Source organism: Verminephrobacter aporrectodeae subsp. tuberculatae (assembly GCF_026127385.1).
GTDB lineage: Bacteria > Pseudomonadota > Gammaproteobacteria > Burkholderiales > Burkholderiaceae_C > Acidovorax > Acidovorax aporrectodeae.
Map to the genome: position 1 here is coordinate 455,071 of NZ_QZCX01000003.1, position 56,827 is coordinate 511,897.

50 protein-coding genes and 1 pseudogene (2 of these 51 running past the window's edge) are annotated in these 56,827 nt (G+C 66.2%); 21 read left to right on the top strand and 30 right to left on the bottom strand.

Annotated features, from left to right (window positions below; genetic code table 11):
• The 4 genes in view from D5041_RS17100 to D5041_RS17115 are tightly spaced (at most 54 nt apart) and all read right to left on the bottom strand, a layout consistent with a single transcriptional unit that may run on beyond the window.
• Positions 1-316, bottom strand: partial view of an FtsX-like permease family protein gene (locus D5041_RS17100; RefSeq protein ID WP_265285304.1) — the start only. 2,279 nt of this gene lie to the left of the window's left edge; the window shows 316 of its 2,595 coding nt (coding positions 1-316); its start codon is at positions 314-316; its stop codon lies beyond the left edge, outside the window.
• A gap of 54 nt (positions 317-370) precedes the next feature.
• Positions 371-1,021: an ABC transporter ATP-binding protein gene (locus tag D5041_RS17105; protein WP_265258772.1), complete on the bottom strand. Its 651-nt coding sequence runs from the start codon at positions 1,019-1,021 to the stop codon at positions 371-373.
• The gene (miaA, locus tag D5041_RS17110; RefSeq protein WP_265285305.1) at positions 1,018-2,004 is read right to left on the bottom strand and encodes a tRNA (adenosine(37)-N6)-dimethylallyltransferase MiaA; all 987 of its coding nucleotides are present in this window, start codon (positions 2,002-2,004) and stop codon (positions 1,018-1,020) included. The genes D5041_RS17105 and miaA overlap by 4 nt, the downstream gene beginning before the upstream one ends.
• Positions 1,991-3,238: a multidrug effflux MFS transporter gene (locus D5041_RS17115; protein ID WP_265285306.1), complete on the bottom strand. Its 1,248-nt coding sequence runs from the start codon at positions 3,236-3,238 to the stop codon at positions 1,991-1,993. The genes miaA and D5041_RS17115 overlap by 14 nt, the downstream gene beginning before the upstream one ends.
• Before the next feature lie 137 nt (positions 3,239-3,375).
• Here D5041_RS17115 and D5041_RS17120 point away from each other — a divergent pair, with 137 nt between their 5' ends.
• The 3 genes from D5041_RS17120 to D5041_RS17130 all read left to right on the top strand — a co-directional run bounded on the left by D5041_RS17120 (position 3,376) and on the right by D5041_RS17130 (position 8,928).
• Positions 3,376-4,701 (top strand): hemolysin family protein, encoded by a 1,326-nt coding sequence (locus D5041_RS17120; protein ID WP_265258775.1) that lies wholly within the window; start codon positions 3,376-3,378, stop codon positions 4,699-4,701.
• 25 nt (positions 4,702-4,726) lie between these two features.
• Positions 4,727-5,275 (top strand): shikimate kinase, encoded by a 549-nt coding sequence (locus D5041_RS17125; RefSeq protein ID WP_265285307.1) that lies wholly within the window; start codon positions 4,727-4,729, stop codon positions 5,273-5,275.
• Between the two features lie 701 nt (positions 5,276-5,976).
• Positions 5,977-8,928 carry an Ig-like domain-containing protein gene (locus D5041_RS17130; RefSeq protein ID WP_265285308.1) on the top strand — a complete coding sequence of 984 codons (2,952 nt, stop codon included), beginning with the start codon at positions 5,977-5,979 and terminating at the stop codon, positions 8,926-8,928.
• 17 nt (positions 8,929-8,945) lie between these two features.
• Here the strand turns inward: D5041_RS17130 and D5041_RS17135 are convergent, their stop codons facing one another.
• The 3 genes from D5041_RS17135 to D5041_RS17145 are packed head-to-tail and all read right to left on the bottom strand — an operon-like array spanning position 8,946 to position 12,927.
• Positions 8,946-9,701, bottom strand: coding sequence for a GntR family transcriptional regulator (locus D5041_RS17135; RefSeq protein ID WP_265285309.1), 756 nt, complete (start codon positions 9,699-9,701; stop codon positions 8,946-8,948).
• The gene (locus tag D5041_RS17140; RefSeq protein ID WP_265285310.1) at positions 9,698-11,452 is read right to left on the bottom strand and encodes a glycerol-3-phosphate dehydrogenase/oxidase; all 1,755 of its coding nucleotides are present in this window, start codon (positions 11,450-11,452) and stop codon (positions 9,698-9,700) included. Before D5041_RS17140 ends, D5041_RS17135 begins: the two co-directional genes overlap by 4 nt.
• Positions 11,449-12,927, bottom strand: a complete 1,479-nt coding sequence (locus D5041_RS17145; RefSeq protein ID WP_265285311.1) for an FGGY family carbohydrate kinase — start codon at positions 12,925-12,927, stop codon at positions 11,449-11,451. Before D5041_RS17145 ends, D5041_RS17140 begins: the two co-directional genes overlap by 4 nt.
• Positions 12,928-13,095: 168 nt before the next feature.
• Between D5041_RS17145 and D5041_RS17150 the strand changes: the two genes are divergently transcribed.
• The 5 genes from D5041_RS17150 to D5041_RS17170 all read left to right on the top strand — a co-directional run bounded on the left by D5041_RS17150 (position 13,096) and on the right by D5041_RS17170 (position 18,556).
• On the top strand, positions 13,096-14,130 hold the full coding sequence (locus D5041_RS17150; RefSeq protein WP_265285312.1) for a substrate-binding domain-containing protein: 1,035 nt from the start codon (positions 13,096-13,098) through the stop codon (positions 14,128-14,130).
• On the top strand, positions 14,127-15,659 hold the full coding sequence (locus D5041_RS17155; protein ID WP_265285313.1) for a sugar ABC transporter ATP-binding protein: 1,533 nt from the start codon (positions 14,127-14,129) through the stop codon (positions 15,657-15,659). Before D5041_RS17150 ends, D5041_RS17155 begins: the two co-directional genes overlap by 4 nt.
• Before the next feature lie 101 nt (positions 15,660-15,760).
• Positions 15,761-16,708, top strand: a complete 948-nt coding sequence (locus tag D5041_RS17160) for an ABC transporter permease (RefSeq protein WP_265285751.1) — start codon at positions 15,761-15,763, stop codon at positions 16,706-16,708.
• Entirely contained in the window at positions 16,705-17,700 is a 996-nt protein-coding gene (locus D5041_RS17165; RefSeq protein ID WP_265285314.1) for an aldo/keto reductase, read from the top strand. Before D5041_RS17160 ends, D5041_RS17165 begins: the two co-directional genes overlap by 4 nt.
• A 10-nt stretch (positions 17,701-17,710) precedes the next feature.
• The gene (locus tag D5041_RS17170) at positions 17,711-18,556 is read left to right on the top strand and encodes a class I fructose-bisphosphate aldolase (RefSeq protein ID WP_265285315.1); all 846 of its coding nucleotides are present in this window, start codon (positions 17,711-17,713) and stop codon (positions 18,554-18,556) included.
• An 8-nt stretch (positions 18,557-18,564) separates the two neighbouring features.
• Here the strand turns inward: D5041_RS17170 and D5041_RS17175 are convergent, their stop codons facing one another.
• The 10 genes from D5041_RS17175 to D5041_RS17220 form a co-directional block, all read right to left on the bottom strand.
• Positions 18,565-19,467: a DMT family transporter gene (locus tag D5041_RS17175; RefSeq protein WP_265285316.1), complete on the bottom strand. Its 903-nt coding sequence runs from the start codon at positions 19,465-19,467 to the stop codon at positions 18,565-18,567.
• Entirely contained in the window at positions 19,464-19,610 is a 147-nt protein-coding gene (locus tag D5041_RS17180) for a type II toxin-antitoxin system RelE/ParE family toxin (RefSeq protein ID WP_265258785.1), read from the bottom strand. The genes D5041_RS17175 and D5041_RS17180 overlap by 4 nt, the downstream gene beginning before the upstream one ends.
• Positions 19,588-20,052 carry an antitoxin PaaA2 family protein gene (locus tag D5041_RS17185; protein ID WP_265258786.1) on the bottom strand — a complete coding sequence of 155 codons (465 nt, stop codon included), beginning with the start codon at positions 20,050-20,052 and terminating at the stop codon, positions 19,588-19,590. Before D5041_RS17185 ends, D5041_RS17180 begins: the two co-directional genes overlap by 23 nt.
• Positions 20,053-20,138: 86 nt before the next feature.
• Positions 20,139-20,654, bottom strand: a complete 516-nt coding sequence (locus D5041_RS17190; RefSeq protein ID WP_010104844.1) for a tetratricopeptide repeat protein — start codon at positions 20,652-20,654, stop codon at positions 20,139-20,141.
• A 16-nt stretch (positions 20,655-20,670) separates the two neighbouring features.
• On the bottom strand, positions 20,671-21,105 hold the full coding sequence (locus D5041_RS17195; RefSeq protein WP_265285317.1) for a type II toxin-antitoxin system VapC family toxin: 435 nt from the start codon (positions 21,103-21,105) through the stop codon (positions 20,671-20,673).
• On the bottom strand, positions 21,102-21,308 hold the full coding sequence (locus tag D5041_RS17200; protein WP_010104848.1) for a type II toxin-antitoxin system VapB family antitoxin: 207 nt from the start codon (positions 21,306-21,308) through the stop codon (positions 21,102-21,104). The genes D5041_RS17195 and D5041_RS17200 overlap by 4 nt, the downstream gene beginning before the upstream one ends.
• Before the next feature lie 135 nt (positions 21,309-21,443).
• Positions 21,444-21,815 carry a hypothetical protein gene (locus tag D5041_RS17205; protein ID WP_265258788.1) on the bottom strand — a complete coding sequence of 124 codons (372 nt, stop codon included), beginning with the start codon at positions 21,813-21,815 and terminating at the stop codon, positions 21,444-21,446.
• A 154-nt stretch (positions 21,816-21,969) separates the two neighbouring features.
• Positions 21,970-22,317: a nucleotidyltransferase domain-containing protein gene (locus tag D5041_RS17210; protein ID WP_265285318.1), complete on the bottom strand. Its 348-nt coding sequence runs from the start codon at positions 22,315-22,317 to the stop codon at positions 21,970-21,972.
• A 107-nt stretch (positions 22,318-22,424) separates the two neighbouring features.
• The gene (uvrC, locus tag D5041_RS17215; RefSeq protein ID WP_265285319.1) at positions 22,425-24,386 is read right to left on the bottom strand and encodes an excinuclease ABC subunit UvrC; all 1,962 of its coding nucleotides are present in this window, start codon (positions 24,384-24,386) and stop codon (positions 22,425-22,427) included.
• Between the two features lie 52 nt (positions 24,387-24,438).
• The gene (locus D5041_RS17220) at positions 24,439-25,428 is read right to left on the bottom strand and encodes a Bug family tripartite tricarboxylate transporter substrate binding protein (protein WP_265258791.1); all 990 of its coding nucleotides are present in this window, start codon (positions 25,426-25,428) and stop codon (positions 24,439-24,441) included.
• A 145-nt stretch (positions 25,429-25,573) separates the two neighbouring features.
• On the opposite strand from D5041_RS17220, the gene earP reads away from it, so the two are divergent.
• Entirely contained in the window at positions 25,574-26,710 is a 1,137-nt protein-coding gene (earP, locus tag D5041_RS17225) for an elongation factor P maturation arginine rhamnosyltransferase EarP (protein ID WP_265285320.1), read from the top strand.
• 137 nt (positions 26,711-26,847) lie between these two features.
• Positions 26,848-27,402, top strand: coding sequence for an elongation factor P (gene efp, locus D5041_RS17230; RefSeq protein WP_010104866.1), 555 nt, complete (start codon positions 26,848-26,850; stop codon positions 27,400-27,402).
• Positions 27,403-27,436: 34 nt separating this feature from the next.
• On the opposite strand, the gene D5041_RS17235 is transcribed toward efp, so the two are convergent.
• On the bottom strand, positions 27,437-27,844 hold the full coding sequence (locus tag D5041_RS17235) for a GlcG/HbpS family heme-binding protein (protein WP_265285321.1): 408 nt from the start codon (positions 27,842-27,844) through the stop codon (positions 27,437-27,439).
• Positions 27,845-28,057: 213 nt separating this feature from the next.
• Between D5041_RS17235 and D5041_RS17240 the strand changes: the two genes are divergently transcribed.
• Positions 28,058-28,756, top strand: coding sequence for a Bax inhibitor-1/YccA family protein (locus D5041_RS17240; protein ID WP_010104868.1), 699 nt, complete (start codon positions 28,058-28,060; stop codon positions 28,754-28,756).
• A gap of 87 nt (positions 28,757-28,843) precedes the next feature.
• Entirely contained in the window at positions 28,844-29,194 is a 351-nt protein-coding gene (locus D5041_RS17245; RefSeq protein ID WP_265285322.1) for a hypothetical protein, read from the top strand.
• 21 nt (positions 29,195-29,215) lie between these two features.
• Here the strand turns inward: D5041_RS17245 and D5041_RS17250 are convergent, their stop codons facing one another.
• The 11 genes and pseudogenes from D5041_RS17250 to D5041_RS17300 form a co-directional block, all read right to left on the bottom strand.
• Complete coding sequence (locus D5041_RS17250; RefSeq protein ID WP_265285323.1) at positions 29,216-30,322, bottom strand: Gfo/Idh/MocA family protein; 1,107 nt, start codon at positions 30,320-30,322, stop codon at positions 29,216-29,218.
• Complete coding sequence (locus D5041_RS17255; protein ID WP_265285324.1) at positions 30,319-31,098, bottom strand: ThuA domain-containing protein; 780 nt, start codon at positions 31,096-31,098, stop codon at positions 30,319-30,321. The genes D5041_RS17250 and D5041_RS17255 overlap by 4 nt, the downstream gene beginning before the upstream one ends.
• Positions 31,099-31,127: 29 nt before the next feature.
• On the bottom strand, positions 31,128-31,955 hold the full coding sequence (locus tag D5041_RS17260; RefSeq protein WP_265259414.1) for a carbohydrate ABC transporter permease: 828 nt from the start codon (positions 31,953-31,955) through the stop codon (positions 31,128-31,130).
• Positions 31,948-32,829, bottom strand: coding sequence for a carbohydrate ABC transporter permease (locus tag D5041_RS17265; protein WP_265280869.1), 882 nt, complete (start codon positions 32,827-32,829; stop codon positions 31,948-31,950). Before D5041_RS17265 ends, D5041_RS17260 begins: the two co-directional genes overlap by 8 nt.
• Positions 32,830-32,912: 83 nt before the next feature.
• Positions 32,913-34,157 (bottom strand): sugar ABC transporter substrate-binding protein, encoded by a 1,245-nt coding sequence (locus tag D5041_RS17270; protein WP_265285325.1) that lies wholly within the window; start codon positions 34,155-34,157, stop codon positions 32,913-32,915.
• A 13-nt stretch (positions 34,158-34,170) separates the two neighbouring features.
• Positions 34,171-35,976, bottom strand: a complete 1,806-nt coding sequence (locus D5041_RS17275; RefSeq protein ID WP_010104880.1) for a glycoside hydrolase family 15 protein — start codon at positions 35,974-35,976, stop codon at positions 34,171-34,173.
• A gap of 258 nt (positions 35,977-36,234) precedes the next feature.
• On the bottom strand, positions 36,235-37,479 hold the full coding sequence (locus D5041_RS17280) for a sugar ABC transporter substrate-binding protein (protein WP_265285326.1): 1,245 nt from the start codon (positions 37,477-37,479) through the stop codon (positions 36,235-36,237).
• A gap of 94 nt (positions 37,480-37,573) precedes the next feature.
• Complete coding sequence (locus D5041_RS17285) at positions 37,574-40,417, bottom strand: hypothetical protein (protein ID WP_265285327.1); 2,844 nt, start codon at positions 40,415-40,417, stop codon at positions 37,574-37,576.
• 146 nt (positions 40,418-40,563) lie between these two features.
• The gene (locus D5041_RS17290) at positions 40,564-41,286 is read right to left on the bottom strand and encodes an SDR family oxidoreductase (protein WP_265258800.1); all 723 of its coding nucleotides are present in this window, start codon (positions 41,284-41,286) and stop codon (positions 40,564-40,566) included.
• 53 nt (positions 41,287-41,339) lie between these two features.
• Positions 41,340-41,438 (bottom strand): annotated as a pseudogene (locus tag D5041_RS17295) (citryl-CoA lyase); the annotation flags it as partial.
• A gap of 12 nt (positions 41,439-41,450) precedes the next feature.
• Positions 41,451-42,986 carry a class I adenylate-forming enzyme family protein gene (locus D5041_RS17300; protein ID WP_265285328.1) on the bottom strand — a complete coding sequence of 512 codons (1,536 nt, stop codon included), beginning with the start codon at positions 42,984-42,986 and terminating at the stop codon, positions 41,451-41,453.
• Positions 42,987-43,664: 678 nt separating this feature from the next.
• Here D5041_RS17300 and D5041_RS17305 point away from each other — a divergent pair.
• From D5041_RS17305 to D5041_RS17325, 5 genes are all read left to right on the top strand, one after another.
• The gene (locus tag D5041_RS17305; RefSeq protein WP_265285329.1) at positions 43,665-45,248 is read left to right on the top strand and encodes an MFS transporter; all 1,584 of its coding nucleotides are present in this window, start codon (positions 43,665-43,667) and stop codon (positions 45,246-45,248) included.
• A 137-nt stretch (positions 45,249-45,385) separates the two neighbouring features.
• Entirely contained in the window at positions 45,386-46,498 is a 1,113-nt protein-coding gene (hemE, locus tag D5041_RS17310) for a uroporphyrinogen decarboxylase (protein ID WP_010105609.1), read from the top strand.
• Positions 46,499-46,826: 328 nt separating this feature from the next.
• Complete coding sequence (gene priA / locus D5041_RS17315; RefSeq protein WP_265285330.1) at positions 46,827-48,950, top strand: replication restart helicase PriA; 2,124 nt, start codon at positions 46,827-46,829, stop codon at positions 48,948-48,950.
• Between the two features lie 91 nt (positions 48,951-49,041).
• Entirely contained in the window at positions 49,042-51,105 is a 2,064-nt protein-coding gene (locus D5041_RS17320; protein WP_265285331.1) for an ATP-dependent helicase, read from the top strand.
• Positions 51,106-51,623: 518 nt separating this feature from the next.
• Entirely contained in the window at positions 51,624-52,250 is a 627-nt protein-coding gene (locus D5041_RS17325; RefSeq protein WP_265280877.1) for a DUF4124 domain-containing protein, read from the top strand.
• A gap of 6 nt (positions 52,251-52,256) precedes the next feature.
• On the opposite strand, the gene D5041_RS17330 is transcribed toward D5041_RS17325, so the two are convergent.
• On the bottom strand, positions 52,257-53,183 hold the full coding sequence (locus tag D5041_RS17330) for an NAD-dependent epimerase/dehydratase family protein (RefSeq protein ID WP_265285332.1): 927 nt from the start codon (positions 53,181-53,183) through the stop codon (positions 52,257-52,259).
• Between the two features lie 51 nt (positions 53,184-53,234).
• Between D5041_RS17330 and D5041_RS17335 the strand changes: the two genes are divergently transcribed.
• From D5041_RS17335 to D5041_RS17350, 4 genes are all read left to right on the top strand, one after another.
• Positions 53,235-54,299: a CDP-6-deoxy-delta-3,4-glucoseen reductase gene (locus tag D5041_RS17335; protein WP_265258807.1), complete on the top strand. Its 1,065-nt coding sequence runs from the start codon at positions 53,235-53,237 to the stop codon at positions 54,297-54,299.
• A gap of 100 nt (positions 54,300-54,399) precedes the next feature.
• Positions 54,400-55,335 carry a tripartite tricarboxylate transporter substrate binding protein gene (locus D5041_RS17340; protein ID WP_265285752.1) on the top strand — a complete coding sequence of 312 codons (936 nt, stop codon included), beginning with the start codon at positions 54,400-54,402 and terminating at the stop codon, positions 55,333-55,335.
• A gap of 99 nt (positions 55,336-55,434) precedes the next feature.
• Positions 55,435-55,716: a hypothetical protein gene (locus D5041_RS17345; RefSeq protein ID WP_265285333.1), complete on the top strand. Its 282-nt coding sequence runs from the start codon at positions 55,435-55,437 to the stop codon at positions 55,714-55,716.
• Between the two features lie 74 nt (positions 55,717-55,790).
• A protein-coding gene (locus D5041_RS17350; protein ID WP_265285334.1) for an MFS transporter crosses the window boundary here: on the top strand, positions 55,791-56,827 show its 5' portion. Its footprint extends 67 nt past the window's final position; 1,037 of the gene's 1,104 nt are visible here — the first part of the coding sequence; it begins with the start codon at positions 55,791-55,793; its stop codon lies beyond the right edge, outside the window.

Consider the following 56,827-nt stretch of genomic DNA (forward strand, 5'->3'; position numbering starts at 1 on the left):
CGCTGCGGTCCTTCTGCGCCATCGCCGAGAGTTCCAGCACCGGGCTCGCGCGCGCCACCTGCGGGTCGCCGAGCAGGCGCTCGTAGAGCGCCTCGGGCAGGCTGCCCTGCATGGCGCGCAGTTCCAGATCGGGCTCGCCATGGACCGCGCGCAGCGCCTGCGCGAACTCGTCGAGCGCCGAGGCGTTGATCAAATGCACCGCAAACGCCAGCGCCACCCCGAGCATCACCGCCGCCATGGCCGCGGCGCTGCGCCAGGGGTGGTGGCGCAGGTCCTGCCAGGAGAAGGTGCCAAGCAACGCAAGCATGGCGCGCATTGTGACCGCTTGGGGTGCGCGGCACGGTTGATGCAGATCAAGCCCGCGCCTGCGCTAGCCGACGATGCCCTCGGCGCTCAGCCGCAGCACCCGGTCTGCCCGGGCCGCTGCGGCGTCCGAATGCGTGGCCAGCACCAGCGCTGCGCCGTGCGCGCGCGTCTGCGCGTGCAGCAGGTCGAGCACGCGGCCCGCAGTGGCCGGGTCCAGGTTGCCGGTGGGCTCGTCGGCCAGCAGCAGCGCCGGGCGGTGCACCAGGGCGCGAGCAATGGCCACGCGCTGCAATTGCCCGCCGCTGAGCTGCTGCGGCAGCCGGGCCCCCAGGTCTTGCAGGCCAACCGCCGCGAGCATGTGCTGCACGCGCTGCGCGTCGTTGCGGCCGAGCAGCATCAGCGGCAGCGCCACGTTCTGCGCCACGTCCAGGTGCGGCAGCACGTGGAAGGCCTGGAACACGAAGCCCACCTGCGCACGGCGCCACAGGGCGCGCTGCCTGTCGTCGAGCAGGCCCAGGTCGGTACTGCCGTGCGTGATGCGGCCCGCGTCCCAATGGTCGAGCCCCGCCAGGCAGTTGAGCAGCGTGGACTTGCCGACACCCGAATCCCCCATGATGGCGACGAACTCGCCCGGCGCGACCGTAAAGCACAGCCCGGAAAACACCGGCGCTGCACCGTAGCGCTTGCCGAGCTGGTCCACGTGCAGCTGCGTCATGCCGCGCGCTGCTCCAGGCGCTGCAACACGGCCTGCACCAGCTGCGCCACGGCCTGCGGATGGTCGCAGGCGAGCGCGTGGCGCTGCGGCATGCTGCGCAGCCAAGTGATCTGGCGCTTGGCCAGTTGGCGCGTGGCGGCAACGCCGCGCGCGCGCAGACGCTCCAGGTTCAAAGGCGCACCGGGCGCGGCAGCCTGAAGGTCGAGCTCGTCCCACACTTGGCGGTAGCCCACGCAGCGCATGCTCGGCAGGTCGGCGTGCAAGTCGCCGCGCGCGCGCAGGCTTCGCACCTCATCGACGAAGCCTGCGGCGAGCATGGCGTCAAAGCGCTGCGCGATGCGCGCGTGCAGCCAGGCGCGGTCCTGCGGCTCCAGCGAGAAGAGCGCGCAGGCGCGAAGCCCAGCGCAGGCGCCTTGCGCATGAAAATCCGACAACGGCCGGCCCGACAGCTGCCACACCTCCAGCGCCCGCTGGATGCGCTGGCTGTCGCCGGGGGCCAGGCGGGCGGCGGTGACCGGGTCCGCGCGCGCCAGCTCGGCGTGCAGCGCGGGCCAGCCCTGCGCGTCGGCCCGGGCCTGCAACTGCGCGCGCAGCTGCGCGTCGGCTGGGGGCATGGGGGCCAAGCCGTCGAACAGGGCCCTGAAGTACAGCATGCTGCCGCCCACCAGCAGCGCCAGCGCGCCGCGCGCCCGGATCTGCGCCATGAGCCGCGTGGCGTCCTGCACGAACCCGGCCGCGCTATACGCCTGCAACGGGTCGCGGACGTCGATCAGATGGTGCGGCACGGCGGCGCGCTCCTGCTGCGTGGGCTTGGCGCTGCCGATGTCCATCCCGCGATAGACCAGCGCCGAATCCACGCTGATGACCTCCACCGGCATGCGCCTGCCGAGCACCGCGGCCAGCGCCAACGCGCCCGCAGTCTTTCCCGAGGCCGTGGGGCCTGCCAGGGCGATCGCGGGCGGCCAGGCCTCAGGCGGGCGCACGCGCGGGGTCTCCGAAGCGTTGCACCAGCGTCCACGAGACCAGCGCCAGCACCAGCGACCAAAAGCCGATGCCGTTGACCAACGGCCAGACCGTGCCGTCCAGGCGCCTGCCGAGCCAGCCGCCGATGGCAAACGCCGCGAGCATCATGAGGCAGCCATTGAGCGCCGAGGCAACGCCCGCGGCCCGGGGGAACGGTCCCAGGGCGCCGCTTTGCCCGCAGGGCTGATGGATTCCATGGCCGAGCATGAACAGGTAGTACGGCAGCACCAGGACCCAGGGCCGCTGCCAGCCCAGCCAGGCGAACAGCAGCAGCAACGCGCCGCCGCCCAGGCTCAGGCCGCCGGCGATCGCCACCGTGCGCAGCAGCCCGTGGCGCACGAGCAGCCGACGGCACAGGAAGGTGCCGCCAAAATACGCCACGCCGGCCGACGCCATGACCCAGCCGTACTGCGTGCGCGTGAGGCCGAGCACGTCGATGTAGACGAACGACGAGGCCGCAAGAAAAGTGAACAGGCCGCCGTAGGTGGCCATGGTGAGCAGCGAGAAGGCCCAGAAGGTCGGGCTGCGCAACACCTGCAACCAAGTGCCGAGCAGCGTTGCCGGCCGCAGCGCCTGCGGATTGCGCTGCGCCAGGGTTTCCGGCAGGTGCAGCACCACGAGTGCCAGCGTGAGCGCGGCGTAGACGGTGAGCGCGAGCAGCGCCGCACGCCAACCCAGCCAGGCGCTCAGCAACCCGCCCAGGGGCGCGCAGGCGCAGGCCACGATACCCAGCCCGGTGAACGCACGCGACATGGCGCGCGCGCCCTCCAGCGGGTCGTACAGGTCGCGCACGATGGCACGCGCGCACACCACGACCGCCCCCATGGCGGCGCCCTGCGCGCTGCGCCACAGGATCAGCAGGTCCATGGCCGGGGCGAACGCGCTGCCCAGCGAGGCCAGCGTGTAGGCGCCCAGGCCGACGAGCAGGATGGGGCGGCGGCCAAACCGGTCGGACAGCGGCCCCCAGAACATCTGCGAACAACCAAACGCCAGCAGCAGGGCGCTGAGCGTGAGCTGCGCATCCGCCATGGACGCGCCCAGGCTGCGCGTGAGCGCGGGCAGCGCCGGCAGGTACAGATCGGTCGTCACCGGCTGCAAGCTCAGCAGCAAGGCCAGCACCAAAATGGCCAGGCCAGGGCGAACGGGGACGGGGACGGCGGCGGCGAACGCCACACTGGCGCAGGGGGCAGGCATATCCGCACGAGCGTAGCAGAAGGGTCACACGCGGCACCCGAACCGGGGGCGCGCAAGGCACGGGAAACAGGGCAGCACGCCCCGGTTTCTTACAATGCCGGCTTCGCAACACCCAGGGGCGTGCCAGGCCCCCTCGTATGGAAATAGCATTACTGTTCGCGCTCATCCTGCTCAACGGCCTGTTTGCCATGTCCGAGATCGCTCTGCTCACGGCACGCAAGACCCGGCTGCAAAAGCTCGTCGATGAGGGCAACAACAGCGCCACCGCTGCCGTGCAACTCGGCGCCGACCCGACCCGCTTCCTGTCCACCATCCAGATCGGCCTGACATCGATCGGCGTGCTCAACGGCATCGTCGGTGAATCCGCCCTGGCCGAGCCACTGGCCGCGTGGCTGCACACGCAGGGCCTGCCCCCGCCCTACGGCGCCTACCTCGCGACCGCCCTGGTGGTGCTGCTGATCACCTATTTCTCCATCGTCATCGGCGAACTGGTTCCCAAGCGCATCGGCCAGTCGCACCCTGAGAGGCTGGCGCGCCTGGTCGCGCGCCCGATCAACTTTCTGGCGCTCGCGACGAAGCCCTTCGTGCTGCTGCTGTCCGCGTCCACGCGCGCGCTGCTGCGCCTGATGGGCGTGCCGGAGATCAACGGCAGCCCGGTCACCGAAGAGGAGATCCACGCCATGCTCGTCGAAGGCCGGACGGCGGGCGTGATCGAATCGCACGAGCACACCATGGTGCGCAACGTGTTTCGGCTCGACGACCGCCAGATCGGCTCGCTGATGGTGCCGCGCGGCGACGTGGTGTGCCTCGACGGCGACGCGCCGTTCGAGGAAAACCTGCGGCGCATCGAAGAATCCGACCACGCCCGCTTTCCGGTGGTGCGCGGCAGCATGGACGAGATCCTGGGCGTGATCAACGCGCGCCAGTGGCTCGCGCGCACGCTCCGCGAACCGGCGCACGGGCTCGCCGACCAAGCGCTGCAAACCGCGCTGTACGTGCCCGAGACCATCACCGGCATGGAGCTGCTGGACAACTTCCGCCTGTCGGACGTGCACATGGCCTTCGTCATCGACGAATACGGCGAGGTGCAGGGAATCGTCACGCTGCAAGACCTGATCGAGGCCATTACCGGCGAGTTCCAGCCGCGCGACCCCGAGACCTCGTGGGCGCTGCAACGCGAAGACGGCAGCTGGCTGCTCGACGGCCACATCCCCGTTCCCGAACTCAAGGACCGGCTGAACCTCGAAGCCGTCCCCGAAGAGGAGCGCGGCCGCTACCACACGCTCAGCGGAATGATCATGCTGCTCACCGGCCGCCTGCCCAAGGTGACCGACACCGTGCAGTGGGAGGACTGGAGGCTCGAAGTGGTCGACATGGACGGCAAGACCATCGACAAGATCCTCGCCACCCGCCTGCCCGCCAAGGAAAATCCCGAGCCCGGGGACGGCATTGCCGTTGCCTAGCTGAAAGCAGGAAGGCGGGACGTTCATGCAGATTCGCTGTGCACTGGTCGGCATGCCCGGCTCGGGCAAATCCACCCTCGGCCGGCAGCTCGCGCAGCACAGCGGGGTGCCATTCATCGACCTGGACCAGCGGCTGGAGCAGACCCTGGGTTGCAGCATCCGCAGCTACTTTGAAGTGGCGGGCGAGGCCTGCTTTCGGGACCTGGAAGCGCAGGCGCTGGCCGAAGTGGCGCAGCAGCCCGGCGGCATGCTGCTGTCCACCGGCGGCGGCGCCGTGCTGCGCGCCGACAACCGGGACCTGCTGCGCCGCTTTGGCAGCGTGTTCTACCTGCACGCCCTGCCCGAGGAGATCTGCCGGCGCGTCCAGCATGACCGCACGCGCCCCCTGCTCCAGGGCGGCAACCCGCTGAAGCGGCTGCGCGCGCTCTACGCCCAGCGCGACAGCCTGTACCGCGAAACCGCCCGGCACGTGATCGAGACCGGGCGCAGCTCCGTGCGCACGCTCGTCGGCATGGCCGCGCTGCAACTGGAGCAGGACTTGGCGGCGGACGCGGCGCAGCGGGCGGTGGAATAAAACAACAGGTCCATCGCAGGTTGCGGCGCCTGAATGGCCTGGGCAGCGCCGACAGCGTGGCGCAGGCCGTGGGCGCCGAGCGCCTTACCACGGAAGCCAGGCGCGCGCAGTGTAAGACAACGAAAGAGTAATCGTATACCCGGTATGATGCCCAGCCATGTCCAGCCAACCTTCCCTTGCTTGCGTGGCGCCCGGCAAAGGCGTTCGCGGGGGTTCGGTACTGTCTGACATAGACACATATACATATCACCGAGCCGAGCCGAGCCGAGCCGAGCCGAGCCGAGCCGAGCCGAGCCGAGCCGAGCCGAGCCGAGCCGAGTATAGAGAGGGAAGGGCCAGCCCTCCGGCTTCGCCCTCCAAAGACCGCTGGCCAAATCACACGGCTGGTTGTCGGATTCGCCGCCCCCACGGACGCCCGCACGGCGGCGTCGGGCAGGGACCCCGGGCGTGGCCTGCCGTCTGCTGCCACAGGCGGCGGGCATGCCAAGTCACCCCGTCATGTGATGAAACCCCCACGCCCGAGCGGCATGGGGGAGTTCCAACGCATTCAAACCCCTGTCCACGACTTCTCCCGGGCTGCATTGCCTCGGGAATTACGCACCGCCCCTGCCAAGGCATCTCCGTGACGTGGCCCTGTGCCCGCACGGGATGCACCGCAGGTCCGGATCAACCCTCTGTCCATCCATTCCACCGCAAACACCATGGCCACCACCCCCGACCCCAACGCCCTCACCACCATCGCCAGCGTCGAATGCTCTGACCTCATCCTTTCCGCTAACGAGACCTGCACCTACACCATCGTCTTCACCAGAGCGGTGAAACCGGCAACCTTCACCCTTGCGGACCTGAAGATTGTCAAACCCGACACGTATGAGGTGATAACCAACAAGGGCGAGTTGTCGAACCTGCGCACCACGGACAACAACATCACTTGGAAGTTCGACCTGAAGGCCCCGGATTCCGGCGACTCGACTGGCAACCTTATCGTTCTGCATGCCGAAGACGTGGAGGATGTGAATGGCAACCGGTGCGCAGGAGTAGGCGTACAAGGCGTAGACGTGCTGAGCCGCGTGTACTCAGACGGGGTACAGGCATTCCGCGCACACACCTACACCATCGACACCACAAAGCCCACCGCCACCGTCACGTTCAACAAAAGCGCCTTCACGGTCGGTGAAACCGCCACCGTGACCTTTGCCTTTAGCGAGGATGTGGGCACCAGCTTCGGCAGCGACGATGTCGAGGTGGACAACGGTACGCTGGGCGAGCTGACCCGCGTCGCAAACACCAATAGATGGACCGCCAGCTTCACGCCCTCAGTCAACGTGGAGGACGCGAGCAATACCATCCGCGTGAACCTCACGGGCGTGACCGACCTTGCGGGCAACGCCGGAACGGGAAAGGCGGCGAGCACGATCGACACCACGAAGCCCAGCGCCACCGTCACGCTCGACAAGAGCATCTTCAAGGTCGGCGAAACCGCCACCGTGACCTTTGCCTTCAGCGAGGACGTGGGCACCAGCTTCAGCAGCGCCGACGTCGTGGCGGAAAACGGTACGCTGGGCGAGCTGACCCGCACCGCAGGCACGAACAGCTGGACCGCCACCTTCACGCCCACGAACGGTCTGCAAAAGACTACCAACAACAGCATCCGCGTGAACCTCACGGGCGTGACCGACATCGTGGGCAACGCCGGCACGGGACAGGCGGTGAGTACGGGCTACACGATCGACACCCTGCGACCCACCGCCACCATCACGCTCGACAAAAGCGCCCTCAAGGTCGGCGAAACCGCCACCGTGACCTTCGCCTTTAGCGAGGATGTGGGCACCAGCTTCGATGCCCACGATATTGTCGGGATGGACAACGTCCGTGGGCTGGACAATCTGACCCGCGTCGAAAGCACCAACAACTGGACCGCCCGCATTACGCCCACGGAGGACGTGGAGGCCGCGCTCAATACCATCCGTGTAAACCTCGCGGGCGTGACCGACACCACGGGCAACGCCGGAGAGGGCCAGGCGGCGAGTACGAACTACACGATCAGCACCCGGCCGCCCAGCGCCGGCGTCACGATCAACAGGAGCCTTCTCAGGGTCGGCGAAACCGCCACCGTGTCCTTCTCCTTCAACAAGGACGTGGGCGCCAGCTTCGGCCTCGACGACGTCGAGGTGGACAACGGCACGCTGAGCGAGCTGACCCGCGCTTCAACCACCAATAACTGGACCGCCAACTTCACGCCCACGGCCAACGTGGAGGCCGCGAGCAATACCGTCCGCTTGAAACTCACGGGCGTGACCGACACCGCGGGCAACGTCGGAGTGGGACAGGTGGTGAGTACGAACTACGCGATCGACACCCGACCGCCCGGCGCCACCATCACACTCGACAAGAGCAGCCTCCGGGTCGGCGAAACCGCCACCGTGACCTTTGCCTTCAGCGAGGACGTGGGCACCAGCTTCAGCAGCGACGACGTCGAGGTGGACAACGGCACGCTGGGCGCGCTGACCCGCACCGCAAGCACGAACAGCTGGACCGCCCCCTTCACGCCCACGGCCGACGTGGAGGACGCGAGCAATACCATCCGCGTGAAACTCACGGGCGTGACCGACACCGCGGGCAACGCCGGAGTGGGACAGGCGGCGAGCACCAACTACGTGGTGGACACCCGGGCCCCGGTATTCGCCAGCGCCACGGTGAACGGCGCCCAGCTGGTGCTCAGCTACACCGAGGGCCTGAGCCTGGACGCAGGCCACGTCGCGGCGAACGGGGCCTTTGCGGTGCTCGTGAACAACACCGCGAATGCCGTTACCCGGGTCAGCGTCGAGCCCCAAGCCAAGACCGTCACGCTCACGCTGAGCACCGCGGTCACCCCTGGCCAATCGGTGACCGTCGCCTACCAGGACCCCACGGCCGGTGACGACGGCAACGCCATACAGGACGCCGCAGGCAACGACGCAGCCAGCTTGGCTGCCACGCAGGTGCGCAACGACACGTCCGCACCCACACCACGCCGCCCTGCCCTGCCGGAGACGCCAAATGCACCGAATGCGGACAGCGACGGTGTGCCCGACGCCCAGGAAAATCAGGCCGTCGGCCCCAAGGGCTCCATCACCGGCGACGGCAACGGAGACGGCATCCAGGACAGCACGCAGGCCACCGTCGCATCCTTCAGCGCCAAGACAGCCAACAGCTTCGACACCTCGGTGACCCTGGTGGCAGACAGCCGGGACGGCAAGGTCCCCTTGGACAGCCACACCCGCATCACCGGCCTGGAGCAAGAGGACGCTCCCGCCCTGACGCCCCGGGCGCTGGAGACGCCGATCGCGCTGACGAGTTTCAAGGCCGCGCTGGAGACTGCGGGCAGCAGCGAGACCTTCAGCCTGTACGTGGACCCGAAGATCGGCGTCAACGGCTACTGGCTGCAAGACAGCAGCGGCACCTGGGTGAACCTGGCCAGCAGCCCTTACGGCGGCAAGATGGTGAACGAAGGCGGGCGGCTGCGGCTGGATTTTCAGATCAAGGACGGCGGGCCGTTCGACGCCGACGGCCAAACCGACGGCGTCATCACCGCGCCCGGCGCCGCAGCGAAGATGCCGCTGTCCATCGTGGGGCTGGCGCCCGACGTGGCGCACGACGGGTTCTGGTTCTGATTGCGCGAGCCCGGCGCTCAGGCCGTCGTCTGCACGTGCAGGCGACTCGACTGGCAGCGGTGCAGCGCGCGGTAGTGCTCCAGCGCACGGCCGTTGGCGCCGTAGGCGATGGACTCGATGCGCAATAACGGCTCCTGCGCGGGGAGATCCAGCAAGGCGCTGCTCCGGGAATCCGGCAGCACCGCGTCAATCCAGCGCTCGGCGCGCACGATGCGCAGGCCGTATTGGCGGCGCAGCACGTCGTACAGGGAGCGGTTCTCCAGCCGCATGCGGTGCAGTCCCGGGGCCAGGTCGGCCGGCACCGCCGTCTCGACGAGCAGCTGCAACGCGTCATCCACGCTGCGCAGCCGCTTGAGCGCGACGACCTGCTCCCCCTCCCGCAACCCGAGCGCACGGCTCTCGTCCCCGTTCGGTGCGCGCAATTCCTGAAGCAGGACCTGCGTGCGCACCGTGCGGCCCTTGCGCTGCATCTCGTCGGAGAAGCCGAGCACGGTGGAGACGAAGTCCTCGTCGCGCTCGCGCGCGGAGACGAACGCGCCCTGGCCCCGGATCTTGTAGATCAGACCGTTGCGCACCAGGTCGGCCAGCGCCTCCCGGACCACGATGCGCGAGATGCCGAACTGCGCGCCGAATTCGGCCTCGGTGGGCAGCTTGTTGCCCACCGCCAGTTCGCCTTGCAGGATCCGCGCGCGCAGCGCATCGCGCAGCTGGGTCCACAGGGGCGCCCCCGCGTTGCGGTCCAGGACGGGAGAGGGATTCGTCGGGTGGTTCACGGCGCAGCGGGGTCCATGGTCGGTTCGGCGGGCAATGATGCATCGAAATCGGGCACGGCGGCGAGCCGCGCGTGGTGCCGCTCGCGCAAGATCGCGGCGCAGGCCTGGAGTTCCTCGCGGCGGCGCGCGCTGTCCCAGTGCAGCGCAGCGCCAGCAACGTCGGCCAACTCGGCGAGCAGCGGGTCGCTGAGCTGCCCCCGGATGGCCAGCAGCGTCCGGCGGATCACCAGGTCGGACAGGCGCGCGACGCCGGTATGCACGCAGAGGTAGCGGATTTCGGCCACCGAGTAAGCCGGGGCATGGCGCAGCGGCGCGTCGCCTGCGTGGGCGAAATGCTCTGCGAGCGCCAGCGCCTGCGATCCATAGCGGCAGACCAGGTCGCCAACGCGGCGCGGGTTCAGGCCGCTGCGCTCCCCGACGTGCGCGAGAAAGCGCTCCATCGCTTGCACGCCGGCTGGCCACGCCGCTGCGCCGCCGATGGGCAGCTGCGCGGTCGATTGCACGCGCGATCGGCCCAGCTGTCGCAGCACTTCGTCGCTTGCCTGCTCGGCGAGCGATCGGAAGCTTGTCCATTTGCCGCCCACGAGGGACACCAGCGGGACCGCGCGCGCTGCGTTCGGTGGATCGACGGCGACGGCGTGCTCGCGCGGGATCTGCCCCGGGCGCTCGACCTGCGAGCGGGCCAGCGGGCGCACGCCGACAAAGGTGTAGACCACGTCGTCGCGGCCGAAGCGCAGGCGCGGGAACAGTTCGCGCAGCACGCCGAGCAGGTAGTCGATCTCGTGCGGCGCGGTCGCGACCTGGTCCGGGTCATCGACCGGGATGTCGGTGGAGCCGAGCAGCACGCGGCCAAGGAAGGGATAGACGATGCACACGCGCCCGTCCGACGCCTCGAAGTAGGTCATGCGGCCATCGAGCGCGTCGTGCAGCGCGGGGTGATCCAGGACGAGGTGCGAGCCCTTGGTCCCCATGACGCGCGAACCCGCCCCCGCGAGCGCCTGGGCCGCGTGGTCGAGCCAGGCACCGCTGGCGTTGACCAGCACGTCGGCCGTGACCTGCACCTGCTCGCCGCTGATCTCGTCGCGCAGCGTCACCGCCTTGCCGTCGCAGCGCGTGAGCTGGCAGTAGTTCGCCGCCACCGAGCGCGGCTGGTCGCGGCAGGCGTCGGCCATCAGCTCAAGGATGAGCCATTCCGGATGGCTGATCCAGGCGTCGAAATAGGTGGCGATCCAGCGCACCGAGGGGCGAAAGAGCCCTGCGTCGGCCGGCGGCACCCGGGAGATCCGGTGCCCGGGCAGCACGCACTGCCGGCGCCCGAGCAGCTCGTACAGGCGCAGGCCGAGCGCGACGACGAACAGCCCGCGCGCGCCCGGCGACGCGCTGCGCCCCGCGAAACGCAGGGCACTGCCGAGCAGCCCGCCAAAGCGGCTCGACAGCGGCACCATGGTCCTGAGCGGGCGCACGAGATGCGGGGCGTTGCGCAGCAGCCGGTTGCGCTCGCGCGTGGCCTCGGCGACGAGCGAGAACGCCCCGCTCTCCAGGTAGCGCAGGCCGCCGTGGATCATGCGCGAAGGGGCACTGCTCGCGCCGGCGGCAAAGTCCCCCTTGTCCACGACCAGGCAGTCCACCCCTTGCAGCGACAGGTCGCGGAATACACCGACGCCATTGATTCCCGCGCCCACGATGACGACCGAGAAATGCCGCCCGGCCAGCGCCGGCGTGCGCACGAAAGTTTGCTGGGGGTCGTTCATTGCCCCGGCTCCGCAATGTGCGCGCACACGGGCGGCATGCTTTCGACGAGCTTCAGAAAGCCGCCGTAGTAGTCCGCGCAGGCATCGGCATCCTGCGCGTCGTGCGCGACGCGCTCGAAGGATGGCGCGGGCATGCTCGCGCCCTGCGACATGGCCGCGTACAGCGCGGCGCCGCGCGCGCCGGTCTCGTCGTCGCCGCAGCGCGCAACGGGATGCCCCAGAAAGGATGCGATCAGCCGCACCAGGCGCACGTCGCGCGCGCCGCCGCCCAGCGCGGCCACGCGGGTGCGCACGCCGAGCCCGCATGACGCGAGGCGACCGAGGTGCCGCGCGTGCAGCGCGGCCACCGCATCGACCACGGCGCGGGCCATGTGCGCGCGGCCGTGCTGCGGCCGGAGCCCGATGAAACCGGCCGCCACGCCTTCCGGCACGCTGCCTCCGTTGATGAAGGGCAGGAAGCGCAGCCCCTGCGCGCCCAGGGGCACGGACAGCGCGCAGTCGAGCAGCTGCGCCGCACCGTGCAGGCCCAGCGTGCGCGCCAGCCACGCGACGTTGGCCATGGAGGACGGGCTGTTCTCCAGGTACAGGCGCTGGCCCGCCACGCCGAAGTTCACGATGGCTCCGACCGCGGGCTTGGGCTCGCGCACGCTGTCGATCACCGCGTTCACGCACCAGGTGCCGAGCACGGCGACCGCCTGGCCGCGTTGCGGCGCGCCGACCGCCATGAGCGACGCGAGCAGGTCGATCGCGCTGGCCGCCACCGGCAGCCCGGCCGGCAGCCCGCAGGAGCCGGCGCGCTCCGGCAGCAGCGTCCCGATCACCGCGCCGCCAGGCACGATGGGAGCGAGCGTTCCGGCCAGCTCGGACAGACCTGCCGCGTCGAAGGCCCGCATCGAGCACGCCCCGGTGTCGAGCGCGAGCAGGCCGGCGGTGCCCACGTCGCTGGCATCCGTGCTGGGCTCGCCCGTGAGCAGCAGGCCGAGATAGTCCTTCGCGAACAGCAGGCGGTGGACCGCGCCGCGCCGCATGGCACCCGTGGCGAGCAGTTCCGCGGCGATCAGCGTGGGTTGCCCCGACCACGGTCGGCAGCCGACTTCCTCGAACAGCTGCGCGCCCAGTTGCTGCGCCAGCGCACGTGCCCGCGCGCTGGCGCGCTGGTCGATCGACGCGACGGCACGCGCGCGCAGCAGCCGGTGGCGCGCGTCGAGTGCGTAGAGGCCGGCGCCATGGCCGGTGCAGCTGAGCGCGCGCACGGCGGCCACGCGCGGGCCCAGCTGCGACGCGACGCTGCGCAGCGCTTGCATCAACGCCCCCTCGATCGCCTCGGCGCCCAGCTCGCAACCGCCTCCGGGCAGGTGGATGAAGGGCAGCGCAGCGCCCGATGCCGCGAGCGACCAGCCGCTTTCGCCGTCAAAGGCGACGGCCTTCAGGCCGGTGGATCCCATGTCGATCCCGATGTAGATGTCTGGATTCATTGTTATTACATCTTGACTGAAAATTTTTGTGCTTTCCGTGGTGTTTACCCTGAATTGTTGGGTTGAATTTTGCAATACAGTGATTTTTATGTCATGACAACTAGGGCACAAAGCGCTCGTCACGGCATGCGTTCAAGCGGTATCCACAACAGGGAAAAGGAGCAATCCATGCGGCGAAATTTCTTGAAAACCGTGGCCTTGGCCAGCACCGGCCTGGCCGCAACCCCTGCGGCGTTCGCGCAGACCGCTGCGGCGGCCGGCCTGCGCGGGAATGCGAGCGACGTCTACGTGATGAACGTCATGGTCTCGGGGGTCGAATACTGGTTCCCGGTCTACGAAATGATGAAGCAGCTGGGCCGCACGCTCGGCGTGAAAACGCGCTACACGGGAACGCCCGAGTACGACGTGAACAAGCAGCTCGCATCGTTCGAGCAGGAGTTGGCGCGCAAGCCGACCGGCATCCTGTTGCACCCGATGAACCCCGATCCGTTCATCGAGCCCATCAACCGGGCTGCCGCGATGGGCATCCCCGTGGTCACCTTCGCGGCCGATTCGCCGAACTCCAAGCGGGTCTCGTTCGTCACGTCCGACAACGAGCGCGAGGGCTCGCAGGCGGCGGACGCCATCGCCGCGTCGCTGAACGCAAGGGGCGAGTACGGCGTGCTCGAAAACCCGGGGCAGGACAACCACGACCGCCGCATCGCCGCGTTCATCAACCGGATGAAAGCCAAACACCCGGGAATGAAGCTCGTGGGCCGTGCCGCGAGCAACCAGGACCCGAACAAGGCCTACCAGGCGACGCTGAGCATGGCGCAGGCGAACCCGGACCTGGGCGCGCTGTTCATGCCCGAGGCGAATTCGGCCCTTGGTGCCGCGCAGGCCAAGGTCGAGACGAAAAAGAACATCAAAGTGATGTGCTGCGACGTGAACGCCAAGATCCTCGACATGATCAAGTCCGGCGAGGTCTTCGGCTCGATCAATCCGAACCAGGGCGTGCAGGGATACATGGGAATGCTGATGCTGTTCCTGGCGAAGAACGCCCAGCTCATCGACCCGATGAACGACGCCAAGCGCAACGGGGCCAACCCGATGGCGGTCCCCTTCCTGGACAACGGCCTGTCCGTCGTGAGCAAGGCGAATGCGGACGACTTCTACTGGGACAAGTACCTCACGCGCCGCGGCACCAAGGGAATCAACGAATGACGTGCGCCGCGCCGCTGCTCGCGTTGCGGGGCATCACGAAGCACTTCGGCGCAGCGCTGGCGCTGGCCGAAGTGCACTTCTCGCTGCACCCGGGGGAGATTCATGCGCTGTGCGGCGAGAACGGCGCGGGCAAGTCGACGCTGATGAAGATCATCGACGGCATCTACCAGCCGGACGCGGGCGACATCGTCCTGCACGGCCAGAAGGTGGTGATCGACGGACCCGCGCACGCGATGCGGCTGGGCATCGGCCTGGTGCACCAGGAGATCGCGCTGTGCGGCGACGCGACGGTCGCCGAGAACATCCTCATGTCGCAGGTCAGCGCCGGCCGGTGCACCTGGATGAACTACACCGAGCTCAACGCGCGGGCCGCGGCGATCCTGAAACGGCTGGGGCAGGACATCGACCCGCAGCGCCGCGTGGAGGCGCTGAGTCTGTCGCAGCAGCAACTGGTCGAGATCGCCAAGGCGCTGTCGCTCGACTGCAAGGTGCTGATCCTCGACGAGCCGACCGCAGCGCTCACTGCGGTCGAGTCGGTTGCGCTCTTGCGCGTGCTGCACGACCTGAAGGCGCAGGGCATCGGCATCATCTACATCAGCCATCGCATGGCCGAGATCTTCGAGCACGGCGATCGCATCACCGTGCTGCGCGACGGCCGCAGCGTGTTTTGCGGCGTGCTCGCGGAGACCAGCCCCGACGCGCTGGTGCGCTGCATGGTGGGGCGCGACCTGGGCCACTACTACCCACCCAAGCGGGAGCAGAGCGCGGGCGACGCCGCCCTGTCCGAATGCCTGCTGGAGGTCCAGGACATCGCCGACGGCGAGCGCGTGCACGGCGTCTCGTTCACGCTGCGTCGTGGCGAGATCCTCGGCATCGCCGGGCTGATGGGCGCAGGCCGCAGCGAGCTCGCCGAGTCCGTCTGCGGACTGCGCCGCACACGGCGCGGCGTGGTGCGACTGCAAGGCAAGCCGCTCGCGATCAGCCAGTACGCCGACGCCTTGCGCCACGGCATCGCCTACCTGTGCGAGGACCGCAAGGCCGCCGGGGTCTTCCTCGGAATGTCCGTCGCGCAGAACATCTGCGCGATGGCGCTGCGGCGCGTCAGCTCGCGCTGGGGCCTGGTGCAGGGCGCCGCAGAACGGCTCTTGGCCACGGAGTTCGGCGCGCGGCTCAGGATCAGGTCCGATGGCGTGGCTGCCAAAGTCGCCAACCTGTCCGGCGGCAACCAGCAGAAAGTGGCCATCGCCAAACTGCTGGTCACGAAGCCGTCCGTGCTGCTGATGGACGAGCCGACCCGCGGCGTGGACGTGGGCGCAAAGTCCGAAATCCACCACATCCTGCGCGGCCTCGCGGACCAGGGGGTCGGCGTCATCGTGATCTCTTCGGAGCTGCCCGAGGTCATCGGGCTATGCGACCGCGCGCTGGTGATCCACGAGGGCCGGGTGGCGGGCGAGCTGGCCGCCAACGAAATGACCGAGGAACGCCTGCTGCGGCTGGCCTCGGGCTTGAGCGCACAGGAGGATGCATGACGTTCCACGCCAAATTCGCGCGCATGGCCACGGCCGGTGTGCCGGCGGCCGGTGCGGTCGCAGCGGCGAAACCTGTGCACGGCGCCGGCCGGACGAGCCTGATGGCGCGGCTGGCGAGCATGCGCGAGACGGGGCTGCTGCTGATCATTGCGGCGCTGTGCGTCGCCATGGGCTTCGCGTCGCCGTACTTCCTGACCTGGGACAACGTGCGTGCGATGCTCTTGTCCTTCTCGATCGAGGGCATCGTCGTCGTCGGCATGACGGTCCTGCTTATCGTGGGCGGAATCGACCTGTCGGTGGGCTCGGTGGTGTGCTTCGCGATGGTGGTCACCGGCAAGCTGTTCCTGATGGGCCTGGATCCATGGACAGCCGGTCTCGTGGCGATTGCCGCGAGCGCGCTCGTCGGCGCCCTGATCGGCGGCTGCGTGACGCGCATCGGGCTGAATCACTTCATCGCCTCGCTCGCCTTCATGGTCATCGTGCGCGGCCTGTGCCTGGCGCTCACGCAGGGAACGCCGCAGTCGCTGTTCGCGCTGCCGGCCGAGTTCAAATTCATCGGACAGGGCGCGGTCGCGGGCGTTCCCGCCGTGATCCTGATCTTCGTGGCGATCGTCACCGTGAGCGATTTCGCGCTGCGCCGCGCCAGCCTGCTGCGCAAGGTTTTCTACACCGGCAGCAACGAGAAGGCGGCGCTGTACTCCGGTATTCGGACGGCGCACGTCAAGTTCTGGGTCACGGTGCTGTGCTCGGCGCTCGCCGGCGTCGCGGGCGTGGTCTACACGGCGCGCTTTGGCGCTGCGACGCCGACCTTCGGCATGGGCATGGAGCTCAACGTCATCGCGGCCGCGGTGATCGGCGGCGCCAGCCTCAGGGGCGGCTCCGGAACGGTGCTCGGCGCCGTGCTCGGCCTGGCCCTGCTGTCCGTGGTGACCAGCTCGCTGATCTTGCTCGACGTCTCGCCGTACTGGCAGGACGTGATCAAGGGGCTGATCCTGCTGGTGGCCGTCACCATCGATCATTTGTTGAACACCAGAAAGGGCGCCCGATGAAAACGATCCAACTCGGACACTCCGGCCTGACATGCCAGGCCATCGGCCTGGGCACATGGGCCATGGGCGGATGGATGTGGGGCGGCAGCGACGACGCCGCCGCCATCGACGCGATCTGCGCCTCGCTCGACGCCGGCATCCGCCTGATCGACACCGCGCCCGCTTACGGCCTGGGCCACGCCGAGCGCCTGCTCGGCAAGGCGCTCAAGGGGCGCCGCCACCAGGCCATCGTTGCCACCAAGTGCGGCCTGGTGTGGCACACGCGGGAGGGCACGCATTTCTTTGATGAAGCGGGCGTTCCGGTTTACCGGCACCTGGCGCGCGCATCGATCTTCCACGAGGTCGAGCAAAGCCTCATGCGCCTGCAAACGGACTACATCGACCTCTACATCACGCACTGGCAAGACGCGACCACGCCCGTGACCGAAACCATGGGCGCGCTGCTCGACCTCAGGGCGCAGGGAAAGATCCGCGCCATCGGCGTGAGCAACGTGAGCCCCGAGACGCTGCGGGAATACCTGGAGTGTGGCCCGGTCGATGCGATCCAGGAGCGCTACAGCCTGATCGACCGCGAGATCGAATCGACGCTGTTGCCGATCTGCACCGAGCACGAGATCGCCGTGCTCGGCTATTCGTCGCTGGCGATGGGGCTGCTGGCCGGGCCGATGGACCCGGCACGCCAATTCACCGGAGACGACCAGCGCGCCGGCAACCCCCGTTTTTCAGCAGGAAACCGGGCCAAGCTTGGGGCCTTCTTCCAGGAGATCGAGCCGCTGCGCGAGCGGCTGGGCTGCACGTTCGCGCAGCTGATGATCGCCTGGACCGTGGCGCACGGCGCGGTCTCGGTCGCACTGTGCGGCGCGCGCACGCCGCAGCAGGCGCTGCAGAACGCCGGCGCGGCCACGGTCGCGCTGACCGACGCAGACCAGGCGCTGGTAGATGGCGCTGCGCAACGGCACCTCGGCCCGTTGTTCGCCCCGTGCAGCCTCTGAGGAGCACCCCATGGAAAAAAAAGAAGCCCGCTTGAACCGCCTGCTGAACGCGGGGCGCTGCCTGGACATCGCGCTCGACCACGGCGTCTGCAACGAACCCGACTTCCTCGCCGGGCTGCAAGACATGCCCGCGGTGATGGACCAGCTCGTGGCCGCCGGCCCCGACGCCGTCCAGCTCAACTACGGCCAAGCGGACCTGCTGCAGCGGCGCAGCGGACGCGACAAACCGGCGCTGGTGCTGCGCCTGGACATGGGCAACCCGTACAACGCCACGCGCCACCGGGTGATGTGGGCGGTGCTGCAGAACCAGGACGACCCGGTGCTGCCGGCCGTGCAGATGGACGCCGCCTGCGCCGTGCTCAACCTGTTCATGCTGCCCGACGAACCCGACCTGCTGCGCCAGTGCGTGCTCAACATCGCGCGCGTGCGCGCCGACTGCGAACGCTACGGCATGCCGCTGATGATCGAACCGCTGGTGATGTCACCGCACACCGCGCGCGGCGGCTACATGGTCGATGGCGACGCCGGGAAGATCGTCACACTGGTGCGCCTGGCGCGCGAGATGGGGGCCGACGTCGTGAAGGCGGACCCGACCGCAGACCCCGCCGAGTTCCACCGTGTGGTGCAAGCGGCCCGCTGCCCGGTATTGGTCCGCGGCGGCGGCAAGGAGGACCTGCAGCAGGTGCTTGCGCGCTCGCGCGAACTGCTCGACCAGGGCGCCGCAGGCATGGTCTACGGACGCAACGTCTACCAGCACCGCAACCCCAAAGGCGTGGTGCGCGCGCTGATGGCCATGGTCCACGAAAACGCCAGCGCCGAACGCGCCTGGCAGCTCTACGGGGCGGACGCCAGCTGAGCACCGCGCTACTTTTCCTGGTGTCCCACCGTCACCGCTCCAACGATCAGAACCATGCCGAGCAACATGAGGGGCGTTGGAACTTCACCGAGCCAGAAGTAAGCGCCAACGACACCGAAGACAGGTACGAGCGTGAGCCAGAGTCCGGCGGCACTGGGGCTCAAGTGCTTGAGGCCAATCAGATAAAGCCAGAATGCCAGAGCGTACTGAACAACCCCGGATGAGGCCGCATAAATCAAGACGCCTGGACTGATATTCAAAATATTTTCGGAAATAGTACCGAAAAACCTTGCCACCGAATAAATAATCAGGGCGCATAGCAGACCAACCACCTGCTGCCCGCTTGCCAATACTGCCGCAGGAAATTTTTCGGCCAGCTTGGATGAAAAAACGACATAGCTGGCCGCGAACGCAGTGGAAAGAACGATGAGCATGTCCCCTGCCAAGCTCTTGTCTGCTTCCGTCAATGCAGAATCATAGGAGACAAACATCAGGCCCACGACTGCAATCAATATGCACAACGACAACTTGCTGGTGGGTTTGTTTCTGAATATCAGCCAAGCCAGGAAAACAATGAATATTGGTTCCGTGGAACTGATGATGGAAGCACTGCCTGCCGACGTAAGGCTCAGCCCCCATAAGCCGATGCTGTATGTCAGTCCAGGTTCAAGCACCCCTGTCAAAGATGCCTTGCCAAGCGCAGGGGACAGGTGAGTCCATGGTCTGTGCGGGATGGACAAAATGAGCAGTGCCAGCACACTGGCAATCAATTGAATGACCAGCAAGGCAGGTGGTGAGAAATGGCCAAGCAGATCTCTGCTCATGACCGTTGCCCCGCCCCAGCAGGCCGCAGATCCAATCATTGACAACGTCGCGAGGATGGTCGCGTGTCTGTCGGAAGATGCGCTCATGCTGTTCCCTTGTCGGCCTTGGCCTCGATCTTGCTTTTCAGCTTCTGGGCAGCGTCGGGGTTGTCGTCCGCGATGTAAGCCACGATCTCCAGCAAATCGGCGCTGGCCTGCGGACGCCACTCAAGACGCGGCCTTGCTTGCATGCTGCTTGCGTTTCGAGTCGATCAGGGCTTGCACCTCGTCCATGACATGGCGGTGCGGTATGTTGGGCCGTGGATCGGCCAGTGATTCGGCAACCTTCTCGCGCACCCAATCGGTGTGCGCCTTGGCCTCGAAGGCGCTGCGCATCCGTTCGGAGGCATCGGGCCTCACGCGGCTTGTCTTGAGCGCCTGCGGATCGAAGTCGGCGGCGTTGACGTTGTATCGGGAAATCCCAAGCCCCTTGAGGTAGGAGACCAGGGTTTCAAACTTGCGGAACGTCCGCACGGCCCCCCGCCTGGCGGCGAGTGCGCGCTCGGTCGTGCCGTACTTGACGACGACGCCCCAGCCGCTGCCGTGGCCGATGACATCGGCGCCTCGCACGGCTCCAGCCTCCACGAGATGGGTAAGGGTCGTATGGTCGATGGTGTCGGTTGTGATTGCCATGACTGCACGTTTTGTAGAAGAAATAATGACTGACATCTTATCCGGTTACTTATAAGTCGGCATCGCGCCACGCTTGATGCCGATCCTCACACCGAACGGGCTTCTCCATGCCCGCGCCTGATTTTTCGGCTTTCGCGTTCAAAAAACCAGCGGTAAGGATCGAGACTGTGTCCTTGAACATGCCTGGCAATAACCTGCAACAGGCAGGCGACGGATTTCTGCGGCCTGCCGCCATCAAAATCCAGTATCGCTGACATGACCAAGAAAAGCGGCTCCCCAGGGAACAAACTCAGCGCCTCCCGCACCGCTGCGCGCGCGAGGGCATTTTTACCGACGTTCCTGTATGAAGAAGCCAGACAAAAATATACGCCGACCCTCATGGGGTCCGGCAAATCGCCCTGGAGAGCCGATTGGTACAGCGGGATTGCTTCGGCTTCGTTCCCGGATCGATCAAAAGCAAAGCCGGCCTCTGCGCGCAACACGGGATCATGCGCGGCACTGGCCGCGAGCAACTTTCTGAACATCCCGATGGCCACCCGGTGTTTGCCGGCAAGCGAATTTTTCACCGCCGTTTTGATATCCCCATACATGGTGTTCATCATTGCCTCGCGTCCGTTGTCACATGGGCTGCTTGTGTTCCACACGAAACGATGGGGAGCGCACGCCGCCGCGCTCATGCAGCGGCGTCGGATGGCCTGCGCCAAAGCGCTCAGCCAATGCGGCAAGGCGCTTGTCCAGCGTCCATAACCGGGCGCCGGGCGTGATCAGGGTGGACGCCAGCAGCGACAGGTCCACCAAACCGCAGCCCAGGCCGTACAGCCGCTCGCGCCCGATGAAGTCCATGAGTTCGCTCCAGTCCGCCTGACGGCAGGGCTGCAACAGGCCCATGCTGCGGAGCGTCTGCATGCGCGGCGCCGGGGGGGTGCCGCAGGCGATTTCGACGATGACCATCGGGTGGATCAGCGCAAGGTCCTGCTCGATCAGGTCAACCAGCGTGTCGCGGCCATTGCGGAAATGGTCTATCCACACGGATGTATCGACCAGCACCGTCATGGCACGACGGGCTCTTCCCGGCGACGCGGTACGTCCGGCATCCCGGGCATCGTGCCGCCCAGGGCGGCAAGGCGCTTCGCGGCTTGCACCCGGACAAAGGTCCTGATGGCTTCCCTGAAAATGTCCGACTTGTCCATCCCGGGGTCGGCCATTTCCAGGGCTTGTTCGTACAGGGCATCGTCGATGGTGACCGTGGTGCGCATGGGGAGTCCTTTGCATGGAAAACGATGTCATCGTGCATCAAAAAAAGCATCAGCACAAACGGGCCGAAGAATCCGCCTTGGGGCGTGCAGCGCCGGCTCGTCGGCGAAGCGCCGCAGCCACCCGGGCATAACCGATCAACAGGGCTTGTCCCGCGCCCGGTCGATGCGTTCCTGCACCGACCGCATGACTTCTTCGTGCGTGTATGACTTGGCGTTGGGGTCGTCGGCTTTCCGAAGCGCCTTCTCCGCCGCGCGGGTTATCCGCTCGTATTCCTGCGGCCACAGCGCTTGCTCCATGCCCAGCGACGCTTGACCCAACAAATGCAGCAGACCGAACAGGCGCATGTCCTTGCTCGCGACGATGTATTCCCGAATCCGCTCCTGAATGGCCTCGCTGGCCCGATGCGCCTCTGCTGAGGCCGTGCCCTCGTAGTCGGCCGGGAATTCCGTTTCCTCGGCGATACGTGCCCAGGCGCTGGCCAGCGCCTCGATGCCGGACATGCTCATTTGCGCCGCTCCTGCGCTCTGGCGCAAGGCATCCGACAGTGCGCGGACACTTCCTGGCCAGTCGGCCCGGTGTCGAACATGGCGTAGTACGCCCGGTTGGATGCGCCGTCGGCGTCTCCCGTATCGAGCAGCACCTTCGCCGACGCTCCTGCGTTCACAGCCTGACGCCCTCCCTGGCGATGTTGTGCAGCAGTGCTGGATTGGAGTAGTTCTCCGGGTGTTCCCATTCATCCAGCCACACCGGCAGAGGCGCGATGTTGATACCCGTCTCCAGCAGCACGTCGAAAGCCACGTCGGCCATTGCCAGCGTGGTCGGCAGAACCCTTTGATGTTCGCCTTTCAGGAGCACGGCCACATCGGCGTCGCTGTCGGGGCGATGCGTCCCCCGTGCCCGACTGCCATAAACGATTGCGCCCGCCATGTCGTAGCGGGCAGCGATCAGAGCAAGAAAGCGCCGGACGGCCTTCTCGGTGTCGTGGTCAATGCGTTCGCTCTGCCTCATGCGTTGCTCCTTCGCGAAAAACTCGGTGAGATGGTAGGCAATCAGGAATAGCGCTTCAAGAAATATTTTCGAACATTGCAGTGCCCTGATTTGGACCGACCCCGCAGCTACCTCAGCGCACGGTAAATCTCTTGCGCCAGATCGGGCGAAATGCCGTCCACCGTGGCCAGGTCCTCCACGCTGGCCGCGGCAACCCCGCGCACCCCGCCAAAGCGTTGCAGTAGCCGGGCGCGTTTTCTGGGGCCGACGCCGGGGATTTCCTCGAGTTGGCCGCCGCCCACGCGCAGCTTGGCGCGCGCGGCGCGCATTCCGGTGATGGCAAAGCGGTGCGCTTCGTCGCGGATCTGGGCCACCAGCATCAGCGCGGCCGAATCCCTGCCCAGGTAGGCCTTTTCGCGCCCGTCGGCAAACACCAGCTCTTCCAGACCCACCTTGCGGCCCTCGCCCTTTTCCACGCCGACGATGCGCGCCAGGTCGAGCCCCAGGGCCGTGAATACTTCGCGCGCCACGCCCACCTGGCCCTTGCCGCCGTCGATCAGCACCAGGTCCGGCAGCTGCGCCACGCCCTTGGGGTGGGCTGCGAAGTCGATGCCGCCGGCCTCGCGCGCGGCCTCGACCAGCTTGCCGTAGCGGCGCGTGAGCACCTGGCGCATAGCGGCGTAGTCGTCGCCGCCGGTGATGCCCTCGATCTTGTAGCGGCGGTACTCGCTGCCCTGCATCTTGTGCTGGTGGAATACCACGCACGAGGCCTGGGTGGCTTCGCCCGCCGTGTGCGAGATGTCGAAGCATTCGATGCGCAGCCGATCCAGGTCTTCGGACGGCAGGTCCAGCGCCTGGGCCAGCGCGCGCGTGCGCGCCTGCTGCGAGCCTTCTTCGGCCAGCAGGCGGGCCAGTTGCAGGTCGGCGTTCTTTTGCGCCATGTCGAGCCAGGCGCGGCGCTGTTCGCGCGGCTGGTGCACGGCGCCCACGCGCACGCCGGATTGCGCGGACAGCGCGTCCAGCAACGCCCGGTCCACCGCCTCGCTGCTCACCAGCACGGGGGGCACGGGAACGCCGATGTAGTGCTGGGCGATGAAGGCTTCGAGCACCAGCGTCTCCACGGGGCGGGGGGGCGGGGCGTCTTCGGCGCGCTCGCTTTCTTTCTCGAACACGGCTGCGTCTTCCACGTGCACGGGAAAGTACGGGCGGTCGCCCAGATGCCGACCGCCGCGCACCATGGCCAGGTTCACGCAGGCGCGGCCGCCCTGCACGCGCACGGCGAGGATGTCCACGTCCCGGTCGTTGGCGCTCTCGATGGACTGCTGGTGCAGCACGCGCGCGAGCGCCTGGATCTGGTTGCGCAGTTCGGCCGCCTGCTCGAACTCCAGCCGGTCGGAATGCGCCATCATGCGCGCCTCCAGGTCTTGCAGCAGTTCCTGCGTCTCGCCGCGCAGCAGCGCCTCGGCGTGGTGCACGTCCACGGCGTAGGCCTCGGGCGATATCAGGTCCACGCAGGGCGCCGTGCAGCGCTTGATCTGGTAGAGCAGGCAGGGCCGCGTGCGGTTGGCGAATACCGTGTCTTCGCAGGTGCGCAGCCGAAAGACCTTTTGCAGCAGATCGATGCTGTCCTTGACCGCCCAGGGGCTCGGGTACGGGCCGAAGTAGCGGTGCCTCTTGTCCACCGCGCCGCGGTAATAGGCCATGCGGGGGAAGCGCTGCTCCGGCGCCGCGTCGCGCGCGGGGGGGGGACCGGGCCGGCCGCTGATCTTGAGGTAGGGGTAGCTTTTGTCGTCCTTGAAAAGGATGTTGAACTTGGGGTTCAGCGTCTTGATGAGGTTGTTTTCGAGCAGCAGCGCCTCGGCCTCGGAGCGCACCACCGTGGTTTCCATGCGCGCGATCCTGCCGACCATGTGGCCGATGCGCGTGCCGTCATGGCTCCTGCTGAAGTAGCTCGCCACGCGGCGCCGCAGGTGCCGTGCCTTGCCCACGTACAGCAACGCGCCCTGGGCGTCGAAATAGCGGTAGACGCCGGGCAGCGCAGGCAGCGCGGCGACCTGCGCGAGCAGTTCTTCGGAATGCACAGCAGACATGGCGCGTATTGTGGCCGCGCCCGGGGCGCCCGGGGCCCCCGCGGGGCTGCGCTTATTCCACCTTGAGATGCAAGGCTTTGACGATTGGCGCCCAGTTCGCCAGGTCGGCCCGGACCTTGTCTCCGAGCTGCTGCGGATTCTGGTAGTCGGCCGTGATGCCCTGCTCCTGCGCCTTCTGCCTGAAGGCCGGGCTCTGCACCACGGTGCGGATGTCGGCGGTGAGCCGGTCGATCACGGGCCGGGGGACGGCGGCGGGTGCGAACACGGCAAACCACGAGGACGCGTTGACCTGGGGGTAGCCGACTTCAGCGGTGGTCGGCACGTCGGGCAGGCTGGGCAGGCGCTCCTTGCCGGTCACGGCCAGCACGCGCAGTTTGCCGCTGGCGACGTGCGGCAGGAACGACGGCGCGGTGCCAAAGGTCAGGTCCACTTGGCCGCCGAGCAGGTCTTGCAGCGCGGGCCCGGTGCCCTTGCTGTAGGGCACGTGGGTCATCTTGATCCCGGCCTGCTGCTCGAGCATGCCGCCCGTCACGTGCTGCAGCGATCCCGCGCCCGACGACGCGTAGTTGAGCCGGCCGGGGTTGGCCTTGGCGTAGGCGATCAGTTCGGCCAGCGTCTGCATTGGCAGGTCGCTGCGCAGCACGATGATTTGCGGCGTGGAGATCACGTTGGCCACGGGCTGGAAGTCCGCATGCTCCCACTGCTTTTGCTTGGTGATGTGCGGCGAAATCACATGAAAGCCCGAATACTGCATGAGCAAGGTGTAGCCGTCGGCCTTGGCGCTCTTGACGGCCGACGCCGCAATGCTGCCACTGCCCCCGCCCCGGTTGTCCACCACCACCGACTGGCCCAGCACGGGCGCCAGCGCCTGGGCCAGCATGCGGGCCGAGAAGTCGGTGGTGCCGGAGGCGGCGGTGGGCACCACCAGGGTCACGGTTCTGCCGGGATACGCGCTCTGCGCGCCGGCGCTGCTGCACAGCGCGGCAGCCAGCGCGGCCGTGGCCAGCAGGCGGGTGGATCGTTTGCGGGTTGTTTTCTGCATATGCGGGAGGTCTTTGGCGCACCGTTTCCGGAGCATTTCTGGCCCCCCGGGGGATGGCATGGGCGTGGCCAGCGGCGACGGCATGATAGCGCAGCGTTTTTCAGTCGCTTTGGGGTCCCCCGCGCAGGGTACGATCGGCGCCCCCATGACCCCATCCTCCCCCCCGCTGCAAGCCCTGCAATGGGACCTGTTTTGCCGCGTGATCGACAACTTTGGCGACGTCGGCGTGTGCTGGCGCCTGGCGGCGCAGCTTGCGGGGCGCGGCCAGCGGGTGCGCCTGTGGGTCGACGACGCCTCGGCCTTGCAGTGGATGGCGCCCGCAGGCTGCCCGGGGGTGGAACTGCGCGCCTGGGGTGCGCCCGCGCCGGCGCCCCACGAGCGCGCGCCGGACGTGCTGCTGGAGGCGTTCGGCTGCGAGATGGATCCCGGCTTGCTGGCATCGAGCGTGCACCGATCCGGCGCCACGGGCCGAAAACCCGTCTGGATCAACCTGGAACATCTGTCGGCAGAGCCGCATGCGGAGCGCAACCACCGGCTGCCCTCGCCGATCATGTCGGGCCCCGCCGCGGGCTGGACGCGCTGGTTCTTCTACCCCGGATTCACGCCGGCCACCGGGGGTCTGCTGCGTGAGTCGGATCTGCTGGCCCGGCGCAGCGCGTTTGACCGCATGGGGTGGCGCAAGGCCCTTGCCGCGTCCCATCCGCAGGGTGGATCAGGCGAGGGATGCCGCTGGATGTCGCTGTTTTGCTACGAGCCCCCGGCGCTGGCCGAACTGCTTGCGCAAAGCCAGAGCCAGAGCCGGCGCACGCGCCTGCTGGTTACCCCGGGGCGTGCGGCGTTGGCGGTGCAGGCGGCGCTGGCCCCGCGCGCCGTGGAGCGCGCGCATCCACAGCACGGGCAGCTTGCCATGACCTGCCTGCAAGCCTGCCCCCAGCCGGCGTTCGACGAATTGCTGTGGGCCTGCGATTTCAACGCCGTGCGCGGCGAGGACTCGCTGGTGCGGGCGCTGTGGGCCGGGCAGGCCCTGGTCTGGCAGCCCTACCCGCAGGACGACGGGGCCCACCATGCGAAGCTGTGGGCGTTTCTGGACTGGTTGCAGGCGCCGCCTGCGCTGCGGCAATTCCATGCGCGCTGGAGTGGGCTGGACAACGCGCCGCTGCGCTGGCCCGGCGACGACACCCTGGCCGAATGGAGCGCCTGCGTCCAGGCCGCGCGCGCGCGGTTGTTGGCGCAGGACGATCTCGCCACCCAACTTTTGGGTTTCGTTCTGGAAAAACGCTAAGATCCAGGGCTTTGCGCAAAGCAGGCGCGCGACCTGCGTCCTGACAGCTGCGCGCATTCCCGCCGCGGAACATGCGTCGGCACGGCGCGCCGCCGCCGGCCAACGCATCGAGCGGCCCCAACCCCAAGCAACCTGCTATGAAAATCGCTCAAGAAATCCGCGCCGGCAACGTCGTCATGCACGGCAAGGATCCCATGGTCGTCCTGAAGACCGAATACGCCCGCGGCGGCCGCGGCGCAGCCACCGTGCGCATGAAGCTCAAGAGCCTGATCGCCAACTTTGGCACCGAGGTCGTGTTCAAGGCCGACGACAAGATCGACAACGTGATCCTGGACAAGAAAGAGTGCACCTACTCGTACTTTGCCGACCCCATGTACGTCTGCATGGACACGGACTACAACCAGTACGAAGTCGAAGCCGAAAACATGGGCGACGCGCTGAACTATCTGGAAGACGGCATGTCGCTGGAAGTGGTGTTCTACGACGGCAAGGCGATCTCGGTCGAACTGCCCACCGGCGTCGAGCGCGAAATCACCTGGACCGAGCCCGCCGTCAAGGGCGATACCTCCGGCAAGGTGCTCAAGCCCGCGAAGCTCGCCACCGGCTTTGAAGTGGCCGTCCCCCTGTTCGTGGCCCAGGGCGACAGGATCGAAATCGACACCCGCACCGGTGAATACCGCAAGCGCGTCTGATTGAAACGCCCCGCAGGCTTGGCCACCAGGCCGGTCAAAGGCCCAGCGCCGCAATGCCGGCACGCGCGATCTGTGCGTCCTCGGTGGATTTCACACCGCTCACGCCCACGGCTCCCAGGCATTCGCCGTTGCGCATGATCGGCACGCCGCCTTCGAGCAGGCCGTCGATGGTCGGCACGCTCAGGAAGGATGCGCGGCCGCCATTGATGACCTCCTCGTACAGCTTGCTCTCGCGGCGGCCCAGGGCGGCCGTGCGGGCCTTGGAAGGGGCGATGTGCGAGGACACTGCAACGGCGCCGTCCAGACGCTGCAACCACAGCAGGTGCCCTCCGTCGTCGACGATGGCAATCGTCACGGCCCAGCCCTGGCTGAGCGCTTCGGCCTCGGCCGCAGCGGCAATCGCCTTGACGTCGGCGAGTTCGAGTTCGTGCTTGGTTTTCATGGGAATCTCCGGAAAGAAAATGTCTGGGCCGCGCGCAAGCGGGCCGCCTCTGGCCGCCGAGCATAGCCGCATCCCGGCGGCCGGGCCGCCCGGGAAAAGTATCTCCTTACCCAAAAGCAGGCTTGCGGGATGGGTTGCTGCTGGACCGGAAGCCGGAACCCTCTAGAATCCACCCTGTCTGCGTCGTGCAGACCTACCGAGGAGAGACACAAGATGACTGATCATCAAATCACCACCCTGGGCCACTCTGCGGGCTATGGCATTTCGCGGGAAGAGCGCCACAAGGTGCTACGCAACACGTATTGGTTGCTGACCCTGAGCATGCTCCCCACGGTGCTTGGCGCCTGGATCGGCGTGGCCACCGGAATCACCCAGGCGCTGCACGGCGGTCTGGGCCTGATCGTTTTCCTGGGCGGCGCGTTCGCCTTCATGTACGCCATCGAGAAGACCAAGCACTCGGCCGCCGGCGTGCCGGTGCTGCTGGCGTTCACGTTCTTCATGGGCCTGATGCTCTCGCGTCTGATCGGCGCGGTGCTGGGCTTCAGCAACGGCACCGAGCTCATCATGACGGCGTTTGCCGGCACGGCGGGCGTGTTCTTCGTCATGGCCAGTCTGGCCAGCGTGATCAAGCGCGACCTGTCGGGCCTGGGCAAGTGGCTCATGGTGGGCGCGCTGGTGCTCATGGCGGGCGGAATCATCAACGTGTTCGTCGGCTCCAGCGTCGGCATGATGGTGATCTCCGTGGCGGCCATCGGCATCTTCAGCGCCTACATGCTGTACGACCTCAAGCAGATCCTCGACGGCGGCGAGACGAACTACATCAGCGCCACCCTGGCCCTGTACCTGGACATCTTCAACGTGTTCCAGAGCCTGCTGGTGCTGCTCGGAATCATGGGCGGCGAGCGCGACTGATTCCCTCCCTTCTGCGTTTCGCCAAAAGGCCCCTTCGGGGGCCTTTTGCATCAACCATGGCGGCGGCCTGCCGATATGGGCAAGGACATGCAACGCAAAACCCCCTCCATCGCCCTGCGCCTGCTGGCGCTCTCCAGCATCTGCTGGCTCCTCGCCGGCTGCGACAAAATCCCCGGGCTGGGCTCCGACCAGCGGCTTGTTGCGCAGCGGGAGGAGGAAGCCAGGGCCATTGGTGGGGCATGCCGCCATGCCCTGCGCGGTCCGGAAGACTGCTTCGTGCTGAATCCCAAGGCCCCCAAAGCCTCGGTGTTTGCGGGCTGGAAGGACATGGACGGCTACATGCGCGAGAACAAGATCGAGGGCACGCCCCCGGTACTCGGCAAGCTGGACAAGCCGGAGCCCCGCATCGAGACCGAACCGCGCCGTAACCGCAGTTGAACGGATACAGGAAGGCCCGGGTCAGCCGACGCCGCTGCCCGCCTGCTGCGCCAAAAGGTGCGCGCGGACCTCGGCGCGCGACTCTGCGCCGAGGGCCGCGTTGCGCGCGTCCGCCAGCACGTCCGCAATGCGCACGGCTGCGCCGCGCTGGGCGGACAACACGGCGGCCTCGACCATGGCAAGGCTCACAAGGTTTCGGTCAGCGATTCCGGATGGCTCCGCGCCGGTGCGCAGCGCACGAATGAACTCGGCGAGCGCGGCTGCGATTTCCTCGGGCTCTGCCGGATCCAGTGGCGCAACGTCCGCGTGCGTGGACACGGGGGGATTCGCGCCGTCCCAGAGTACGCTTGCCTGCCCGGAACTCGCACGCCAGGCGCCGTTCCAGCTGGTCTCGTCCCCAGGGCTGCACCAGCTGCCCGTGTAGCGGAACCGGGTTCCCCGGGAGAAGGTGAACAATGCCGTCGCGGCGGCGTCGCCTGCGTACCAACTCCAGCTTGGATTGAACGATTCGCAGTAAACCGATACCGGCTCGTCGTCAAGAATGAAACGCGCCGCATCGAATGGGTGGATGCCCATATCGACGAGCAGCGGCTGCGCCATGGTTTCGCGAAAGCCGCCGAAATGCGGTGCTTTGAAGAAGTCGTTCGTCAGCAATCCCACCGGGCCAAGAGCCTTCACCGTCCGTTTGAAGGAGGTCAGTCCCCGGAAGTAGCGGCGGGATTGGCTGACCATCAGCAGCCGCCCTGTGACCGCCGCAGCCGCTGCGAGCGAGATCGCCTGCGCCACCGTGGGTGCCAGGGGCTTCTCCGAGAGCACCGCCTTCCCGCGAAACAGCGCATCCGTCGTCACGGCGTGGTGCGCGGCGGGGACGGTGACATTGACGATGGCGTCAAAGGCGATTCCCGCGCCGACAAGGTCTGCGAGCGACTCCGCTGCCATGGCCGTGTTCCGGGACAGGCCGGCAAGCAGCCGCGCCGCAGCGCCGGGAACGATATCGACGGCGCCGACCAGTTCCGCGCTGGCGGTGCTCAGAATGAGCGATGCCCAGTTCGCTCCCATGGCACCGGCGCCCACCAGAACGAGGCGCGCCGCGCGGCTTGGGTCGTCCAGGGTTGCAAAGGAAGTCATCGGACGAGGGCCCCCGCGTACCCCTGCCCGGAATAGAACGCGCCGGTGTCGTAGCGCAGCAGGGTGGGCGTTTCGCGCGCGGCCCGGTCGCTGCGCGCCCAGGCCACACCGTTTGCAATCACCCGACGAATGTCGGGGTGGTGGTAGACAGGATAGTCTTGGTCGCCGGGGCTGAAGTAGAAAATCCTCCCGTTTCCACGGCGGAAGGTACACCCGCTGCGAAAGACTTCGCCCCCGGAAAACGAGCTGATGAAGATGAGTTCATCCGGCGCCGGAATATCAAACTGTTCGCCATACATTTCCTGCTCGGGAATGATGATGGGGTGCGGAACTCCCTGCGCGATGGGGTGCGTCGGATCCACTGTCCAGATCAATTCACGGTCGTGTTCGCTTCGCCAGCGCAGAGTGCACGTCGTTCCCATGAGCTTCACGAATATCTTCGACCAATGCCCCGAGTGGAGTACGACCAGGCCCATGCCGTCAAGAACCTGCCGGTGCAGCCGCTCCACGACCGCGTCCGCCACTTGGTCGTGCGCCATATGGCCCCACCAGACGAGAACGTCCGTGCCTTGCAGCCGTGCTTCGCTGAGACCGTGCTCCGGATCGTCCAGCGTCGCGGTCGTCACGGTCGCAAAGTCGCCGAGGTATTCCTCGATTCCCGCCTTGATCGTATTGTGCATGCCGTCGGGGTAGATCGCGGCCACCTTGGGCTCGACCTTCTCGTGCCGGGCTTCGCCCCAAACGACTACCCGAAGCGGAGATCTTCCGGAATTCATGATGCTGCTTTCTGCATGGTGGGAGGGTATTACTTCGTCGATCCGCCCAGCGCCCCGGCCGTAATGAAGCGTTGGGCGACGAGCAGGAGAATAATGGCGGGCAATGAGGAAACGACTGCGGTTGCCATGATCGATTGCCAGTTCGACACCTGGGTGCCGAGATACTGGTAGATCCCCAGTGTCACCGGCCGAACCGCTTTGGTCGTCGTCAGTGTGAGCGCGAAGAGAAAATCGCTCCACGCGAAAAGGAACGTGAATAGTCCCGCCGTGATGATCGCATTGCGACTGACGGGCACGACGATCGAGACAAATGTGCGAATGGGTCCTGCCCCGTCCACGCAGGCGGCTTCAACGAGTGAGGGTGGCAAACCCAGCATGAAGGATCGCATGAGCAAGATGGCAAATGGAATCCCGGCGGTGGCGTCGGCGAGCACCAGCCCGGGGATGCTGTTGAGCAGGTGGAGACTGTTGTACGCCGGGTAGAGGGCGTTCGCAATCACGATTCCCGGAATCATCTGCGAGACGAGGATGGCGAAGAGGATGGCGTCCACCCACCGGCCGCGCAGGCGTGCCAGCGCGTAGGCAGCGGGCGCCGCAATGGCGAGCGACAATGCCACGGTGCACAGCGATACGACGAGACTCGTGATCAGGTTCGCGCCCTGTTCGGTGATGGCCCGGACATAGCCGTCCAAGTTGGGCGCCATCGGAAACAGTTCCGTGGACAGGGTATTTCCGGACTTCTGCAGGGAGGCATTCACCATCCAGTAAACCGGGAAAAGCATCAGCGCAAGCAGCGCGATTCCCGCTGCGGTATACAGCGGACGCCGGAGCCAGGCGAATGCAGCCACCCTATGCATCATTTCGCTTGCGATTCGAAAAAAGATAGATCACGGCAAACACCAGCGAAATGAGGATGAGTATGTTGCCATACGCCGCCCCGACACCGAAATCGAAGCGCACGAACGACTCCTGGTACGCGCGGATCGTCAGTGTTTGTGTGGAATTCGCCGGTCCCCCATTCGTCAGGCCAAGAATGATGTCCAGTACCTTGATGGTGTAGATGACACCCAGGATCAACACAACGCTGACGACAGGGCGCAGGCACGGCCAAGTAATATGGCGGAAACTCTTGAGTCCGGTTGCACCATCGAGCGCAGCGGCTTCGTAGAGTTCCTCCGGAATGGCCTGCAGGCCCGCATGGAGAATGGTGACGTTGAACGGTATCCCGACCCAGATGTTCACGAGCAGAACGGCAAGAAGCGCGACGTCCGGGCTGGTCAGCCACGGAACGGGCTCGCTCACGAGGTGAAAATACTGAAGGGCCGCGTTCAGGATTCCACTGTCCCGATCGAGGATGGAGCGCCACGTGGCACTCGAGACGATCAGGGGAAGAAGCCAGGGCAAGAGAAGCAATGCCCGAAGAACGTTGTTGAGAGGAAATTTCTTGCAAAAGAAGAGCGCGAGTGCGAGTCCGATGCCGAACTGACCCAGGATGGATCCGACCGTGAACAGCGCAGTGTTCAGGAGCGACGGGGCAAAGAGCGTGCTCGCAAAGGCCTTCGCGTAATTCGCGAACCCCACCCACGGGGCTTGGCCGGTGAAGAAGGTTTTCGCCGTGTACTGCTGAAAACCCATGGCGACGTTGGAGAGCAGCGGATACCCGAAGAACACGGCGAGAAAGAGGAGTGCGGGGATCAGAAAGCCGACGAGATAGCGATGCTCCCGCGCCATTCCCCAGGAACCTGCGCATCTCTTTGAAGGGGCGGATTCTGCGCAACTGTGCATGGCGTATCAGGGGCGGGCGGAGAACCGCGTCACTTCGCAGCGGCTTGCTTGAAGGCATCTGCGGACGATGCCTTGCCGGTGAGCCCCAGCTGCACGGCGGAGTAAATGACCACGGAGGTGTCCTGCCATTTCACCCCGAGTTTTCCGGTGCGACTGCGTGCGCTGGCAACCTGCTCTGCGAACACCTTCATCGACGGAACCTTGGCAACGAACTGTGGAAGCAGCGCCGTTTTGGTGGGAACGGTGAGCCGCTGCTCGGCCAACGCGAGTTGGTTCTCGTCACTGTTGATGCATTCGACGAAACGGGCGGCCAACGCCATCTTGCCCTTGTCTCCGGTCCGAGGGACGGTCCACATTTCGCCGCCAAGCGGAGTGATCGGCGTCTGTCCTGCGACGTTCACGGGAATCTGAGCGATGCCATAGTCAAGCCCGGTTGATTGGTTGAGTTTGGGCATATTCCACGGCCCGTTGATCATCATGGCGGCCTTGCCCGCGATGAACTGGTCATTCACGTCACTCTGGCTCCAGTTGACGACACTCTTGGAAACCGCCCCGCTCTGGACGAGATCGATGAACAATTGCAAGGCTTCGGAGACCTTGGGCGAGGAGAGGTCCGACTCATCTGCGCCGTTGGACCACATGAAGGGCAGGAACTGCCAACTGCCCTCGGCAGTCGCCGCAGCCGTGAACGCAAGACCGTAGGCATCCCTTGTCGTGAGTTTCTTGGCGGAATCCCGGAGTTCGGCCCAAGTTGTGGGCGGCGTCATTCCCGCCGCTGAGAGGATCTTCTTGTTGTAGAAAAGCGCGAGTGTGTTGACGGTCGGCGCAAGACCGTAGACCTTTTCGTCATAGGTGCCCGCCGCGAGAATGTTCTTCGCATAGCCTGCCGTGGGAACGTTGAAATCGATCAAGGGAGCGAGTACACCCGATTCTGCAATCTGCTGAACGTTCGGGTTGTCGAGCATGAGAACGTCGGGCAGCGTCCTGGCCGAAGCCTTTTGGAGCACCTTCTGGACGAGCGTGTTATCGGGCACTATTTCCCGATTGATGCGGACTCCGAGTTCGCTCGCGCAATGGTCCAGCGCGATTTGGATGTGGCTCTTCTCGGGCTCGTTGATGTAGTAGTCGAGAATGCGGAGGACCGATCCGGCAGCCCCCTTGCTCATGTCACCCATGTCACCCGTGCTGTTTTCGCTTGCCTCCCGCGAGCACCCCATGATGGCTGCGGCGAACGCAAATGCAGCTGCAGTTATCTTCGCTTTGGTTTTCAACATGGCAGGGAATGCCTCAAATCACGCTGTCCCACGGTGCTGAAAGGCGCACGGCGGCGTTGATCACGCCCACCATGGAATAGGTTTGCGGGAAGTTGCCCCACATCTCACGGGTTGCGGGGTGGGTGTCTTCGGAGAGCAGGCCGAGCGGGTTGCGGGCCGCGAGCATGGCCTCGAAGATGGCGCGCGCCTCGGTCCTGCGGCCGATGCGCGCGAGCGCGTCGATGCGCCAGAAGGTGCAGATGTTGAACGCCATCTCGGGTTTGCCGAAATCGTCGGCGGCTTCGTAGCGGCGCATGTAGGGGCCGTCGCACAGGCTTTTTTCCATGGCCTCGACGGTGCTCACGAAGCGCGGGTCGCGCGGGTCGATGAGGCCCACTTCGGCCATCAGCAGCACGCTGGCGTCGAGTTCATGGCCGCCAAAGCTCTCGGCAAAGGCCTGGCGCGGTGCGCACCAGGATTTTTCGAGGATCTCGGCGCGCATGCGCTGCGCATGCTGCTGCCAGTAGCCGGCGCGCGCGTCCAGTTGCAGCGTGGTGGCGATCTTCGCCAGGCGGTCGCAGGCGGCCCAGCCCATGAGCGCGGACGAGGTGTGCACCCGCGCGCGCGTGCGCAGTTCCCAGATTCCGGCGTCGGGCTGGCCGTAGACGCGCACCGCGTTCTCGCCCACCTGTTCGAGCCGCGTGAATTCGGCGTGGCCCGCACGGTGCAGCAGGCGCTGGTCGTGGAACGCCTGCGCGGCGCCGAGAACGATGTGGCCGTACACGTCGTGCTGGAAATGCTCGGCCGCCTGGTTGCCCACGCGCACCGGCCCCATGCCGCGGTAGCCCGCCAGATGCGGCACGCAGCTTTCGGGCAGTTCCCGCTCCAGACCGATGCCGTACAGCGGCTGGATATGGCCGCCGCCACCCTGCACCACCACGTCGCTCAGCCAGCGCAGATAGTCTTCCATGGTGCCGACTTCGGAGAGGCTGTTGAGCGCGCGCACCACGAAGAACGCGTCGCGCAGCCAGCAATAGCGGTAGTCCCAGTTGCGCCCGCTGTGCGCCGACTCCGGGATGCTGGTGGTCATCGCGGCGACGATGGCGCCGGTTTCCTCGTAGAGCGAGAGCTTGAGCGTGATCGCCGCGCGGATCACCGCATCCTGCCATTGCAGCGGAATGGCCAGCGCGCGGCTCCAGTGGCGCCAGTAGCTGGCGGTCTCCTGCTCGAAATGGCGCGCGGTATCGGCGATGCCCTCGGCCAGCGTTTCGTCGGCGCCGAGCAAGAAGTCGTGCGCGCGCGTGAGCACAAAGGCCTGGCCCGACAGCACATGCGATACCGGCGCGTCGGTGCACAGGCGCAGCGTCAGGCTCTCGCCGACATAGCGGATATGGTTGCTGCCGCGCGTGATCCGGGGCACGGTCTGCCCCCAGTCGTAGCGCAGCTTGAGCGCCACGCGGATGCGCGGCGCACCCTGGATGGGGCGCACCCTGCGCACCAGCGTCATGGGGCGAAAGTAGCGCCCGCGGCTGAAGAAGCGCGGCGCGAAATCGCTGACCTCCACGCCGTTGCCGGCCTTGTCGAACAACTGCGTGCGCAAAATGGCGGTATTCGCCTCGTAGCACTGGCGGGACTCTGCCAGGTCTTCGAGTTCGATCGCGAAATGGCTGCCTGCGTCGCCGGGTTGCAGCAGGGCATTGAACACCGGATCGCCGTCGAAGCGCGGCAGGCAGCACCAGACCATGCGCGCCTGCTCGTCGATCAGCGCGCTGATCGCGCAGTTGCCGACCAAGCCCAGGTTCAGCGAGCCGGGCCGGGGCGCGGTGGCTGCCGTGTTCATCGCCCGTGCTCCAGCATGAACAGCGTGGCGATCCGTCCGGGGGCGGCTTGCACCGGGTCCGGACGCGGCGCCAACCCGGCGAGCCTGCTGCGGGAATCAGGAGAAACCGCCCGGTCGGGTGCCAGAAACGGGAGCAATTGCATGGGACGAAAGCATAAGCCCGATTCCCGCACTCCATCCAAGTAATTTCCCTTGGTAGCGTCAATACAAATCAGGAAACTAGTTGATACATGATCGAAACGAATCAGAGGGGCGTCGTCACTTCGCAGCAGCTTGCTTGAAGGCGTCTGCGGACGATGCCTTGCCAGTGAGCCCCAACTGCACGGCAGAGTAGATGACTGTTGCGGAATCCGGCCATTTCGCCCCGAGTTTTCCGGTGCGACTGCGTGCGCTGGCAATCTGCTCTGCGAATACCTTCATCGCCGGAACCTTGGCGACGAACTGCGGAACCAGCGCCGTTTTCGTGGGAACGGTGAGCCGTTGCTCGGCCAACGCGAGCTGGTTCTTGTCGCTGTTGATGCATGCAACGAAACGGGCGGCCAACTCCATCTTGGCCTTGTTTCCGGTCCGTGGCACGGTCCAGATTTCGCCCCCGAGCGGAGCGATCGGTGTCTGCCCGGCAGTGTTCACGGGAATCTGAACGATTCCATAATCAAGCCCGGTGGATTGGTTGAGCTTGGGCATATTCCATGGCCCGTTGACCATCATGGCGGCCTTGCCCGCAATGAACTGGTCATTCACGTCACCCTGGCTCCAGTTGACGACACTCCTGGATGCCGACCCGCTGCTTACGAGGTCAATGAGCAATTGCAGGGCTTCGGAGACCTTGGGTGAGGAGAGGTCCGACTCGTCCCCGCCGTTGGACCACATGAAGGGCAGGAACTGCCAGCTCCCCTCGTAGGTTGCCGGAGCCGCGAACGCCAGACCGTAGGTATCCGCTGTCGTGAGTTTCCTGGCGGAATCCCTGAGCTCAGCCCAGGTTGTGGGCGGCGCAATGCCCGCCGTCGAGAGGATTTTCTTGTTGTAGAAAAGCGCGAGCGTGTTGACGGTCGGAGCAAGGCCATAAACCTTGCCGTCGTAGGTGCCCGCCGAGAGAATGCCCTCTGCATAACCTGTTGTGGGAACGTTGAAATCGCTCAACGGAGCGAGTGCGCCCGATTCTGCAATCTGCTGGACTTCCGGGTTGTCGAGCATGAGAACGTCGGGCAGGGTCTTGGCGGAGGCCTTTTGGAGCACCTTCTGGATCAGACTGCCACCGGGCACTGCTTCCCGGTCGAGGCTGACTCCCAGTTCAGCCGCGCAGTTGTCCAGCGCTGCCTGAATGTAGCCCTTCTCGGGCTCGTTGTTGTAGTAGTCCAAAATACTGAGGACCGATCCGGTAGCCGCCTTGCCCGTGCCACCCGGGTTCCCTGCGCCGTTCTCGTTTGCATCACGCGAGCAAGCCATGATGGCGACGGCAAACACCAGTGCGGTCGCGCTTATCTTTGCTTTGGTTTTCAACATGCTCTCCTTACGGGTTATTCATTGTCCAGAGGATTGCCAACACGGTATCGCCCACCCTGCTCCGGCCGAGAGCTTGCCGAATGCGGGAAAGCACTTACAAGCCCTTTTCTTCCTTCATGACTTCATTGACATAACTATCAGGGTACGAGTTCCAATATACGTTCTCCATCCCATCATGCGTAATTTTTACGGAGATGAAAGTGCCTTCTACCAAGTCAACTTGCGCCATGGTGGCCACTATTCTCCCCATGGCAATCATCGCGTCAGCCACAGGCACTTTTCCTGCACTGATTGCATCCGGTGAAATTTTTACGGTGCTACCGGCGTCTACCGGCCTATCGCCCACGAAAAATTCACAGGCTATGTTTTGCGCTTTTACCAGCGCATTATTGAACAAATGCACGTCAATGTCCGTCTTCGTTTTATCAAATGTATTTTCCGAATAACGAATGGAACGAGTCAGTTTTGCAAACACATTTTTTGCAGTCATCGGAATCAGCGCCATGCATTTCACCATGGGTTTTCCGAAATAGTCTTTCCAGCCGAGGCCCGTCAATTTTATTTTATACTTGACGATCAGCAGGTCGTCAATGGTTGAATAGTAGCAAAGGGGTGTTATATGGTAGCTGTAAAGGACGTCTTTTACAGAACCGGCATGGATGTTGATGTTCAAGTCCGTCGTAGTAGTAACGCTCGTCGTTGATGTGTCCCCCGAACTTATATTAAAATCAAAATTCGCGCCGGCCTGTACGATCGCACCACTGTACCCAACAGAAATACCTCCACTCGTGGTGAGGTGGGAAGTGTATGATTCGGATGAACCATCGGTCAAGGACTGTGCGTAGCTGATGGTCGCGCCACCGGAATCCTGGGTTACGTCCAGTTCGATGCGGGGAAACAAGAGCTTTGATTCGTCATATCCCGGAATACTGGCCCCCTCATAGCTTAGCAAACTCCCCACTTCATAGTCTGCCGCATAGATGATTTCACTGGAAGAAGTTTCCACCAATTCCGTTGCCGGAGTTTTCGACTGTGGAAACACCATTGGCAAATCCACTACTTTTACCGGCTCATCAAAATCGGGAGTGCGTATATAGACCGGAAAACGCCACGTTAAAAAACTATTGGAATGTCCCAATATCACATCTGTTTGACTGATGGTTTGCCCAAAACTCAGAGCAACGCTTTTCGCTTGATCCTCCGTTTTCGAAAAACCATGCCCTGTCGTCAGGCTGAGATGCTCACTGACATAACCCCCAAACAAGTTGACGGAAGCATGCTCGCTCAGAGTAATTGACCAATCAGAATGCGTAGTCGTGCTTGAATTATTCACGACATGAGACCCTTCAGTAAAAGAAAGACTGGGTGAATTGTCCAGTACAGCGCGCTCAAAAGGTATGCACTGGAGTAATGCCAACGCCTGGATTACCGAGGAATAGTCGACAAATTCCGGAAGCCCTATGCGCAGACTTTTTCCATTATAGTCCATCCCGCCGGCGAAGCACGGAAGTACATTTAATCGTTCCACGTATTCCTGGGGATTGGCGAGGATTTGATCGTACAATAATGGCCATCCTTCCTGTTCATCATCCACGGAGTATATGAATCTGCCATTTCCCTCTACATCAGTATCTGCAATCTCAATGAAAAAAGGATGGAAAGCAAGTTTGCAAATATTTTCGTGGTCCATGAAGGTTTCGACGGAAGCTCTGGAGATATGAACCAGATTGATATTGGGGACGGTATATTTTCCTTCATCGGGTATCTTAATATCTTCAGTCAGCGATATGAATATGTCACTGGATGCATATCCACGCGGAGCGCGAGTTGCCGGGCTGGTATCGTCATGAATTCTATTGAACTTGTCTACTATGGCACCAGTTGCTTCATCTACATTCAAAAAATGGGTTTCAAGAACAGAACAGATCAACCATGTTTGATGCGCAGCATCCCCGGGATATCTATGCTCTACCACATGGGGGGCAGTCCAGATGATATTATCAGTTGGTTTGAGCGGAATGAAGGTGGCAGAAATGCATTTATATTCCGGCTTTAACAACGTGTCCGGCCTGAGCGACTGCATGACGGTTTGATTCCAAAATTTCAACCGACCAAAATCTTCTTTATCATGCCGCAACAGAGCCAGGCAAGGCTGCTGGCTTGCATTCACAAAATTAACCAGGATTTGTTCATCGCTGGTGGACGAAATGAACCTTCCTGATTTCAGTTGAACGATGGTATGATCTTGCGTGCTGACCTCTCCTAAAGAAACCGCCATAAAATCAGATGCATTGGTTTTTTGCTTTGAAAAAATCGTCAAGGAAGCAGAATATACGGTCAGATTATTGGATAAGTCCACGTTGGTCAGAATAGCCTGCAAGGCAAATCCTTTTTTCACAAAAGTGAATTCCATCTTTTCAGACCCAAAGGGCAGCTCAATGCTGTGCTCCACTTTGCCATCCGTAACGTCAATGAGCACCAGTGAGTAGATTCCTTTATCTTCATTCAATAGAATCAAACTACCGTTCGTATGTTGATCAAGATTAAAAATATCAAAAATCTTGACTATTTTCCCCGTACAGGAATTTGAAATCGTCAGAGGATCTACTACGAGTCCTTCTTTGTCATAATCGTAGCTTACATGGAACAGGGTGCAGGGTGTAAGCACCACTATTGCATCCCTGTTTTTTTCCGGATGATAAAAACTCTTGGCATCCATGACATCTTCCAGTTTTATGCCGTCGAGACAAGCATCAAAATGGGTGTACACCGCTGTTTCTCTCTTGGAAAATACGTCCGTGATGCGAAGCAGAACCTTCCCGCCATCATCTTCTACTATTACGTACGGGTGATTCAAATTGAAAATCGAATCTCCCACCCCTACCGGAGGCATGTCGGGAAGAACGTCTTGAGCGAAAAATTTTTTATTCAGGGTCATGATTTCTTGAGCAACGATTTTATAAATACATGTTGTAACTTATTTCCCGGATTCGAACACCTGCCCTGCAGTTTGTCAATCCCGGGGCTTCCTGGTTCCGTCTCCAACACGCCAGATTCCGGGGGAAACGCAGGACCGGAGGCGATTCATGGAGCAAATCCCACCGTCGTGCCGCCGCAGACGTACAGCACCTGGCCGGTGGTAAAGCCCGCACGCGCGTCGAGCAGCGACGCCACCTGGTGCGCCACCTCGTCGGGGTGTCCCATGCGGCGCAGCGGAATGCTTTGCAAGATGCGCTGCGTGGCGGCTGCGCCCAGCGGGTTCACGCGCTCGAAGAGCTCGGTGATGATGGCCCCGGGGCCAATGGCGTTGACGGTGATGCCATCGTCCGCGAGTTCCAGCGCCAGCGCGCGCGTGAAGCCGTGCAGCGCGGCCTTGCTCGCGGCGTAGGCGATGCGCTCGGCCCTGCCCAGTGCGGCGCGGCTGGAGATATTCACGATGCGGCCAAAGCGCGCCGCGCGCATCCCCGGCAGCAGCGCCTGCACGCAGGCGATGGCCGCAGCCTGGTTGACGGTCATCACGGCCTGCAGGTCGGCGCTGGTGACGGTGTCGATTCCCGCGGGGCGCACGATGCCCACGTTGTTCACGAGGCGCGTCACCGCGCGTTCCGCGACGCTGCGCGCGAGCGCGGCACGCAGCGCGCGCTCGTCGGCGAGGTCCACCTGGACGAAGGTCTCGCGCGGGCCCATGGCGACCGGGGCGACGATGTCGTAGTTCACGACGTGCAGGCCGTCGGCCATCAGGCGCGCGGCCACCGCGCGGCCGATTCCCCGGCTGGCGCCGGTGACGAGCGCGGCGTCCGCGCTCATGCCGGACCGTCCTTGCCAACGCTGGGGACGGCCTGCGCTACGGTGTCCCGGATGCCCAGCAGGTCTGCGACCCGGTTTGCCCCGCGGTAATGCAGGCTGGTGCGGGTGTGCGAGCACAGGCGGGTGACGGGAGGGGAGGTGGCAACGGCCATGGGGCGGTTCTTTCAGGAAGCGTCGGGAACGGATTTCAGGGCGGCAAGGGCTGCGTCCCGCACGGCGGACTTGAGCACCTTGCCCACGGGCGAGCGCGGCAGGCTGTCGTGGAAATGGATGCGCTTGGGCGTTTGCACCGGGCCCAGGCGTTCGCGCACAAAGGCGATCAGCGCGGCCTCGTCCGCGACCTGGCCCGGGTGCAGTTGCACGGCGGCCTGCACGGTCTCGCCCCATTTCTCGTCGGGCAGGCCGAACACCGCGCACTCGTACACCGCGGGGTGCTGGCCCAGGGCGTTTTCCACATCCACGGGGTAGACGTTGAAGCCGCCGCTGATGACCATGTCCTTGAGCCGGTCGCGCAGGTGCAGGTAGCCGCGCGCGTCGATCAGGCCGCGGTCGCCGGTGTGCAGCCAGCCGCCCGCCAGGGTCTCGGCGGTTTTCTCGGGCAGGCGCCAGTAGCCGGTCATGAGCAGGTCGCCGCGCGCCACCACCTCGCCGACCTCGCCTGCGGGCAGCAGGCGCCCGTCGGGGGCCATGATGGCCAGGTCGTTGAACCAGGTGACGCGCCCCACGGCGGACACGTTGTGCGGGTCTTCAAAGTCCTCGGGGCGCATCACGCTCAGGACCTGCGGCGCCTCGGTCTGGCCGTAGGTGGTGCCGAGCACCGGGCCGAAGAAGGCGCGCACGGCGTGAATCTTTTCGGGCGGCATGGGCGCGGCGCCGTAGATCAGTCGGCGCAGGCGCGGATAGTCGCTGCGCGCGGCGCCGGGCAGGGCCATGAGCATGTAGATCAGCGTCGGCGGCATGAAGCACGCGCTGCCGCCACGCTCGCGAAAGGCCGCGCGCACGGCCTGCGCGCCCGCGCCGTCGGGCAGCACGTGGCAACCGCCCTGCGCCAGGACAGGCAGGATGTAGGTGGACGTGCCGTGCGTGATCGGCGCGGCGACGACGTAGCGCTCGTGCTCGTCGAAGCCCCAGGCGTGGATCTGGTTCACGATGTTCGCCATCCAGGCGCGGTAGGGCTGCATCACGCCCTTCGGGACCCCCGTCGTGCCGCCGGTGAATTTGATCGCCTGGGTCGCGTCGGGCGGCAGATCGATCACCGGACGCGGCGCACCGGCGCCGTCCCGGACCAGGTCCGCGAGCGTGCTGCCCGCGGGCCGCGCGCCCTGCGCCGCACCGATGCACACGCGCACGCCGGGCGCGCCTTCGAGCAGTTCGGCGCAGGCGGCGTCGAACACCAGGATCGAGGGCTCGGTGACATCGACGATGCGGCGGATTTCGGACCGGGTGCTCTTCGGGTTCAGCGGCACCCAGACCTTGCCGCAGGCGAGCACGGCGAGCAGCGCGGCGATGTGCTCGGCGCTATTGCCCGCGCAGATTCCCACGCGGCTTTGCGGGGTCGGATCGAGCGCCGTGAGGCCGGCGGCCAACGCCGCCACGCGGTCCGCGAGCGCGTCGTAGCAGATGCTGCCTTCGGGCGCGTCGATGGCCACGCGCGCGGGCCAGCGCTGCGCTGCGCGCCAGAAAAAATCGATGGGAAACATTGTGGTGTCACTCCTTTGGTCTGTGTGTTTGCTCGGGCCGTCGCTGGCGCTATTCGACCATGGCGCCGCGAAGGCCCTGCCCCCTCGCGCCAGCCGGGTTTGGCTGGCCAAGTGGCGCCCCGGGCGCGCCAAGCTTGTTCTGCCCCGCAAATGGCAGCACATGAAGCTGCTGCATTGCGCGCCATGGCAGAGCCAAAATCCTCGCGATACCCTTGGATATCGCGAGGATTTGCAATGCCGCCCTGGCGCGAAAGGCGCCGTTTCATGTGCTGCCATTTGCGGGGCAGGAGGCCAGCGTTACGGCGCCGCGGCGTTCGTGCCCCGGTCCTGTCTCCTGGCGCAGCGGGAAAACCCGTCCCGGCACGCCCTGCGAGAACCTGTCGTACCGTCCTCAGGACACTGACCAGCCATTTCCTGTAATACTGTAACTAGTTGTGCAGATTCGAGCACCTACCCTGCAGTTTGTCAATCCCGGCGCCTCTTTGATTCCGTCGCCAACATGTCAGATTTCCGGGGAAGGAGATGCGGAGCCAGGCCAAGCGTCGCCAACTGTCCAACGGAACACCCCCAAACGGCCCCGGGACGGATATCCTGTGCGCGGGGAACGGAAATTCCGGCACAGACGGCGCAGTGCCCGTCCCGCCGGGACCTTCCGCCCGCACCTGCCCTGTTTCTCCCATGTCATCGCCATCGACCTCTTTGTGGAGCCCCTTGCGCGCGCCTGCGTTCCGGGGCCTGTGGATTTGCGGCGGCGTGTTCTTCGTCGGTAACAGCATGCAGACCATGGCGGCCGCCTGGCTCATGGTCGAACTCACGGGATCGTCGTTCCTCGCGGCGCTGGTGCAGACGGCGGTGTTCCTGCCCATGTTCCTGCTGGCGCTGCCGGCGGGCGTGCTCGCCGACACCACGGACCGCAAGCGCCTGATCTGCGGCGCGTTGCTGGCCCAAGCGGGGACCTGCGCGCTGCTCACCCTGCTCACGCTGGGCGGCTGGAGCGGGCCGGCGTCGGTGCTCTTGCTGGTGTTCGTCTGCGGCGGCTGCACGGCCGTGCTCACCCCGGCCTGGAACGCCTCGGTCATCGACCCGGTTGCACGCGAGGCCTGGCCCCAGGCCATCACCGCCGTGGGCATCGCCTACAACGTCGCGCGCGCCCTGGGCCCTACGCTCGCGGGGCTGGTGTTCGCGCAGCTGGGTGCGGGCTGGGTGTTCGCGTTCTCGGTGGGCACCACACTGGTGATGTGGAAGTCGATCCGCCGCTGGCCGCCGCGCGCGCACGACCCCACCCGGCTGCCGCCCGAGCGGCTCTGGGGCGGCACCCTGAGCGGCCTGCGCTACGCCTGGCACTCGCGCATCATCTTTGCGCAGCTGGTGCGCGTGACGGCCTTCAGCGCCGCGGGCTCGGCGCTGTGGGCGCTGCTGCCGATGATCGCGCAGCGCCAGCTCGGCGCCGGTGCGCAGGGCTTTGGCCTGCTCATGGGCTGCCTGGGAATAGGCGCAGTGGCCGTGGGGCTGCTGCTCGGGCGGCTGCGCGCACGCTTCGGGCTCGAGCGCATCGTCGGCGCCGGCGGCGTGGTGTTTGCGGCGGCCATGCTGGTGACCGCGTTTGCGCAGGCGGCCTGGATCGTCTATCTGTGGATGCTGCTCGCGGGCGCGGCGTGGATGTCGTCCATGTCCACCTTCAACACCGCCACGCAGGCGAGCGCGCCGCAGTGGGTGCGTGCGCGCGCCGTGGCCATGCACATGGTGACCGCGCTGGGGGCGTTTGCCATGGGCTCGGCGTTCTGGGGCGCGTCGTCCGACCTCATCGGCCCCACGCCCACGCTGTGCCTGGCCGCAGCGTGCATGCTCGCCGGCCTGCCGCTGGCGCGCCCCCTGCCGCTGCGCATGGGCGCGCTGCACGAGGTGACGCAGGCCACTCCCTGGGACGAGCTCTTCATCGAGGCCGAGCCCCGGCCCGAGGCCGGCCCCGTGGCCGTGGAGATCGGCTACCGCATCGCCCCCGGAACCGACACCGCCTTTCTCGACAGCATCAGCCGCCTGCGGGCCCCGCGCCGCAGGGACGGCGCCACCTTCTGGCGCGTGTACCGGGATCTGGGCCAGTCCTCGCGCTATGTGGAGCGCTTCATCGTCGAATCCTGGGCCGACTACCTGCACCAGCGCGCCCGCGCCACGATGGCCGATCAGACGCTGGAGAGCGAGGTGCGCGCCTTCCTCGCGCCCGGCGAGACGGCCCGCATGTCGCACTACATCGCTGAAAGATAGGTCCCCCCCTGAGCCGCTTCGCGTCTTCCCCCCAGGGGGACGCCAGCAGCGGCCCGGCGAAGCCGGCTCCGCGCTGGCCTCAGCGGGGGGCTGTGGCGCTGTGCTGACCGCTGGGCATGCCCTGCGACAATCGGCGCATGCGCCCTGCCCCCCTCGCCAACGACAGCTTCCTGCGCGCCTGCCGCCGCCAGGCCACCGACTACACCCCCGTGTGGCTCATGCGCCAAGCGGGTCGCTACCTGCCCGAATACCGGGCCACGCGCGCCCGGGCCGGCAGTTTCATGGGCCTGGCGAGCAACGTGGACTACGCCACCGAGGTCACGCTGCAACCCCTGGAGCGCTTCCCGCTCGACGCGGCCATTTTGTTCAGCGACATCCTCACCGTGCCCGACGCCATGGGCCTGGGCCTGGCGTTCGTCGAGGGCGAGGGCCCGCGCTTTGCCCGGGTGGTGCGCGACGAGGCCGCCGTGGCCGGCTTGGCCGTTCCCGACATGGACCGGCTGCGCTACGTGTTCGACGCGGTCGCCAACATCCGCCAGGCGCTGGGCGGGCGCGTGCCGCTGATCGGCTTCTCCGGCAGCCCCTGGACGCTGGCCTGCTACATGGTCGAGGGCCAGGGCAGCGACGACTACCGCCAGGTCAAGGGCCTGATGTATTCGCGCCCCGACCTGATGCACCGCATCCTGGCGGTGAACGCGGACGCGGTGGCGGCGTACCTGAACGCCCAGATCGACGCCGGCGCGCAGGCCGTGATGCTTTTCGACAGCTGGGGCGGCGTGCTGGCCGACGGCGCGTTCCAGCAATTCAGCCTGGCGTACACCGCGCGCGTGCTGGCGCAGCTGCGGCGCACGGGGGTGGACGGCGCCGACCTGCCGCGCATCGTCTTCACCAAGGGCTGCGCACCGTGGCTGCAAGACATGCAGTCGCTGGACTGCGAGGTGCTGGGCCTGGACTGGACGGTGAACCTCGCCAAGGCGCGCGCGCTGCTCGGCGGCGCCGTCGGGGGGCCGGGCAAGGCCTTGCAGGGAAATATCGACCCCTGCGTGCTGCTCGCGCCGCCGGAGCAGATCGTGCAGCAGGTGCACGGGCTGCTCGACCGCTTCGGCACGCCCCACACCGACCGCAGCCGCACCGGGCCCACGCACATCTTCAACCTCGGCCACGGCATCAGCCAGTTCACGCCGCCCGAGCACGTGGCGGCGCTGGTCGAGGCCGTGCATAGCCACTCGCGGGCGCAGCGCCGGGCCTGACGCCCCCCCGCGCAGGCGCTTGGCGTGCGCGCAGAACTTGCCGCCCGTCTTTCTTCAGACTTATAAGCAGTTTAAGGGGCTGCCTGTTTCGTAAGCAATCTGTCGATGGCCTGCATTCATGCGGTTTCAAGGCGAAACCCGACGAGATTTCAACAAAGTTATCAACAAATATTCGGGATTATTTACAGGCACTAACAAAAACATGGACTTAGCGAATGAACCTCCACGTGGCATGCACAAGCTGCCATAAGGGCCTGCGCACGAGCGCGCCCTGCCCTCCCGCGGCGACAATTCCCCGTCCGCCCCTGCCCTCCTGCCCCATCCTGCCTTGTCCGCTCCCCAGCCCCCCGCCGGCCCCGTCCACGTGGCCCTGCACACCCCGTCGCACAGCGGCATGGGGGAGTTGCTGAGCTACGCCTGCGAGCGCCCCCTGCCCGCGGGAACGCTGGTGCGCGTGCCCCTGGGAGCGCGCGAGGTGCTGGGCGTGGTGTGGGACGCCGACGAGGCCCCGGGCGGCCTTCCCGAAGGCACCGCGCTGCGCCCCGTCGCCGGGGTGCTCGAGGGCCTGGCCCCGCTGGATCTGCCCTGGCGCCGCCTGGTCGCCTTTGCCGCGCGCTACTACCAGCGCGCCCTGGGCGAGGTCGCGCTGGCCGCGTTGCCCGCGCATCTGCGCGGGCTGCGCCCCGAGCAGTTCGCGCGCCGCCTGCGCCGCCCCACGCCGCCCGCGGACGCAGCTGCGCACACGCTGCAGCAGAGCGTGGCGCTCACCACGGAACAGGCAAGCGCCTGCGCCCGGATTGCCTCGGAGCCCGGCCCCTTCCTGCTCTTTGGCAGCACCGGCAGCGGCAAGACCGAGGTCTACCTGCGCTGCGTGCAGGAGATGCTGCAAGCCGACCCCACGGCGCAGGCGCTGGTGCTGGTTCCCGAGATCAACCTCACGCCGCAGCTCGAGGAACGCTTCGCAGCGCGCTTCGGCGCCAGCGCCGTGGTCCCGCTGCACAGCGGAATGACCGGCCCGCAGCGCCTCAGGAGCTGGCTCGCCGCGCACAGCGGCGCGGCGCGCATCGTGCTGGGCACCCGCATGGCGGTGTTTGCCAGCCTGCCCGGCCTGAAGTTCATCGTCGTCGACGAGGAGCACGACCCGAGCTACAAGCAGCAGGAGGGCGCGCGCTATTCGGCGCGCGACCTGGCCATCTGGCGCGGGCGCGAGCAGGGCGCCAAGGTGCTGCTGGGCTCGGCCACGCCGTCGCTCGAGAGCTGGCACGCGAGCCGCCCGCCCACGCCCGAAGACCCCGGGGGCGGGCGCTATGCGCGGCTGCACATGCCCAGCCGCATCGGCGCGGGCGCCCTGCCCCGCGTGCGCCGCGTGGACATGAGCCAGCAGCCCCGGCACGCCGTGCTCAGCGTGCCGCTGCTGGCCGCGATCACCGAGCGCGTGGCGCGCGGCGAGCAATGCATGGTCCTGCTCAACCGCCGCGGCTACGCCCCGGTGCTGCACTGCGCCGACTGCGACTGGAAAAGCGACTGCCCGCATTGCAGCGCGCACCAAGTCTTTCACAAAACCGACCGCAGCCTGCGCTGCCACCACTGCGGCCACACCGTGCGCGTGCCGCGCCACTGCCCCCGCTGCGGCAGCCCCGACATCCGACCCATGGGCCGGGGCACCGAACAGCTCGAAGAACAGCTCTGCTCCCTGCTGTCCGAGGTGCTGCGGCCCGACCGCACGCCCGTGCGCATCGCGCGCATCGACGCCGACACCACCCGGGCCAAGGGCGCACTGGAACAGCAGTTCGCGCAGGTGCATTCCGGCGCCGTGGACGTGCTCGTGGGCACGCAGATGATCGCCAAGGGCCACGACTTCCGGCGCATCACGCTGGTCGCCGCCGTGCAGCCTGATGGCGCCTTGTTCAGCAGCGACTTTCGCGCACCCGAGCGGCTGTTTGCGCTGCTCATGCAGGCCGGCGGCCGCGCCGGGCGCGACGCCGTCTATATGGCGGCCCAGGGAACGCAGTGCGAAATGTGGGTGCAGAGTTTTTGCCCCCGGCACGCCGTGTTCGAAACCCTGCGCACGCACGACTACCCCGCGTTTGCCGCGCAGCAGCTCAGAGAGCGCGCGCAAGCCGCGATGCCCCCGTTCTCGCACCTGGCCCTGGTGCGCGCCGACGCACGCACGCAGGAGGTGGCGCAGGGCTTTCTCAGCGCGGCCAGCGCCGCGGCGCACGCCGCCGCCCTGCCGGGGCTGGAGCGGGTGACCCTGTTTCCGCCCGTGCCGCTGGCGATCCAGCGCGTGGCCAACGTGGAGCGCGCGCAGATGCTGCTGGAGAGCCCGCGCCGCGCCGCGCTCCAGCATTTCTTGCTGGCCTGGAAGTCCGTGCTGCAAGCCACCCGCCACGACCCCGCGCACAAGGGCCTGATCCGCTGGCTGGTGGACGTGGATCCGCTGGAAATCTGAGCCCGAGCCAGGCTGCACGCCCGGACCGCGCCGGTATCATTGCGCGCTCATCCCCACGCATCCCCGCTTGCCTCCCGCGCCCTCCTCCCGTATGTCCACCGGCCTCAACCTTGCCCAGCTCCAGGCCGTGCACTACACCAACGGGGCCTGCCTGGTGCTCGCCGGCGCGGGCTCGGGCAAGACCCGGGTGATCACGCACAAGATCGCGCACCTGATCGAGCGCGGCATGGAGCCCCGGCAAATTGCCGCGATCACCTTCACGAACAAGGCCGCCGCCGAGATGCGCGAGCGCGCCAAGGAACTCATCGGCCGCCGCGCCAAAAACGTGCTCGTATGCACCTTCCACGCGCTGGGCGTGCGCATGCTGCGCGAGGACGGCGCGGCGCTGGGGCTCAGGCCGCAGTTCAGCATCCTGGACACCGACGACGTGAGCGGCATCCTGAAGGACGCCTGCGGGGGCGCGACCGACCTGGCCACGGTGCGCCAATGGCAGTGGCGCATCAGCCAATGGAAGAACCAGGGCCTGACCAGCGCGCAGGCGCTGGAGCAGGCGGCGGACGACGACGCGCGCGGCATCGCCACGCTGATGGCGCGCTACGAGGAGCGCCTGACGGCGTACCAGAGCGTGGACTTCGACGACCTGATCGGCCTGCCGCTGCGCCTGCTGCGCGACTTCGCGCCGGTGCGCGCCAAATGGCAGGCGGCGCTGGGCCACGTGCTGGTGGACGAGTACCAGGACACCAACGCCACGCAGTACGAACTGCTCAAGCTGCTCGTCGGCGAAAAAGGGCACTTCACCGCCGTGGGCGACGACGACCAGTCGATCTACGGCTGGCGCGGTGCCACGTTGGACAACCTCAAAAGGCTGCCCCTCGACTTCCCGCGGCTCGAGGTCGTCAAGCTCGAACAGAACTACCGCTCCACCAGCGCCATCCTGCGCGCGGCGAACAACGTCATCGGGCCGAACCCGAAGCTCTTTCCCAAGACCCTGTTCAGCGAACTGGGCGAAGGCGAACCCGTGCGCGTGGTCGACGCCGACAACGAGGAACACGAGGCCGAGCGCGCCGTGGCGCGCATTCAGAGCCTGCGCGCCACGGGCAACCCGCCGCCCGCGTGGCAGGGCTTCGCCATCCTGTACCGCGCCAACCACCTGGCCAAGCCGTTCGAAAAGGCGCTGCGCAAGGCGAACATCCCGTACAAGGTTTCGGGCGGCAGCAGCTTCTTCGAGCGCGCGGAAATCAAGGATCTGTGCGCCTGGTTTCGCCTCTGGATCAACCACGACGACGACCCGGCGTTCCTGCGCTGCATCACCGCGCCCAAGCGCGGCATCGGCCACGGCACGCTCGCGGCGCTGGGAACCTTTGCCGCGCAGCACCGGCAAAGCATGTTCGGCGCGTTGTTCAACGCCATGCTGCCCGCCGCCGTGCCGAAACGCGCGCTCGACGGCCTGCACGAGTTCGGCCGCTGCATCAACGACCTGGAATACCGCGCCCGCCACACGCTCGGCGCCGAGGCGGCGCGCGCCTTTCTGCACACATGGATGGCGGAAATCGGCTACGAGCAGCACCTGTGCGACAGCGAAGACAGCGCGCAAGCCGCCGCCGCACGCTGGGGCAACGTGCTCGAGTTTTGCGACTGGATGGCGCAGCGCGCCGGCGGCCAGATCGACGACAGCGCCGACGCCGGCGCGCCCACCAAGAGCCTGCTGGAGGTGGCGCAGGGCATCGCGCTGCTGTCCACCCTCTCGGGGCGCGAACAGGAAGCGGACCGCGTCACGCTATCGACCCTGCACGCGTCCAAGGGGCTGGAATGGCCGCACGTGATCCTCGCCGGCGCAACCGAGGGCATGCTGCCCTTCAAGATCGACGCCGCCGCAGGCCGCGAGCAAGAGCCGGACGACGACACGCTGCAACGCCTGCAGGAAGAGCGCCGCCTGATGTACGTGGGAATCACCCGCGCCCAGCGCACGCTGGCCGTGAGCTGGAGCAAGAAACGCAAAAAAGGCCGCGAGCTGGTGGCCACGCAGCCCAGCCGCTTCATCGCCGAAATGGGCCTGGACAAGGGCAGTACACGCGAGGACCCGCGCGCCAAGCTCCGGGCCCTGCGCGCCGAATTTGCCGCCAGGGCCCAGGCCGCCCGCGCGCCCAGCGCCTGAAAGCAGCGCCCGCTGCATGCGGGCCACGGCAAACATATTCGCTCAACGGGTCAACCAAAGCGCCTCGTCAGACGCTAAAGTAAACGCCCGTCCCGCGAAATGGGCAGGTTGCCGGGGTGCTCTTCGGGGGCCCCAAACGGAACACGCCATCCGACCGGAATTGGAACGACATGCCATGCCTCTTCACGCGCATCCCTTCTGCCCTGCTCCTGGGGGCTCTGGCGACGGGGTGCACCACGCTGCCGGGCGATCCATACCTTGCGTACCCTGCGTACCCTGGGTCGGCTCACTACTATTCAATGTATCCGACGTACCCGGTGTACGGACAGCCGGAATACGTCCCCAGCATGCCTCCGGTTTACTTGGCACCACCGCCCTGGCACCGCCGACCCATTCCCCCAGCCATGCTGCTCCCGTACCCGGTGCACCCGCCCGTGATCATCTACGGAAGGGGCGTGCGCCCCGGGCGACGCTGAGCGGAGACGGCCCGGCTCCCATTTGACAGCAGGAACAGCCCCATGCTCCGATCCTTGACCCTCCTCCTGTGCCTGGGCGCCGCCGGGCTGGGCGCCCAGGCGCAGGTGCTGCGCTGCACCGATGCCGGCACGGGCCGGGTAACGTACACCGACGGCCATTGCGCGCACGGAAGCACGGCGCAAGAAGTGCAAGCGCGCAGGACCCCCGAAGAAATCCAGCTGGAAAACGAACGGGCCGCGCAGGCGCTGGCGCGCGAGCAGCAGCGCCTTCAGGCCGAAGCCGCTGAAGCCGCCGCGAACGACGCACGGCGCGCGGCGAACAAGCCGAAGGAGGACCCTTCCCGCTCTCCCGAATGTGCGAGTTCGCGCCGCAAGCTCGACGCCGCGCTCGGCGACTCGGGCGCAGCCCCTGAGGAGCAGGGTCTGCGCGCCGCCGCAGCGCAGAAGCAGGTTGACCTCGACTGCCTCGGCCCCGAGGCCTACGCGGAATTGGAGAAAACGCGCGCGCCAAGGCCCGTCGCGCTACCGCCGCTGGTCATCCGCCCCCCGTACCAGCCGGTACAAATCCCTGCGGCCCCCGCCCCCGCCCCCGCGCCGCCCGAGGGAAAACTCACGAACTGCAATGTGTTCCGCTGCTACGACAAACAGGGCAAGCGCTACCCGCGCTGAGGGCGCTCAATCCCGCAACCCCTGCTGCACACCGGGATAACGCAGCCGCACCCCCAGTTCGCGCAGCATGCGCCGGTTGTCCAGGCGGCGCGACTCCCCGATGAAGCTGCGCAGCGTCGGCGGCAGGGCGCTGCGCGGCACGCGCGGGGGACGCGGCAGGCCGTACCGGTCCGCCACCAAGTCGAAATAGTCGCCCGTCTTCATGGGGTTCGAATCGCCCGCGTTGTAGGCGCGCTGCGGCCGGCCGCGCCACAGGGCGGCCACGCAGACGCGCGCCAGGTCATCGGCGTGGATGTGGCTGGTGAACACATCGTCCCCGGGCAACGGCACGGGGACGCCCCTGCGCAGGCGGTCCTCGGCGCGGCCCCGCGCGCGGTCGGGGGCATAGATTCCCGGGACGCGCAAGATGCCGACCCGCACGCCCGCGCGCCCCAGGTGGCGCACGGCCCGTTCCGCGTGCGCGCGGCGCTGCGCGCGCGCCGTGGCAGGCGCCAGGGCGCGCGTCTCGGGCACCCTGGCGCCCGCGCAGTCGCCATAAACGCCGCTGGTTGACGCGTAGACGAGGGACCTTGGCAGGCTGCGCAGCCGCAGCACCCGGGTCAGCGCCAGGGTGCGCGGATCGCGCGCATCCCCCCCGTCCACCGCGCCCGGCGGCGGCGCCAGATGCAGCACCCGCGTCGCCAGGCCCGACAAGCGCCGCAGGCTGGCCACGTCGTCCAGATCGCCCCGCAGGGGCCGGGCGCCCAGGGCGCGCAGCTGCGCCACCCGGGACGGGCTGGAACTCAGCGCGAGCAACTGCACGCGCCCGGCGCCGGGGCCGCCGTGCAGGTCGCGCAGTACCCGCTGGCCGACGTCGCCGCAGCCGACGATCAGCAGGCGTTCCCGGCGAAAACGCGCTGGCAGGGCGCCGAGCGGGCTTTGGTTTGAAGGCAAAATCGGCTCCGTTTTTCCAACAAAAAAATCCGTCCCGAGGATAACCACGACATGACCAGCGCCGAGGCTGCCGCGACCGCAGCGTTCCAGATCAGCGTGCAGCCCAGCGGCCGCGCATTCAGCGCCCACGCAAACGAGGCCATCCTGACCGCAGCCATCCGCAGCGGCGTGGGCCTGCCCTACGGCTGCCGGGACGGCGCGTGCAGCACCTGCAAGTGCAAGAAACTCAGCGGCACCGTGCAGCATGGCCGGCACCAGCCGCAGGCCCTCACGGCCGCAGAAGAGGCCGCCGGCTGGGTGCTGACCTGCTGCGCGCAGCCCTTGAGCGACGTGGTGCTCGAAGCGCGCCAGGTCACCGACGAAAGCGCCTACCCCGTCAAGAAAATGCCGGTGCGCGTGGCCACGCTGGAAAAGAAGTCGCACGACGTGATGCTGCTGCGCCTGCAACTGCCCGCGGCGGATACCCTGCGCTACCACGCGGGCCAGTACCTCGAGTTCATCCTGCGCGACGGAGCGCGCCGCGCGTACTCGATCGCCAACGCGCCGCACCAGCAGGCCACGGCGCCGGGCGTGGAACTGCATATCCGCCACATGGCGGGCGGCCAGTTCACCGAGCATGTCTTCGGCGCGATGAAGGAGAAGGAAATCCTGCGCGTGGAAGGCCCCTTCGGCAGCTTCTTCCTGCGCGAAGACTCGGACAAACCCATCGTGCTGCTGGCCTCGGGAACCGGCTTTGCCCCGATCAAGGCCATCATCGAGCACATGCAGTTCCAGCGCATCGCACGCCCCGCCGTGCTGTACTGGGGCGGCCGCCGCCCGGGCGACCTGTATCTGCACGACTGGATGCTGGCGCGCGTGGCCGAGATGCCGAACCTCGCCTACGTGCCCGTGGTCTCCGATGCGCTGCCCGGGGACGCTTGGAGCGGCCGCACCGGCTTCGTGCACCAGGCCGTGCTCGACGACTTTGCCGACCTCTCGGGCCACCAGATCTACGCCTGCGGCGCCCCCGTCGTGGTCGATGCAGCCCGCGCGGCCTACGGCGCGCAGCGCGGCCTGCCAGCGCAGGAGTTCCATGCGGACGCCTTTATTTCCGAGGCGGACAAGCATGGCGCATGAGAAGGTGCGGGGCGCGCGCTGCATCCGGCAGGCCCAGGGTCCATCCATCTCTTGCACCAGCACGCAGCGCAGACACTGGCTCATCATCGCCGGCGCCGCAATGGCTCTTTCCTGCGCCCGCGCGCTGGCGCAGAGCCCGGGCCCAGCGATCCGCCTGATCGTTCCCTACGCAGCGGGCGGCCCCATCGACGCCACGGCGCGCGCGCTGGTCGAGCGCGTGCGCGACACGCTGGGGACCGTGGTCATAGAGAACAAGAGCGGTGCGGGCGGCAACATCGGCGCCGACGCCATTGCCAAGGCCGCGCCCGACGGCCTGACGATAGGCATCGCCACCACCGCCACCCACGCGGTCAACCCCTGGCTGTACGCGCGCATGCCGTATGACGCGGGCCGGGACTTCGCGGGAATCACGCAGATGCTGCGCGTCCCGAACGTGCTGGTGATGAACACCGCCCGGGCCGCGCAGCTCAAGATCCACAGCCTGGCCGACCTGATCGCCTACGCCCGCGCCCACCCCGCCGGGCTGAACTACGGCAGCGGCGGCAACGGCAGCGCGGGCCATCTGGCGGGCGAGCTGCTCAAGCAGCGCGCAGGCATTTTTGCGCTGCACATTCCCTACCGCGGCGGGCATCCGGCGCAGCTGGCCCTGCTCGCGGGTGAGGTGGACTTCAACATCGACAACTTGGCCACCGCAGCGCCGAACATCCGCGCGGGCCGGTTGCTCGCGCTGGCCGTGACCTCGCTCGAGGCATGCGCAGCGCTGCCCGGCGTGCCGCCGCTGTCCGCGGCGTTCCAGGGGTTTGCCATCGACACCTGGTGGGGGTTGGTCGCCCCCGCCGCAACGCCCCGGCCGGTGATCGACAGGCTCAACCGGGCCCTTGTCGCCGCCCTCGACGCGCCGCAAACCCGGGCCCGCTTCAGCGCGCTGCTCGCCGAGCCGGTAAGCAGCACGCCCGGGCAGTTCGACGCCTTCATGGCCAGCGAACGCGCCAAGTACCAGGAGCTGGTGAGGGCCTCCGGCGCCCGGGTGGACTAAATCAGGGACGGCAAGCGAAGCGCGGCCGCGACGGTCCAGGCATGGGCTGGTGGCCTTCCTTTCCCGCATCGACAGTGTGGTTTTTGACAAAGGGGTATCGTGCCCAAACCGCCAAAAACGGAATGTGGCGGCTATCAAACCGATCACGCTACGCCGGACAAAAATTCTGCGGTGGAATTGCATATGGAGCTTCCCATCCCTCGTGCCGATCCTGGCAAGCTGCAGCGCTGGTTCGAGGCGGGAGAATGGACTGAAGTGGAAAGTTACCTCATTGCTCGCCATCCTGAGCACAGCGCGTTGATTTCCGACTGGATCGCCGGCAGCAAACAGCGTAGCGAGGGCGGCTCGCCCAAGCCGGTCCATCTCGCCGCTGTAGGCTAACGGCTGAGGTATATCTGCTCAAGTCCGGATCAATCGGAGGAACGGGGCGGTCCAGCCTCGTTTGGGCAACCACCATGCGCTTCGTGGTGGTTGCCCTTTTCTTTGATGCGCTCGTGCCGCTCTTTCCGGCCATGGCGCAAAACCACGGCATGTCTGAAGCCGTTTTTCAGACCTTGCTCGGATGCTGCTATATCGCATTCGCGCTCGCGCAATTGCTCTCCGTTCCGATCATCCACGCCCTGGGTCTCTATCGTGCTGCTGGCTTGTCCTGCATTGCGCTCGGCCTTTGCGCGGGGGGTCTCTGCATGGCCCCGAACGGCGTGGTGTTCGCAGGGGCCTTTCTGGCGATGTTTTTGGTCAATAGCGTCGGCTCGAACGCCACGCGGGTCGCAATGAGAACCGCTGTCGGAGAGAGTGCGTTCAAACGTCTCATCGCCTGGGCCAGTAGCGCCGTCGAACTGAAACAAATTGCCATGCCATTCATCGTCGGCGCGATCGCGAGCGCAGCCGGATGGCGATGGGCGCTGCTTGCGCTCGTTGCTCCGATTTTTCTGGTCGGCGTTTGGATCGAAGTCGAACGGACCGTGCGCGGCGACAAGCATGACGTCAGCCCCGTAGATCGAAGCGGCTGGTGCGCGCTTCTACAGGAGCCGAGATTTTCAGGACCGGTATTGGCGATGGTCGGATTCCAGATGGTTTTCGCTCCGCTTGCTGTACGCCTGCCATTCATGCTGACTGGCCAGGCCAGCTCTGTTTTTTCGGTTGGTTTGGTTCTGTCCTTGGCCAACATGGCCGTTGCAGTGGGACTTGCCATCACCGGGTGGCTTGTGCCGCGCGTGAGCAGCCGGGCTCTGACCAAAACGGGGATGGTCATCATGGGTCTCGGATGCGTTCTCGCGCTCGTTGGGCAAGTCCATGGCCCACCTTGGACCGTTGTCGGCGTTATCGTCGTGCTGTCTGCTTTCGGTTTCGTCATGGTTCCTGCCATGGCCGATGCGCTCAACGTCGAAGAGGCTGACCGAACGTCGGCTGCCGCGCTGTCCGGTTTTCTGCAAGCGGTCTGCAGTGGAACTGCCGTCGCCATGACAGGCATGGTGATTTCAGACCATGG

Bases quoted from the DNA above. Each gene is read 5' to 3' on its own strand.
- D5041_RS17150 (WP_265285312.1), top strand. From the start codon at position 13,096: ATGCGGCGAAATTTCTTGAAAACCGTGGCCTTGGCCAGCACCGGCCTG.
- D5041_RS17280 (WP_265285326.1), bottom strand. From the start codon at position 37,479: ATGTTGAAAACCAAAGCAAAGATAAGCGCGACCGCACTGGTGTTTGCC.
- D5041_RS17235 (WP_265285321.1), bottom strand. From the start codon at position 27,844: ATGAAAACCAAGCACGAACTCGAACTCGCCGACGTCAAGGCGATTGCC.
- D5041_RS17160 (WP_265285751.1), top strand. From the start codon at position 15,761: ATGGCGCGGCTGGCGAGCATGCGCGAGACGGGGCTGCTGCTGATCATT.
- D5041_RS17335 (WP_265258807.1), top strand. From the start codon at position 53,235: ATGACCAGCGCCGAGGCTGCCGCGACCGCAGCGTTCCAGATCAGCGTG.
- D5041_RS17220 (WP_265258791.1), bottom strand. From the start codon at position 25,428: ATGCAGAAAACAACCCGCAAACGATCCACCCGCCTGCTGGCCACGGCC.
- D5041_RS17250 (WP_265285323.1), bottom strand. From the start codon at position 30,322: ATGACTTCCTTTGCAACCCTGGACGACCCAAGCCGCGCGGCGCGCCTC.
- D5041_RS17200 (WP_010104848.1), bottom strand. From the start codon at position 21,308: ATGCGCACCACGGTCACCATCGACGATGCCCTGTACGAACAAGCCCTG.
- D5041_RS17270 (WP_265285325.1), bottom strand. From the start codon at position 34,157: ATGTTGAAAACCAAAGCGAAGATAACTGCAGCTGCATTTGCGTTCGCC.
- D5041_RS17260 (WP_265259414.1), bottom strand. From the start codon at position 31,955: ATGCATAGGGTGGCTGCATTCGCCTGGCTCCGGCGTCCGCTGTATACC.
- D5041_RS17120 (WP_265258775.1), top strand. From the start codon at position 3,376: ATGGAAATAGCATTACTGTTCGCGCTCATCCTGCTCAACGGCCTGTTT.
- D5041_RS17210 (WP_265285318.1), bottom strand. From the start codon at position 22,317: ATGAGGCAGAGCGAACGCATTGACCACGACACCGAGAAGGCCGTCCGG.
- D5041_RS17175 (WP_265285316.1), bottom strand. From the start codon at position 19,467: ATGAGCGCATCTTCCGACAGACACGCGACCATCCTCGCGACGTTGTCA.
- hemE (WP_010105609.1), top strand. From the start codon at position 45,386: ATGCGCCCTGCCCCCCTCGCCAACGACAGCTTCCTGCGCGCCTGCCGC.
- D5041_RS17190 (WP_010104844.1), bottom strand. From the start codon at position 20,654: ATGATGAACACCATGTATGGGGATATCAAAACGGCGGTGAAAAATTCG.
- uvrC (WP_265285319.1), bottom strand. From the start codon at position 24,386: ATGTCTGCTGTGCATTCCGAAGAACTGCTCGCGCAGGTCGCCGCGCTG.
- D5041_RS17320 (WP_265285331.1), top strand. From the start codon at position 49,042: ATGTCCACCGGCCTCAACCTTGCCCAGCTCCAGGCCGTGCACTACACC.
- D5041_RS17240 (WP_010104868.1), top strand. From the start codon at position 28,058: ATGACTGATCATCAAATCACCACCCTGGGCCACTCTGCGGGCTATGGC.
- D5041_RS17340 (WP_265285752.1), top strand. From the start codon at position 54,400: ATGGCTCTTTCCTGCGCCCGCGCGCTGGCGCAGAGCCCGGGCCCAGCG.
- D5041_RS17325 (WP_265280877.1), top strand. From the start codon at position 51,624: ATGCTCCGATCCTTGACCCTCCTCCTGTGCCTGGGCGCCGCCGGGCTG.
- D5041_RS17275 (WP_010104880.1), bottom strand. From the start codon at position 35,976: ATGAACACGGCAGCCACCGCGCCCCGGCCCGGCTCGCTGAACCTGGGC.
- D5041_RS17170 (WP_265285315.1), top strand. From the start codon at position 17,711: ATGGAAAAAAAAGAAGCCCGCTTGAACCGCCTGCTGAACGCGGGGCGC.
- D5041_RS17300 (WP_265285328.1), bottom strand. From the start codon at position 42,986: ATGTTTCCCATCGATTTTTTCTGGCGCGCAGCGCAGCGCTGGCCCGCG.
- D5041_RS17125 (WP_265285307.1), top strand. From the start codon at position 4,727: ATGCAGATTCGCTGTGCACTGGTCGGCATGCCCGGCTCGGGCAAATCC.
- D5041_RS17265 (WP_265280869.1), bottom strand. From the start codon at position 32,829: ATGGCGCGGGAGCATCGCTATCTCGTCGGCTTTCTGATCCCCGCACTC.
- D5041_RS17115 (WP_265285306.1), bottom strand. From the start codon at position 3,238: ATGCCTGCCCCCTGCGCCAGTGTGGCGTTCGCCGCCGCCGTCCCCGTC.
- D5041_RS17140 (WP_265285310.1), bottom strand. From the start codon at position 11,452: ATGAACGACCCCCAGCAAACTTTCGTGCGCACGCCGGCGCTGGCCGGG.
- D5041_RS17245 (WP_265285322.1), top strand. From the start codon at position 28,844: ATGCAACGCAAAACCCCCTCCATCGCCCTGCGCCTGCTGGCGCTCTCC.
- D5041_RS17305 (WP_265285329.1), top strand. From the start codon at position 43,665: ATGTCATCGCCATCGACCTCTTTGTGGAGCCCCTTGCGCGCGCCTGCG.
- efp (WP_010104866.1), top strand. From the start codon at position 26,848: ATGAAAATCGCTCAAGAAATCCGCGCCGGCAACGTCGTCATGCACGGC.
- earP (WP_265285320.1), top strand. From the start codon at position 25,574: ATGACCCCATCCTCCCCCCCGCTGCAAGCCCTGCAATGGGACCTGTTT.
- D5041_RS17195 (WP_265285317.1), bottom strand. From the start codon at position 21,105: ATGACGGTGCTGGTCGATACATCCGTGTGGATAGACCATTTCCGCAAT.
- D5041_RS17290 (WP_265258800.1), bottom strand. From the start codon at position 41,286: ATGAGCGCGGACGCCGCGCTCGTCACCGGCGCCAGCCGGGGAATCGGC.
- D5041_RS17205 (WP_265258788.1), bottom strand. From the start codon at position 21,815: ATGAGCATGTCCGGCATCGAGGCGCTGGCCAGCGCCTGGGCACGTATC.
- D5041_RS17180 (WP_265258785.1), bottom strand. From the start codon at position 19,610: ATGCAAGCAAGGCCGCGTCTTGAGTGGCGTCCGCAGGCCAGCGCCGAT.
- D5041_RS17155 (WP_265285313.1), top strand. From the start codon at position 14,127: ATGACGTGCGCCGCGCCGCTGCTCGCGTTGCGGGGCATCACGAAGCAC.
- D5041_RS17130 (WP_265285308.1), top strand. From the start codon at position 5,977: ATGGCCACCACCCCCGACCCCAACGCCCTCACCACCATCGCCAGCGTC.
- D5041_RS17145 (WP_265285311.1), bottom strand. From the start codon at position 12,927: ATGAATCCAGACATCTACATCGGGATCGACATGGGATCCACCGGCCTG.
- D5041_RS17255 (WP_265285324.1), bottom strand. From the start codon at position 31,098: ATGAATTCCGGAAGATCTCCGCTTCGGGTAGTCGTTTGGGGCGAAGCC.
- D5041_RS17285 (WP_265285327.1), bottom strand. From the start codon at position 40,417: ATGACCCTGAATAAAAAATTTTTCGCTCAAGACGTTCTTCCCGACATG.
- D5041_RS17105 (WP_265258772.1), bottom strand. From the start codon at position 1,021: ATGACGCAGCTGCACGTGGACCAGCTCGGCAAGCGCTACGGTGCAGCG.
- D5041_RS17185 (WP_265258786.1), bottom strand. From the start codon at position 20,052: ATGGCAATCACAACCGACACCATCGACCATACGACCCTTACCCATCTC.
- D5041_RS17165 (WP_265285314.1), top strand. From the start codon at position 16,705: ATGAAAACGATCCAACTCGGACACTCCGGCCTGACATGCCAGGCCATC.